The sequence below is a fragment of the Oryzophilus luti genome, from assembly GCF_059726245.1.
In genome coordinates this window covers 2594466-2652136 of record NZ_AP040874.1, presented here as the reverse complement: position 1 = coordinate 2652136, position 57671 = coordinate 2594466, and the positions used below count along the sequence as shown (strand labels likewise).

The 57671-nt window shown below is 62.3% G+C and carries 48 protein-coding genes (2 of these 48 cut by a window edge); 31 read left to right on the top strand and 17 right to left on the bottom strand.

Annotation, left to right across the window (positions count from 1 at the left end; translation table 11 throughout):
- Both AC6IZO_RS11375 and coaE read left to right on the top strand, forming a co-directional pair.
- Window positions 1-33, top strand: partial view of a bifunctional 5,10-methylenetetrahydrofolate dehydrogenase/5,10-methenyltetrahydrofolate cyclohydrolase gene (locus tag AC6IZO_RS11375; RefSeq protein WP_497804914.1) — the final stretch only. Its footprint begins 882 nt before the window's first position; the window shows 33 of its 915 coding nt (coding positions 883-915); its start codon lies off the left edge, out of view; it ends in the stop codon at window positions 31-33.
- A gap of 62 nt (window positions 34-95) precedes the next feature.
- The gene (gene coaE, locus AC6IZO_RS11370) at window positions 96-704 is read left to right on the top strand and encodes a dephospho-CoA kinase (protein WP_497804913.1); all 609 of its coding nucleotides are present in this window, start codon (window positions 96-98) and stop codon (window positions 702-704) included.
- Window positions 705-719: 15 nt separating this feature from the next.
- Here coaE and AC6IZO_RS11365 read toward each other — a convergent pair whose 3' ends face one another.
- Together AC6IZO_RS11365 and AC6IZO_RS11360 are read right to left on the bottom strand one after the other, a co-directional pair.
- The gene (locus AC6IZO_RS11365) at window positions 720-2012 is read right to left on the bottom strand and encodes a hypothetical protein (protein WP_497804912.1); all 1293 of its coding nucleotides are present in this window, start codon (window positions 2010-2012) and stop codon (window positions 720-722) included.
- A complete protein-coding gene (locus AC6IZO_RS11360; RefSeq protein WP_497804911.1) occupies window positions 1984-2259 on the bottom strand; it encodes a hypothetical protein in 276 nt (91 codons plus the stop codon). Before AC6IZO_RS11360 ends, AC6IZO_RS11365 begins: the two co-directional genes overlap by 29 nt.
- Before the next feature lie 216 nt (window positions 2260-2475).
- Here AC6IZO_RS11360 and AC6IZO_RS11355 point away from each other — a divergent pair, with 216 nt between their 5' ends.
- Window positions 2476-3630 (top strand): S1C family serine protease, encoded by a 1155-nt coding sequence (locus AC6IZO_RS11355; RefSeq protein ID WP_497804910.1) that lies wholly within the window; start codon window positions 2476-2478, stop codon window positions 3628-3630.
- A 285-nt stretch (window positions 3631-3915) separates the two neighbouring features.
- Here AC6IZO_RS11355 and AC6IZO_RS11350 read toward each other — a convergent pair whose 3' ends face one another.
- Window positions 3916-4791, bottom strand: a complete 876-nt coding sequence (locus tag AC6IZO_RS11350) for an OmpA family protein (protein WP_497804909.1) — start codon at window positions 4789-4791, stop codon at window positions 3916-3918.
- Window positions 4792-5102: 311 nt separating this feature from the next.
- Window positions 5103-6284 (bottom strand): deoxyguanosinetriphosphate triphosphohydrolase, encoded by a 1182-nt coding sequence (locus AC6IZO_RS11345; RefSeq protein WP_497804908.1) that lies wholly within the window; start codon window positions 6282-6284, stop codon window positions 5103-5105.
- A 35-nt stretch (window positions 6285-6319) separates the two neighbouring features.
- On the opposite strand from AC6IZO_RS11345, the gene AC6IZO_RS11340 reads away from it, so the two are divergent.
- Together AC6IZO_RS11340 and xseA are read left to right on the top strand one after the other, a co-directional pair.
- On the top strand, window positions 6320-6544 hold the full coding sequence (locus tag AC6IZO_RS11340; RefSeq protein ID WP_497804907.1) for a DUF2905 domain-containing protein: 225 nt from the start codon (window positions 6320-6322) through the stop codon (window positions 6542-6544).
- Between the two features lie 239 nt (window positions 6545-6783).
- Window positions 6784-8187, top strand: coding sequence for an exodeoxyribonuclease VII large subunit (gene xseA, locus AC6IZO_RS11335; protein ID WP_497804906.1), 1404 nt, complete (start codon window positions 6784-6786; stop codon window positions 8185-8187).
- 112 nt (window positions 8188-8299) lie between these two features.
- Here xseA and AC6IZO_RS11330 read toward each other — a convergent pair whose 3' ends face one another.
- Entirely contained in the window at window positions 8300-9226 is a 927-nt protein-coding gene (locus tag AC6IZO_RS11330) for an alpha/beta fold hydrolase (RefSeq protein ID WP_497804905.1), read from the bottom strand.
- A gap of 122 nt (window positions 9227-9348) precedes the next feature.
- Here AC6IZO_RS11330 and cdaA point away from each other — a divergent pair, with 122 nt between their 5' ends.
- The 4 genes from cdaA to AC6IZO_RS11310 are packed head-to-tail and all read left to right on the top strand — an operon-like array spanning window position 9349 to window position 12941.
- Window positions 9349-10233, top strand: a complete 885-nt coding sequence (gene cdaA / locus AC6IZO_RS11325) for a diadenylate cyclase CdaA (RefSeq protein ID WP_497804904.1) — start codon at window positions 9349-9351, stop codon at window positions 10231-10233.
- A 3-nt stretch (window positions 10234-10236) separates the two neighbouring features.
- The gene (locus AC6IZO_RS11320; RefSeq protein WP_497804903.1) at window positions 10237-10932 is read left to right on the top strand and encodes a CdaR family protein; all 696 of its coding nucleotides are present in this window, start codon (window positions 10237-10239) and stop codon (window positions 10930-10932) included.
- Between the two features lie 39 nt (window positions 10933-10971).
- Window positions 10972-12342, top strand: a complete 1371-nt coding sequence (gene glmM, locus AC6IZO_RS11315) for a phosphoglucosamine mutase (RefSeq protein ID WP_497804902.1) — start codon at window positions 10972-10974, stop codon at window positions 12340-12342.
- Window positions 12343-12344: 2 nt separating this feature from the next.
- Window positions 12345-12941 carry an O-methyltransferase gene (locus tag AC6IZO_RS11310; RefSeq protein WP_497804901.1) on the top strand — a complete coding sequence of 199 codons (597 nt, stop codon included), beginning with the start codon at window positions 12345-12347 and terminating at the stop codon, window positions 12939-12941.
- 153 nt (window positions 12942-13094) lie between these two features.
- On the opposite strand, the gene polA is transcribed toward AC6IZO_RS11310, so the two are convergent.
- Both polA and queA read right to left on the bottom strand, forming a co-directional pair.
- Window positions 13095-15881, bottom strand: coding sequence for a DNA polymerase I (gene polA / locus AC6IZO_RS11305; RefSeq protein WP_497804900.1), 2787 nt, complete (start codon window positions 15879-15881; stop codon window positions 13095-13097).
- A gap of 116 nt (window positions 15882-15997) precedes the next feature.
- Window positions 15998-17170 carry a tRNA preQ1(34) S-adenosylmethionine ribosyltransferase-isomerase QueA gene (gene queA / locus AC6IZO_RS11300; RefSeq protein WP_497804899.1) on the bottom strand — a complete coding sequence of 391 codons (1173 nt, stop codon included), beginning with the start codon at window positions 17168-17170 and terminating at the stop codon, window positions 15998-16000.
- A 111-nt stretch (window positions 17171-17281) separates the two neighbouring features.
- On the opposite strand from queA, the gene AC6IZO_RS11295 reads away from it, so the two are divergent.
- A complete protein-coding gene (locus AC6IZO_RS11295) occupies window positions 17282-17950 on the top strand; it encodes a class II aldolase/adducin family protein (protein ID WP_497804898.1) in 669 nt (222 codons plus the stop codon).
- A gap of 18 nt (window positions 17951-17968) precedes the next feature.
- Here AC6IZO_RS11295 and AC6IZO_RS11290 read toward each other — a convergent pair whose 3' ends face one another.
- The 4 genes from AC6IZO_RS11290 to AC6IZO_RS11275 all read right to left on the bottom strand — a co-directional run bounded on the left by AC6IZO_RS11290 (window position 17969) and on the right by AC6IZO_RS11275 (window position 24381).
- Window positions 17969-20590, bottom strand: a complete 2622-nt coding sequence (locus tag AC6IZO_RS11290) for a CHAT domain-containing protein (RefSeq protein WP_497804897.1) — start codon at window positions 20588-20590, stop codon at window positions 17969-17971.
- Between the two features lie 6 nt (window positions 20591-20596).
- Window positions 20597-21451 (bottom strand): tetratricopeptide repeat protein, encoded by an 855-nt coding sequence (locus AC6IZO_RS11285; protein ID WP_497804896.1) that lies wholly within the window; start codon window positions 21449-21451, stop codon window positions 20597-20599.
- The gene (locus AC6IZO_RS11280; RefSeq protein ID WP_497804895.1) at window positions 21448-22101 is read right to left on the bottom strand and encodes an RNA polymerase sigma factor; all 654 of its coding nucleotides are present in this window, start codon (window positions 22099-22101) and stop codon (window positions 21448-21450) included. The genes AC6IZO_RS11285 and AC6IZO_RS11280 overlap by 4 nt, the downstream gene beginning before the upstream one ends.
- 129 nt (window positions 22102-22230) lie before the next feature.
- Window positions 22231-24381 (bottom strand): DPP IV N-terminal domain-containing protein, encoded by a 2151-nt coding sequence (locus AC6IZO_RS11275; RefSeq protein WP_497804894.1) that lies wholly within the window; start codon window positions 24379-24381, stop codon window positions 22231-22233.
- A gap of 600 nt (window positions 24382-24981) precedes the next feature.
- On the opposite strand from AC6IZO_RS11275, the gene AC6IZO_RS11270 reads away from it, so the two are divergent.
- From AC6IZO_RS11270 to AC6IZO_RS11260, 3 genes are all read left to right on the top strand, one after another.
- Window positions 24982-28635, top strand: coding sequence for a TonB-dependent receptor (locus AC6IZO_RS11270; RefSeq protein WP_497804893.1), 3654 nt, complete (start codon window positions 24982-24984; stop codon window positions 28633-28635).
- A 254-nt stretch (window positions 28636-28889) separates the two neighbouring features.
- Window positions 28890-31379, top strand: a complete 2490-nt coding sequence (locus AC6IZO_RS11265) for a beta-glucosidase (RefSeq protein ID WP_497804892.1) — start codon at window positions 28890-28892, stop codon at window positions 31377-31379.
- Between the two features lie 53 nt (window positions 31380-31432).
- On the top strand, window positions 31433-32854 hold the full coding sequence (locus AC6IZO_RS11260; RefSeq protein ID WP_497804891.1) for a glycoside hydrolase family 30 protein: 1422 nt from the start codon (window positions 31433-31435) through the stop codon (window positions 32852-32854).
- A gap of 322 nt (window positions 32855-33176) precedes the next feature.
- Here the strand turns inward: AC6IZO_RS11260 and AC6IZO_RS11255 are convergent, their stop codons facing one another.
- Window positions 33177-36620, bottom strand: coding sequence for an outer membrane beta-barrel protein (locus AC6IZO_RS11255; protein ID WP_497804890.1), 3444 nt, complete (start codon window positions 36618-36620; stop codon window positions 33177-33179).
- A 318-nt stretch (window positions 36621-36938) separates the two neighbouring features.
- On the opposite strand from AC6IZO_RS11255, the gene AC6IZO_RS11250 reads away from it, so the two are divergent.
- The 11 genes from AC6IZO_RS11250 (at window position 36939) to AC6IZO_RS11200 (ending at window position 47949) form a co-directional block, all read left to right on the top strand.
- A complete protein-coding gene (locus AC6IZO_RS11250; protein WP_497804889.1) occupies window positions 36939-37346 on the top strand; it encodes a hypothetical protein in 408 nt (135 codons plus the stop codon).
- 183 nt (window positions 37347-37529) lie between these two features.
- Complete coding sequence (gene hemE, locus AC6IZO_RS11245) at window positions 37530-38591, top strand: uroporphyrinogen decarboxylase (RefSeq protein ID WP_497804888.1); 1062 nt, start codon at window positions 37530-37532, stop codon at window positions 38589-38591.
- Window positions 38591-39511, top strand: coding sequence for a ferrochelatase (gene hemH, locus AC6IZO_RS11240; protein WP_497804887.1), 921 nt, complete (start codon window positions 38591-38593; stop codon window positions 39509-39511). Before hemE ends, hemH begins: the two co-directional genes overlap by 1 nt.
- A 32-nt stretch (window positions 39512-39543) precedes the next feature.
- The gene (gene hemG / locus AC6IZO_RS11235) at window positions 39544-40950 is read left to right on the top strand and encodes a protoporphyrinogen oxidase (RefSeq protein ID WP_497804886.1); all 1407 of its coding nucleotides are present in this window, start codon (window positions 39544-39546) and stop codon (window positions 40948-40950) included.
- Between the two features lie 160 nt (window positions 40951-41110).
- On the top strand, window positions 41111-42097 hold the full coding sequence (locus AC6IZO_RS11230; RefSeq protein WP_497804885.1) for a 3'-5' exoribonuclease YhaM family protein: 987 nt from the start codon (window positions 41111-41113) through the stop codon (window positions 42095-42097).
- 298 nt (window positions 42098-42395) lie between these two features.
- Window positions 42396-42935 (top strand): peptide-methionine (S)-S-oxide reductase MsrA, encoded by a 540-nt coding sequence (gene msrA, locus AC6IZO_RS11225; RefSeq protein ID WP_497804884.1) that lies wholly within the window; start codon window positions 42396-42398, stop codon window positions 42933-42935.
- A gap of 28 nt (window positions 42936-42963) precedes the next feature.
- Window positions 42964-43605 carry a CPBP family glutamic-type intramembrane protease gene (locus AC6IZO_RS11220; protein WP_497804883.1) on the top strand — a complete coding sequence of 214 codons (642 nt, stop codon included), beginning with the start codon at window positions 42964-42966 and terminating at the stop codon, window positions 43603-43605.
- Between the two features lie 412 nt (window positions 43606-44017).
- Window positions 44018-45193 carry a chorismate synthase gene (aroC, locus tag AC6IZO_RS11215; RefSeq protein ID WP_497804882.1) on the top strand — a complete coding sequence of 392 codons (1176 nt, stop codon included), beginning with the start codon at window positions 44018-44020 and terminating at the stop codon, window positions 45191-45193.
- Window positions 45193-45702: a peptide deformylase gene (def, locus tag AC6IZO_RS11210; protein WP_497804881.1), complete on the top strand. Its 510-nt coding sequence runs from the start codon at window positions 45193-45195 to the stop codon at window positions 45700-45702. The genes aroC and def overlap by 1 nt, the downstream gene beginning before the upstream one ends.
- A 4-nt stretch (window positions 45703-45706) precedes the next feature.
- Window positions 45707-46642 carry a methionyl-tRNA formyltransferase gene (gene fmt / locus AC6IZO_RS11205; protein ID WP_497804880.1) on the top strand — a complete coding sequence of 312 codons (936 nt, stop codon included), beginning with the start codon at window positions 45707-45709 and terminating at the stop codon, window positions 46640-46642.
- Window positions 46643-46650: 8 nt separating this feature from the next.
- Window positions 46651-47949, top strand: a complete 1299-nt coding sequence (locus AC6IZO_RS11200; RefSeq protein ID WP_497804879.1) for a transcription antitermination factor NusB — start codon at window positions 46651-46653, stop codon at window positions 47947-47949.
- Between the two features lie 60 nt (window positions 47950-48009).
- On the opposite strand, the gene dtd is transcribed toward AC6IZO_RS11200, so the two are convergent.
- Window positions 48010-48459 carry a D-aminoacyl-tRNA deacylase gene (gene dtd, locus AC6IZO_RS11195; protein ID WP_497804878.1) on the bottom strand — a complete coding sequence of 150 codons (450 nt, stop codon included), beginning with the start codon at window positions 48457-48459 and terminating at the stop codon, window positions 48010-48012.
- A 373-nt stretch (window positions 48460-48832) separates the two neighbouring features.
- Here dtd and AC6IZO_RS11190 point away from each other — a divergent pair, with 373 nt between their 5' ends.
- From AC6IZO_RS11190 to AC6IZO_RS11170, 5 genes are read left to right on the top strand one after another with little or no spacing between them, the layout of a single operon-like run.
- Window positions 48833-49294, top strand: coding sequence for an RsbRD N-terminal domain-containing protein (locus AC6IZO_RS11190; RefSeq protein WP_497804877.1), 462 nt, complete (start codon window positions 48833-48835; stop codon window positions 49292-49294).
- Window positions 49295-49330: 36 nt separating this feature from the next.
- Window positions 49331-50668 (top strand): acetyl-CoA hydrolase/transferase family protein, encoded by a 1338-nt coding sequence (locus AC6IZO_RS11185; RefSeq protein ID WP_497804876.1) that lies wholly within the window; start codon window positions 49331-49333, stop codon window positions 50666-50668.
- A 2-nt stretch (window positions 50669-50670) separates the two neighbouring features.
- Entirely contained in the window at window positions 50671-50931 is a 261-nt protein-coding gene (locus AC6IZO_RS11180; protein WP_497804875.1) for a 4Fe-4S dicluster domain-containing protein, read from the top strand.
- A 53-nt stretch (window positions 50932-50984) separates the two neighbouring features.
- Window positions 50985-52037: a 3-methyl-2-oxobutanoate dehydrogenase subunit VorB gene (locus tag AC6IZO_RS11175; RefSeq protein WP_497804874.1), complete on the top strand. Its 1053-nt coding sequence runs from the start codon at window positions 50985-50987 to the stop codon at window positions 52035-52037.
- 12 nt (window positions 52038-52049) lie between these two features.
- Window positions 52050-53507, top strand: a complete 1458-nt coding sequence (locus tag AC6IZO_RS11170) for a 2-oxoacid:acceptor oxidoreductase family protein (protein WP_497804873.1) — start codon at window positions 52050-52052, stop codon at window positions 53505-53507.
- Window positions 53508-53842: 335 nt separating this feature from the next.
- On the opposite strand, the gene ahpD is transcribed toward AC6IZO_RS11170, so the two are convergent.
- The 3 genes from ahpD to AC6IZO_RS11155 form a co-directional block, all read right to left on the bottom strand.
- Window positions 53843-54388: an alkylhydroperoxidase, AhpD family gene (gene ahpD, locus AC6IZO_RS11165; protein WP_497804872.1), complete on the bottom strand. Its 546-nt coding sequence runs from the start codon at window positions 54386-54388 to the stop codon at window positions 53843-53845.
- 292 nt (window positions 54389-54680) lie between these two features.
- Window positions 54681-55217: a peroxiredoxin gene (locus AC6IZO_RS11160; RefSeq protein WP_497804871.1), complete on the bottom strand. Its 537-nt coding sequence runs from the start codon at window positions 55215-55217 to the stop codon at window positions 54681-54683.
- Window positions 55218-55244: 27 nt separating this feature from the next.
- Window positions 55245-55733, bottom strand: a complete 489-nt coding sequence (locus AC6IZO_RS11155; protein ID WP_497809950.1) for a Fur family transcriptional regulator — start codon at window positions 55731-55733, stop codon at window positions 55245-55247.
- A gap of 180 nt (window positions 55734-55913) precedes the next feature.
- On the opposite strand from AC6IZO_RS11155, the gene AC6IZO_RS11150 reads away from it, so the two are divergent.
- Window positions 55914-56093 (top strand): hypothetical protein, encoded by a 180-nt coding sequence (locus AC6IZO_RS11150; RefSeq protein ID WP_497804870.1) that lies wholly within the window; start codon window positions 55914-55916, stop codon window positions 56091-56093.
- Window positions 56094-56211: 118 nt separating this feature from the next.
- Here AC6IZO_RS11150 and AC6IZO_RS11145 read toward each other — a convergent pair whose 3' ends face one another.
- Window positions 56212-57393, bottom strand: a complete 1182-nt coding sequence (locus tag AC6IZO_RS11145; protein WP_497804869.1) for a DegT/DnrJ/EryC1/StrS family aminotransferase — start codon at window positions 57391-57393, stop codon at window positions 56212-56214.
- 165 nt (window positions 57394-57558) lie between these two features.
- On the opposite strand from AC6IZO_RS11145, the gene hypF reads away from it, so the two are divergent.
- Window positions 57559-57671, top strand: partial view of a carbamoyltransferase HypF gene (hypF, locus tag AC6IZO_RS11140; RefSeq protein ID WP_497804868.1) — the 5' end (the start) only. The gene runs 2206 nt beyond the window's last position; only the first 113 of its 2319 coding nucleotides appear in the window; it begins with the start codon at window positions 57559-57561; its stop codon lies off the right edge, out of view.

Sequence of the window (57671 nt, the reverse complement as noted above, 5' to 3'; positions counted from 1 at the left end):
ACCGTGAAAGCCGCCAAAATGCGGCGGGGCTAATCGTCCGGTCGGACACTCTCGTAACTAGCCCATTTTCATGGAAGTGGGAGTACACTTCCGTCATGCTGAAAGTTGGGTTGACCGGCGGCATTGCCAGCGGCAAGAGCACGGTGCTGGCAATGTTCGCGGAGAGAGGCGCGCATGTGGTGCGTGCCGACGAGGTAGCGCACGAGCTGATGGCGCCCGGCCACGAGGTCTATGACCGCGTGGTTGCCGCCTTTGGCCGTGGAATCCTCAACCCGGACCGCACCATCAACCGTCCTCGCCTGGCGCAGGTCGTCTTCCCCGATCGTATCCGCGAGTTGAATGCCATGGTTCACCCGGCGGTGCTCGCCGCCGAGGATCATTGGGCAGAGAAGATTCTGGCCCGCGACCCGCGCGCCATCATCATTGAAGAAGCGGCGCTGATGTTTGAAGCCGGTGCCAACCGGCGCATGGACTGCACGATTGTTGTGACCTGCCCTTTGGAGATGAAGGTGCAGCGCTATGCCGCCCGCGCCGGGCTTTCGCTGGCCGATGCCACTATCGAGGTGAGCCGGCGCATGGCCGCACAGATGCCCGAGGGCGATAAGGTCAAGCTCGCCGACTATGTCATCGACACTTCTGGCTCGCTCGGAGATACCGAGGCCCAGGTCGAGCACGTGTGGCAGCAACTGCTGGCCCAGCGCTGAGCGAGCCCGGGTCTCCTATTGCTTTTTAAGCGCTACCGTCAACCCCAAGGTCAACTGGTGCCCCACAAAGTTGTAGGTCGGTGGCAGCGAGCCATACCTGTGTTGCAGGCTCAGTGAGAACCCACTGCTGATTGCATAACTGATGTTGTTGCCGACCCAGTGCCGCGGCTTGGTGGTCAGGAATTGGTTGCCGCCGTTGACGGCATACTGTTGGTAGGGTTCGGCGATAAATGGCAGGCGCAAAACATAGTGACTATCGAGCCCGATAAGCTTGCGTCGTGCTCCATTCGCATCTTTCTTCTCGAACAGCGCGTAATAGGCGTCAGCGCCGAATAAGAGCCGGCGGATCGACTGATCCGAGTTCAACGCAACGGTTTTCCTCACGGAACGCGATAGGGCCTCGCCCAGTTCATATCCAATGGGCTCCAAGTTGAAGTTCAGCTTCCGCCACCCGCTGGCATACGTGAAGCTTCCGGTCGAAATCCAGTTGGTGTTCTTCTGCTGGTAGGCGTGCTGCACTATGGAGCCACTGGAGATCAGGTATTCGCTCTTGCTGGCCCGTTCGAACTCATAACCAATGGGTTCGACGGCGAAGCGCAGGCTGTCACGCAGGGGACATAGCGGACGCCAGAGCTGATTACAGGGAACAATCTTCAGGTAGTCGAGGCTGAGCTTCATGGCATCCGGATCGGCATTGCGTTCCTTGCTGGCCTTCGCGGTGAACGTTGGGGCCAGGCTGCCGTAGCTGCGAAATGAAAATGGATATGCCGCCGTTGTGCTCCAGAAGTATTGCGGTTTGGCACCGACACCTGCCTGGATACTGCCGGTGAGCACAATGTCCGCATTGCTGCTGTCTGCGGTGAGCCGCAGGCCCGCGACGCCGGAGTTCGCATTCTCCGGCGCGTGCAACGGAGGCTCGCCCGAAGGCGCATTTGCCGGTGGCTTCACCTTCAAGGTAATCTCCGGGTGGTAGACGATCGCAAGCTTCTTGAACTGTTCCGCCGTGTATGCTGCCACCTGCGCGGGCGAGGCAGGGTAAAGACGCACAATGCAATCTGCCGTGTCGAGCGTGACGCGCTCCACCTGGATGGCGTCGGAGACGGTGTCCTTCGAACGTATCTGCCAGTAAGAAGGTTCGTTCATCTGCTTGGCGTCTTGTTCTGCAATGCTGCCATTGCAGGAGAGCACAAATGCATTGCCTGCAAACTCCACCTGAGTGAATTGGGTCTGTGCTTTTGCTGCGGGGACAATCCACAGCAACAGTATCAATGCACAAATGCTACGCATGCGAGGCGTCATAAAGTGCATCTCCAACCTTCTGCACGGTTGAGTCTGCACCGCAGCAGACCTTGTTGCGGTCGACGTGAACCTGAAACTCGCGTTCGGCGGTGGCGCAGCAGTTTTCCTTGTAGCCTTCGCGTGCCTCGGGCGAAAAGAAGCAGAGAACCGGGCCGCCCAGCGTGTCGCTCAACTTGGCACCATCGATACCGGTCTGTTCGCGGGCAATCCGGCGCGCTTGTCCCCTGTCCCACGGGGGCTGCTCAAGCTTCTCCATTGACGCTCCTATGCGCCATAACCTGTTCCATCTGCATGCGGTTGGCGTTGGCAAAAACAGTACCCTCGAAGCGCGTGGCCCCCAAATGAATTCTTTAACGGAAGGAGGACAAGGCCGGTACAAATTGCGGTGCAGGGCGCGACTTTCGCCCTTTCCCGGCGTCTATAATCCCATGGAGTTCAGAACTTTCCTGCCCAGAGGGGCGTACAAAGAACTATGAAATCGAAAGCCTTGCGTTACATTGCTGCGGGCGCGGTTGTGGCCGTTTTGTTTGTGGTCTACACCAGCCACCGCTTCGGCTCCGGCCCGGCGCACTGGATCAACCAGGACAAGCTGGAAATCACGGAAGCCGCAGGCCCGCAGACGCTCGACCAGGAAGAGCAGAACAATATCGACGTCTACAAGCGCGTCTCGCCGGCGGTGGTCAACATCACCTCCACCACCATGGCGATGGATTTCTTCTACGGCCCGGTGCCGCAGCAGGGCGCCGGTTCCGGCTTCATCATCGACAAGGAAGGCCACATCCTGACCAACTACCACGTGGTGCAGGGCAACCAGGCCAAGCTTGAGGTGACGCTGGCGAACAAGAAGCACTATCCGGCGGAGATCATCGGACTCGACCAGTCGCACGACCTGGCGGTCATCAAGATCAAGGCGCCGAACCTCCAGCCCGTGGTGATGGGCGACAGCTCCCACCTGATGGTGGGCCAGAAGGTTTTCGCCATCGGCAACCCGTTCGGCATGTTTGCCGGCACCATGACGCGCGGCATCGTCAGCTCCATCCGTCAGGTGCAGGAGCCCGATGGCCAGTACATCGATGAAGCCATCCAGACCGATGCTGCCATCAATCCCGGCAACTCCGGCGGACCGCTGCTGAACAACAAGGGCGAAGTCGTCGGCATCAACACCATGATTGCCAGCATGAGCGGCGGCTATTCGGGCGTTGGCTTTGCCATCCCGGTCAACGCGGCCAAGGCCGTGCTCAATGACCTTGTCACCTACGGCCGCGTGCGGCGTCCGGCGCTCGGCATACGTTCCATCCCTATCGGGCCTGAGTTGAGCGAGCAGCTTAATCTGCCGGCCGAATACGGCGTGCTGATCTTGCAGACGCTGCCCGGGTCGGCGGCCAGCAAGTCCGGTCTGCGTGGCGGCAATGAGCGTGTCTACCTCGGCAATTACCCGCTGATGGTCGGCGGCGACCTCATCGTGGCCGTTGACGGTCAGGCCATTGCCGATTCACAGGACCTCTCGCACGTGATGAATAACCATCGTGCCGGAGACACAGTGAACGTCACCGTCTGGCGTGGGAAGAAGAAGATCGACGTGCGCGTTACGCTGGAAGAAGCTCGCGGCGGCAACCGCGCCACATAGAACCGGTTGCTTGCCTGTAGCTTTAGGCCCTCAAAACAAAGCCCGCCTTTACGGCGGGCTTTCTTGTCCTCGGGGAATAAGAATAGGGCAGCGTTGAAGTGGATTGTTCCTGCCCATTTGGCTCGCCGGAGTGAAAGAAACGGACTAAACAGAAGCAGTTCTATGCGGAATGCAGTGCAAAACAGAAGGCCTCCCATTGGGGGTGGGAGGCCTCTGTCTGGTCCCGACTACGGGCCGGGACGCTCGCCCGATGCGTTGGCGAGTTCTTGCTGTCTGGGCCGCGCCTTACCGCGGCGTGCCCAGCGAGCTGGTCTGGCTGCCGGCGGCAGGGCGCGCGTCCAGCTGCTCAAGGCTGTTCTTCAGCAGCGTGACCTCCACCCGCGCACCCTGCGCGTGGCCGGACTTGGCGGTGGCACCCGGTACCACCGCATTGCCCATTCCCAGTTCAAAGATGCGATAGACCGGAACCTGGTGTTTGATCACAAGGTAGCGAACCACGGCGTCTGCCTGCGCTTTGGACTGCGCGATGGCGGCCTGGCCCTTGCCCGGCGCAAAGCCCTGCACCTCGATGACGTAGCCGCGCTTGTCCTTCAGGCTTTCGGCCATGTCATCCAGAGACTCCTGCGCGGTCTTGCTCAACTGCGAGGTGCCGGTGCGGAAGCGCAACGCCACCTGATTGGTCTGCTCATACTGATCGAGGTTGCCCACAACCTGTTTGACTCCGGCCAGGCGCGTGCCCGCACGCTGTGCGGTGTCACCGGCGGCCAGGGCGCGGCCATCGGCATCCGTGGCGCGCTGGTCGGCCAGTGCGGCGCGGTCATTGGCGGCACGCAAAGCGGCCGAAGAACGCTTGTCGAGGTCGGTGATGGCGCGGCCATTGGCGTCGGTCAGTTCACCCAGCTCATTGGCGCGGTCGCGCACGGGGCCCACCTGCTTCTCCACGTACTTCTTGCGGGCGAACGGATTCAGCTTGCCCCAGAAACCCTGACGAACCGGCTTCAACGGTTCGCGCGAGGCTTGCGTGCCAGTCTGTGAAGGCTGCGCGCTCTCCGCGGTGACAGGCGTCGCGTTCGCAAACGGATCGGTGTTCTGCTGCGCGGCGGCAGGGAGCAGAAGTGCGGCGGCCAGGGGCAGCGCGAAAAGCGTACGGGTCTTCATCATTGTGTCCTCCGGCGGGGCCTTTCGCGGCCTCGCCCGGCAGGCAAGCCTGCCAAAGAAATCTCAGGCCCGGCGTTTTGAGCCGAGCCACCCGCCCGAAGACGGGTCTTGTACACCGTTTGCTATTACAACTGGAGTGCCAAACTGACTGGATGATTAAGTGCTTATTCCACAGTCGAGTACAGGGATGAGTACAGCGACTCAGGTCGCCTCTGGCGGGTAGGAATTGCGAAGGTAGGTAAAAGTTGCTCGGCAGAAAAGGGAAGGCCCGCGCGTGGCGGGCCTTGCAGAAGTCCTGCGGACTGCTTTTGGGTTTAGTGCGACAGCCGGTGGTACAGGTCGAGAATGAAGTTGTCAGTCATGCCGGCAATGTAGTCGCACACCACGCGTTCGCGTGAGCTTTCCACGATCTTCTGCTGGTCGTTGGCGGGCATCAGCGCCGGGTCGGCGATGAGCGCCTCGAAGACGGCAGCCACAATCTTTTCGCCATCGGCCTTCTGCGGCCGCAGGCTGGCGCTGTGGTACAGCGCGCGGTAGAGGAACTGCTTGCACTCGGCGCGCTCGGCGTCGACCTCCGGGCTGAACCCCGCAAGCCGCTCCGGATACGTGCGCACGTCTTCCAGCGTGTGCACGCCAGCCTCGCGGATGCGCCGCGCCGTAGTCTCCATCAGGTCGGTGACCAGCCGGTTCATCATGGCCTTCAGCGCCTCATTGAACTTGAGCTTGTCGCGCACGTTGGCCCAGCGCTGTTCCACCTCGCGGAAGGCGCGGTCGAAGATGCGCACGTTGGCGCGGATCTCGTCGAGCGGCAGCAATCGTGCCTCGTAACCGTCGTCGAGGTCGGCGGTGTTGTAGGCGATCTCGTCGGTGTGGTCGATCAGTTGCGCTTCCAGCGGCGGACGCTGATCGAGCAGATACTCGGCCAGGTGCGGATACTGCGCGGCATCGTAGTCATGCGAGTGCTTGATGATGCCCTCGCGCACTTCAAACGTCAGGTTCAGGCCGGGGAAAGCGGCGTAACGCTCCTCGAAGTATTCGACGATGCGGAGCGCGTGCAGATTGTGGTCAAACTGCTTGCCATAGGGGCGCATCATCGCGTTCAGCGCGTGCTCACCGGAATGCCCGAAGGGCGGGTGGCCAATGTCGTGCGCCAGCGCCAGAGCCTCCACCAGCTCTTCGTTCAGCCCAAGCGCCACGCCGATGGTGCGCGAAATCTGGGCCACCTCAATGGTGTGGGTCAGCCGGTTGCGGAAGTGGTCGGAGAAACGCTCGGTAAAGACCTGCGTCTTGTTCTCCAGGCGGCGGAAGGCGCGGGCGTGTATGACGCGGTCGCGGTCGCGCTGGTAGGCGTTGCGATACGGATGCGGCGGCTCAGAGTAGCGACGGCCGCGTGTGTTCTCCACCTTCACCGCGTAGTCGGCGAGCATGCGCACAGCATAGCAGAAGCCCGGCGCGCCGGAGCGGAGAAGTATGGTTTGCGTGTTCGTGCAGTGCACAACTCCTGTAGTAAAACATGGGTGGACAAAGTGCGATGAACGATCTTGGCCGAATTCTAATCATGCTTGGCGCGGTGCTGCTGGTGGCGGGCGCGGCCGTCCTGCTGCTCGGCAAAGCAGGGCTGCCGCTGGGGCGCTTGCCGGGCGACATCACCTGGCGCGGCCGCAATACCACGGTCTATTTTCCGGTCGTTACCTGCATTGTCCTCAGCCTCGTTCTCTCGCTGCTCTCCTGGCTGTTCAATCATTGGCGCCACTGAGCGCCAGCCCGCGCTTAGCGGCTGAAGAATGCACACATAAAACCTGTTCGGTCTTGAAGGCCCACATCTGCGTGGCCGGGTGCCCCAGGTTCGCGCCCAACGGGCGCTAACCTGGGATGCCATGCGCCTTTCCACGAACCCACGGCCTGCGAGACATTCTCCCGAAACAGCGAAGCAACTTTGCGCTCGGCCGCAACTCGCGCATCACGCACAGCCGGAAATTGCATTAGACTTGGCGCGTGGGAGAAACTCCGCAATTCACGTTTGACTTCACGCCGGGCACGCCGGAGCGCCGCATCTACGGCGTGGGCGAGCTTGTTTCACTGGTGCGCGGAGAGCTGGAGCGCGGTTTCTCCAGCATCTGGGTTGAGGGCGAGATCAGCAACTTCCGCCCTGCTGGCAGCGGTCACCTGTATCTCTCGCTGAAAGACGAAAGCGCGCAATTGCGCGTGGTCATGTTCCGCTCGCAGGCGCGGCTGCTGCGTTTCCGCCCGGAGAACGGCATGGCCGTGCTCGCCCGCGGACGCATCACGCTCTACGAAGAGCGCGGCGAAATGCAGTTGCTATGCGAGCACATGGAGCCGATGGGCGCCGGGGCCCTGCAGGTTGCCTTTGAGCAGTTGAAGGCTCGGCTGGCCGCCGAGGGGCTGTTCGCGCAGGAGCGGAAGCGGCCGCTGCCCACGTTGCCGCGCACCATCGGCGTTGTCACCTCGCCCACCGGGGCCGTCATTCAGGACATCCTCAACGTCCTGCGGCGTCGCCATCACTCCATCAACGTGCTGCTCTATCCGGCGCAGGTGCAGGGCGCGGGTGCCGCCGAAGAAGTTGCGGCTGGCGTGCGCTGGTTCAACGCCGAAGAAGGCAAGCGGCGCGTGGACGTTATCATTGCCGCGCGCGGCGGCGGCTCCATCGAAGACCTTGCGGCCTTCAACGACGAAACGCTGGCGCGCACCATCGCCGCCAGCGAGATTCCTGTCATCTCCGCCGTGGGGCACGAAACGGATTTCACCATCTGCGACTTTGTCTCCGACCTGCGCGCGCCGACGCCTTCGGCGGCCGCCGAGCTGGTCGCGGCCTCGCGCGAGGAGCTGCTCGATCAGGTGGAAAATCTGCACGTGAGGCTCGCGCGCGGCGTGCGTTACCAGCTTCTGCAGCACCGGCAGAGCCTGATGCGGCTGGCGCAAAATACGGCCTTTGCGCGCATGAGCGAGCAACTGGCGCGGCGTCAGCAGCGTGTGGATGAGTTGGTCTTTCGGCTGGCGTCGGCAGCGCGTGTGGTGCTGCGCGGCTTCCATAGCCGGCTTGATACGGCCTCAGCCCGCGTGCGCCACCATGACGTGCGGACCCGACTGAAGGCACGCGAGCGCGAACTGGCTGCGCATGTGGCAAGCTGCGCCTCGGCCATGCGGTACTTGTTGCGGCTGCGCCGCGCGCGGCTGGAAGAATTATCCGGAAGATTGCGTGCGCTCTCGCCCGAGGCAATTCTTGAGCGCGGCTACGCTCTGGTCTTTGACCACGAAGGCCGGCTGCTGAAGGACGCCGCGCAGGTTGCGCCCGGCCAGGCGATCACCGCCCGCGTCGCGCACGGCAGCCTCACCGCCAGCGTCACGGAGACCACGCCGGAGCGCAAGCGGAAGAAGTAGCGGTGGAGTTTCGAATTCCCAGCTTCAAGTTTCGAGCACACGCAGACCACGCAGGCGTTGCCTCATTCGGGCGCGCACGAGAGTGGCCCCGCGGTGCCTGCTCACGCGTTCGTTACTTCAGGATGGTAAATAGCGGCTGCGGCTTGGCGGGCTTGGGGCGCAGAGGCTCCAGCAGCAGCTCACTCAGGGCCTGCGGCGCATCTTCCGGCACCAAGTGCCCGGCATTGTCGACAAAGTGTGGCCCGGCGGCGTTGCCGAGCGTGTCGCGCAGCGTGTAGGCCGCCAGCGCGCGCCCGAAGAGCGGATCACCCTTGCCCCACAGCAGTTCCACCCGCACAGTCAGCTCTTTCAGCCGGGCGGCGAGCTCCTGCATCTCAGCGTCTGGCGAAGCGACCAGCTTGCGCGCAAACGCCAGCGGGCCGACCTTGCCGTTCGGCTGCGCCAGAGGGAAGCGATAAGCATCAAGAACCTGCGTGCTGAGCGGCCGTGCGCTCAACGTGCTGAGCCAAGAGTTCACCAGCGGCCCAGCAAAAGCCGCACCAGCGCTTGAGCCGAGCAGCCTTAGCGAGACTGGCAGTTTGCCCGGCACAAGGGTTGGCGCAATCGGTGCCGCGTTCATCACCACCACGCGAGAGATTTTCTCCGGTACTTGCAGTGCCGCATTCAATCCGATGGCTGCGCTTGTGCCATGCAGCACCAGCGTCAAGTTCTCCAGTTGCAGTTCGTCAATCAGCGCCAGCAGGTTCCGGGTGTGGTGCGCAAGCGTGTGGTAGCCCGCGCTCGCGGGCTTGCTGGAGAGTCCAAAGCCGACGAGATCGGACGCAATGACACGAAAGTGCGGCGCACAGGCCGCGATGGCGTCGCGGAAGAGGTACGACCACACTGGCGCGCCATGCAGAAAGAGCATGGGCGCGGCCGTTGCGTTGCCGGTGTCGGCAAAGGCGAGTTGTTCGCCCTCAACTGCCAGGGTGCGCAGTGGAAACGGGTAGAAGGGCTGTACAGAGGGCGGTAGCGCAGGCATCTGCGCCGTCGTCGACATGGGATCCATCGTAGTGTTCGATGATCTGGCGTGTTTCATCGCCGCAGAATTTCATTCGCACGTCTGGCCACCCGGCACTGCGGCGAATTACAATGGATGCCCCGGACATTGGAGCAACCAGCATGAATACGCTGAATCAAATCCTGGCGCAAGCACCCCAGCTCGACCGCTGGGCCGTGCTGGATATCGTACTGGTTGCGGTGCTGATCTACGAGTTTCTGCTGCTGGTGCGCGGCACCCGCGCCATGCCCATGATGGCAGGCGTCGGCTTCCTGGCAGCGTTGTTTTACGTGGCCCACGTGGGCGGCCTGCGCACGCTGGACTGGCTGGTGGGCACCATGCTGCCCTACAGCATCTTTGCCCTCATCGTCATCTTCCAGACCGAGATTCGCCAGGCGCTGGCGCGGCTGGGCAGCCAGTTGACGCTCTCGCGCGGCGGCCACAACACGGGCAACAACGCATACGACGACATCGTGCTGGCGGCCAACCTGTTCTCGCAGAACCAGACCGGCGCCCTCATCGTCATTGAGCGCGAAATCGGTCTGCGCTCCTACATCGAGACCGGCGTGCTGATGGATTCGCACCTCTCCTACGATCTGCTGGCCACCATCTTCCGCCCCAGCGCGCCGCTGCATGATGGCGCTGTGATTGTGCAGGGCGACCGCATTGCCGCCGCCGCCTGCTTCCTGCCGCTGAGCATGAACCCGCTGCTCTCCACGCAGTTGGGCACACGGCATCGCGCCGGCATCGGCATCACGGAGGAGTCCGACGCGGTTTCGGTCATCGTCTCCGAAGAGACCGGCGCCATCAGCCTCGCGGTGGGCGGCTCCGTGGAGCGCGACATTACGCCGGAGCGCCTGCGCGAGCGGCTCTTTGAGTTGATCAGCCGTTACATCTCCCAGCCTGCCGTGCCGCAGTCCATCGCCAGCACGGCCATCAGCGTTGACGAGCAGCCGTATGAGCTTCGTCCCGGTTCGTCTCCCACCGGCAATGGCAAGGAGGAGTAAGCGATGCTGTCGCGGCTGAACCGTCTCCTCTTTCAGAATTTTTCGCTCAAGCTGCTGTCGCTGATTATTTCATTTTTGATCTGGTACGGATTGGCACGTGATCCGGTGGCGGAAGTTGCCTTCAACGTGCCAATTGAGTTCCGCCATCCGCCGGATCAGTTGGAGTACAGCGCAAGCGGTAGCGAAGGGAAGCGCGAGACCGCGCCGGTGGCCGAGATCCGCGTGCGCGGCCCGGAGCGCGTGCTGCGCCAGTTGACCTACGCGAACATTCACCCGGTGATTGACCTGCAGGGAGCTGGCGTGGGCGAGCACACTTACTCGCTCAGCCCGACCAACATTCAACTGCCCAAGGAAATCGAGGTGGTGCAGGTGATCCCCGCGCAGGTTCACATCGCGTTTGACCTGCGCGCCTACAAGCTGGTGGACGTGCATCCGCGCGTGCTGGGCAGCTTCGCCACCGGTTACCGCATTGCACAGGTGAGGGCCATGCCATCAAAGGTGCAGATCGTGGGCCCGGCGCATCGCGTGCAGGCCATCGACAGCGTGTTGACGGACCCTGTCGACGCCAGCGGCGCCATCGGCTCGGTCACCTTTACGTCCAGTGTTCATGTGCCCGACCCGCTGGTGCGCGCCATCAATCCCGGGCCGATTCGTGTTACCGTAATCACAGAGAAGTCTTCTAAGAACGGGGCCCGATAGCGCCACGCGCGAAACTTTCGCGCCGCGCCTTTTTCAGCAATGAGACAACTTTTTGGTACTGACGGAATCCGCAGCGTTGCGGGTGAGTATCCTCTTGACCGCAAGACGGTCTATGCCATCGGGCGTGCCTTGGGCTCGCGCCTGTGCCGCCGCAATCCCGCCGCCCGCGTCGTCATCGGCCAGGACACGCGCGAATCAAGCGTGTGGATTGGCGAACTGCTGGCCCGCGGCCTCGCCGCTTCCGGCGCAGGGTTTGCCAGCGCCGGCGTGGTGACCACGCCCGGCATCGCCTACCTGACGCGCACGCACGGCTTCGAGGCCGGTGTCGTCATCTCGGCGTCGCACAATCCGTGGGTTGATAACGGCATCAAGCTCTTCGGCAGCAATGGCATGAAGCTGGCCGACGAGATCGAGCACGACATTGAGCAGGAAATCTTCAGCCACCTCGAAGAGCTTGCCGGTGACGCCATTGACCAGGCCTCGCTGACCTCGCAGATCCTGCCCGGGCAGGCTGAGTTGCGCAGCGACTACGTGCGCTGGCTCATTGGCAACATCAAGGCTGAAGCCGTGCGCCCGCTGCGTGTCGTCATCGACTGCGCCAACGGTGCGGCCAGCTCCGTGGCTCCCGCGCTCTTCCAGGACCTTGGCATGAAGGCCGAGTTCCTGAATGTGGCGCCCGACGGCCGCAACATCAATCTCAAATGCGGCGCACTGCATCCCGAGCACGTTGCCGCCAAGGTGCAGCTCGAGGCTGGCAAATACGACCTCGGCATCTGCTTTGACGGCGACGCCGACCGTGCGCTCTTCTGCGATGCCTACGGCAACGTTGTGAATGGCGATGCGGTGCTGCTGCTGGCCGCGCGCGATATGCAGCAGCGCGGTCTGCTGACGGGCAACACCGTGGTGGCCACCACCATGAGCAATATGGGGCTGGAGAAGGCGCTGGAGCGCTCCGGCATCCGCATGCTGCGCGCCAACGTCGGAGACAAGTATGTGCTGGAGCAGATGCTGGCGCACAATGCCAAGCTCGGCGGCGAGCAGAGCGGCCACGTCATCTTCATGGACGGCGACTCCACCACCGGCGATGGCCTGCTGACCGCGTTGCGCGTGCTCGACATTCTGGCGCGCAGCCGCCAGTCGTTGCATGAGCTTCTCAGCGACCTCAAGGTCTTCCCGCAGCTCATCCAGAACGTGCGCGTGCGGGAAAAGCTGCCCATGGATCAACTGCCAACCGTGCAGGCTGCCATTGCCGAGGCCGAGCGCGAGCTGGACGGCAACGGACGCATCGTGGTGCGCTACTCCGGTACGGAGAAGCTGGCGCGCGTGATGGTGGAAGCCGAAGACGCCGCGCTCATGCGCAAGCACGTTGAGGCGATTGCCAAGGCGCTGGAAGCCGCCATCGGAGCCTGACGATGAACCCCGCGCTCGAACCGCTGTTGCATCGGCTGGAGTCGCAGGGCGCGGACAACGACGCGCGTGAGCAGGATCGCGTGCACAAATACCTGAACCTCGAGCGGCCAACAGCAGAGTTGGTCGCTTTTCTTGTGCGCACCACGCAGCGCCGCCGTGTGCTGGAAATCGGCACCTCGAACGGCTACAGCACGCTGTGGATTGCCGAAGCGCTTTCGCACACGGAAGACGCGAACCTCAGAACCATTGAGCGCGATCCACAGAAGATTCAACAGGCGCGCGCCAACCTTCGCGAAGCCAGGCTCGACCGTTTTGTTGAATTCCTGGAAGGCGATGCCACGGAGCTTGCGCGCGACATGCTCGGCCCGCTCGATTGCATTTTCTTTGACGCCGACCGCGTGAGCGCGCCCACGCAGCTCGACCTGCTGCTCCCGCTGCTGCAATACGGCACGCTGCTGATGGCCGACAACGCGCTCTCTCATCCGGAAGAAATTGCGGGCTACCGCAAGTTTGTCGAGTCCCTGCCGCACACCCTCTGGACGCTGGTTCCCGTTGGCAAGGGCCTGCACATCGCGTGGTTCGGCCTTGACGACCGATAGCTGACAGCCTGTTTAGATCAGATGCCTTGGGTGCCCCAGGTTCGCGCCGTGCTTTTCGGCGCTAACCTGGGATGAAAGAATCCATTCGATACTCTGCCGGGTGCCACGGGGTCGGTGCGCCTGCATTTGGCGCGGCTAACCTGGAACGCGACGTCAGTCCATATCGCGCCAGTTGCGGCCCACGCCAATCTCTACCACCAGCGGCACGCGCAGTTCGTAGGCGTGCTCCATCTTTTCCTTCACCAGCGCGCGCAACTCTTCCACTTCGTCCTCAGGGCACTCAAAGACCAGTTCGTCGTGCACCTGAAGCAGCATCTGCGATTTCATCCCGCGCGCGGTCAGTTCCTGATCGATGGCGATCATCGCCAGCTTGATCAGGTCTGCCGCAGTTCCTTGCAGCGGCGTGTTCACCGCCGTGCGCTCGGCAAAGCCGCGCAGGTTCGGGTTCTTGCTCAGCAGGTCGGGGATGGGACGCTCGCGTCCGAACAGGGTTTTCACGCGGCCATCCACACGCGCCTGCTCCAGCGTGACGTTGATGAAGCGGCGCACACCCTTGTACTTCTCAAAGTAGGCGTCGATGAAGTGCTGCGCTTCCTTGCGCTCGATGCCGATCTGCTGCGCCAGCCCGAAGGCCGAGAGGCCGTAGACGATGCCGAAGTTGACGGCCTTGGCGCGGCGCCGGTGTTCGGCGTCGATGAGCATGGGCGGCACGCCGAAGACCTCGGCGGCAGTCAGCGTGTGTATGTCGTCGCCGCGGCGGTAGGCTTCCACCAGCAGCGGATCTTCCGAGTAGTGTGCCAGCAGACGCAGCTCGATCTGCGAGTAGTCGGCGGAGAGCAGTACGTTGCCCGGAGCGGCCACAAACGCCGCGCGAATCTCGCGTCCCAGTTCCGTGCGCACCGGGATGTTTTGCAGGTTCGGGTTCACCGAGGAGAGCCGCCCGGTGGCGGCGCCCGCCGGGTTGAACGTGGTGTGCACGCGGCCCGCGCGGTCGGCCAGCGCCGGCAGCGTATCAATGTATGTCGATTTCAGCTTGGTGAGCTGGCGGAACTCCAGCACCTTGGCCGCGATCTCGTGCTTTTCGGAGAGACCCTCCAGCACGTCCTGCGCGGTGGAGATCGTCTTGCCCTTGCCGCCCTTGGTGGGCTTGGGCAGCCCCATCTGGTTGAAGAGCACGTCGCCAAGCTGCTTGGGCGAGTTGATATTGAACTCCGTGCCAGCCAATTTGTGAATGCGCCGCGCAATTTCCGCAACGTCGCGCTCCAGCCGCGAAGACATCTCCGCCAGCACGGCGCGGTCGAGCAGAATGCCCGCGCGCTCCATGCGCGCCAGCACCGGCGTCAACGGACGGTCGATGCTCTCGTACAGCGTGCGCAGGCCGCGCTCGTCAACCTCCGTGGAGAGCTTTTCGGCGAGCCGCAGCGTCACGTCGGCGGCCTCCGGCAGGGTGCCTGCCAGCTTCAATCCCAGCTCGCGCAGCGCCACATCTTTCAGTTGATACGAGCTGTACGTTGGGTCCAGCAGGAAGGCATAGAGCAGCGTGTCGTGCGCCACGCCGTTCAATTCAATGGCGGAGCTTTCCAGCGCGTGCATCGCGCTCTTTGCGTCGTGCGCGGCTTTGGCGGCATCCTGCGCGCCAAGCAACGTCACTAATTCCGCATGCAACGTGCCGTTCAGTTCCGCGGTGTAAGCCTCACCGCTTTTCGCGCTCAGGGCCAACGCGCGCGAAGCCGGAGCCTCAGGCTTCGGCGCTTCGGCGCCGAGCATGAGCTGCTGGCCTGCCGCATCGTCGGCTTCTTCCGGTTCTTCGTTTGCGGCCCCGCCGGAGCCCGTCGCTGCATCCAACGCTACGGCCACCAGCTTTGCCTTGCGAAGCTGCGCCAGCACCTCTGCGGTCAGCGCCGTGTAGTGCGCATCACCGATCTCGGTGCCCTCGGAGAGAAACTCGCGCAGCAGGGTGCTGAACTCAAGCTCGGTAAAGAGTTCACGCGCGGCGTTCACGTCGGGCGACTGCGCCTTCATCTTCTCCGGCTCAAACGGCACGTCGGCGTTGCAGTCAATGGTGACCAGGTCGCGGCTGAGCAGAATCATCTCGTGGTTGTTCTGCAGAGACTCGCGATAGGTCTTGCGCTCCACCTCGGCGGCGCGCTCCAGCAAAGCCTCCAGCGAGCCGAACTTCTGAATCAACTCGGTCGAACCTTTTTCGCCGATTCCCGGTGCGCCCGGCACGTTGTCCACCGCGTCTCCGCGCAGCGCCAGCAGGTCAATGACGCGCTCGGGCGGCACTCCCATCAGCTCTTCAACCTTCGCGCGGTCGCAGATCAGATTGTCCTTCGGCGGGTTCAGCACGCAGACGTGCTCGTTCACCAGCTGCATCATGTCCTTGTCGCTGCTCACGACGTAGACGGCATAACCGGCATCGGAGGCCCGATGGCTCAGGGTGCCGATGACGTCATCCGCCTCGTAGCCCTCGCGCCCGATGACTGGAATGCGATAGACCTCAAGCGCGCGCTGGATGTACGGCACCTGCTGGCGGAGGTCCTCGGGCATCTCCGCGCGATTGGCCTTGTAGCCCGCGTATTCCACCTCAACAATCTCGCCGGTCTCGCGGTCGCGCTTTTTCAGCGCCGGCATGGCCGCCGCCTGCTCTTCGCGGAAGCTGGGGCCCACGTCGAAGATGGCGGCAATGTACTCAGGATCAAAATCTTTCCGCAGCTTGTTCAGCATGTTCACAAACACGTAGGTGGCCGCCGTGGGCAGCCCCGTGCGCGTGGACATGGGACGCTGGCGCGCCATGGCGTGATAGGCGCGGAAGACAAACGAATAGGCGTCAATGAGAAAGACGCGGCCCTTCTCGCCGGTGGGCAGCACGGGCGGACGAGCGTTGGATTCAGCGGTTTCAGCAGCGGACTTCGATTGCGACTTCGTTTTTGTTGCCACGGGGGAATGCTAACAAAGTTTCGAGCTTCGGGTTTTGAGTTTCAAGCTCCCGCCGGATGCTCGAGCGCGTCTCTGGGGATGGCTCCCACGCTCTGCCAGCCATCAAGAACCGGGAACTACTCAATGAACATGCAGTCCCCGTAGCTGAAGAAGCGGTAGCGCTCGGCCACGGCGTGGTTGTAAGCCTTCAGCATGAACTCGCGTCCGGCAAAGGCCGAAACCAGCATCAGCAGCGTTGACTGCGGCAGGTGAAAGTTTGTCAGCATGGCGTCCACCACGCGGAACGGGAAGCCGGGGTAGATGAAGATATCGGCTTCGCTGCGCTGCGGCGGAATAAGCAGCTTCTTCACGTCGTTCAGTGCGGCCTCGTCTCCGGCGAGCTTTGCCGCATCGGCGGCGCGCATCGCCGCATATTCCAGCGTGCGAACCGTGGTGGTTCCTACGGCCACCACGCGACGGCCTTCGTGGCGCGCGCGTGCGATTTTCTCTGCGGCGTCCTCGCCAATCTCGTAGTGCTCGGTATGCAGGTGGTGTTGCTCAACCACTTCCACGCGCACCGGCTGGAAGGTGCCCAGTCCCACGTGCAGCGTGACCTCGGCGGTCTCCACGCCGCGCGCGTGAATCTCGTCGAGGATTTCCGGCGTAAAGTGCAGCCCCGCAGTCGGCGCCGCCACCGAGCCGGCCTTCTGCGCGTAGACCGTCTGGTACTGCACGCGGTCTTCGGGGGTGTCATCGCGATCGATATAGGGCGGCAGAGGGATGTGTCCGAGTCGCTCAATGCGCGCGAAGAAATCCGGCACCGGGTCGAAGCGCACCGTGCGCTCGCCGAACTCTCCACGGGCGATCACCTCGCATTCGAGGCGGCTGGCGGCGCGCTCGGCCTCCGTCGCATGCTCTGCGGGCAGCTCAAAGCTCAGGCGCTCGCCCAGTCCAATTTTTCGTCCAGGCCGCACCAGCCCTTCCCAGGTCTGCGGCGCATCGGAAACCTGTTTGGTCAGCAGCAGTTCCACGCGGCCCTGTAGAAACTCCTTCATCGCGGGGTTCTGCGGACTCAGCGGCTGGGCGCGATGTCCGCTGCGGTGGCCGTAGAGCCGCGCCGGAATCACCCGCGTGTTGTTCATCACCAGCAAGTCTGTCGGGCGCAGAAGGGAGGGGAACTCGCGGAAGTGCGTATCGCGAAATCTGGAGTCACTCCTCGTCAGATGCAGCATGCGCGCCGCAGCACGCTCCAGCGGATGCTGTGCAATTAACTCTTCGGGCAAATGGAAGTTAAAATCAGAGACAAGCATTGGCAAGTTGAGCAAATCAGCGGTGAATTCACAGCGCCAGGTTCAGAATTTCTTGGCGCACACCTTCAGGCTACGTTACTATACGCCGACGGGAGACCTCAAAGGCTGACCATGAGCGAGCTGCAATATCGCCAGGAGATTTTACGCATCGGTCGGATGCTGCACGATAAGTGCTTTGTTGCCGCCAACGACGGCAACATCTCGGTGCGCCTCGGGGAGGACCGTTTTCTGGTGACCCCAACCTGCATCAGCAAGGGGATGATGGAGCCGGAGGACCTGCTCGTCGTCGACGGCGAGGGCCGGGTTGTTTCGGGCTTCCGCAAGGTCACCAGTGAGATGGGGATGCACCTGATGATCTACCGCGTGCGCCCCGACGTGAACGCCATTGTGCACGCGCATCCGCCAGTAGCTACCGGCTTTGCCGCCGCCCGCATCGCGCTCGATCAGGCGCTGGTGAGCGAGGTGGTGCTGGCGCTCGGCTCCGTGCCGCTGGCCGCCTATGGAACCCCCGGCACGCAGCAGTTGTGCGACAACATTGAGCCGCACGTGCACGATCACGACGCCGTGCTGATGGCCAATCACGGGGTCGTTGCCTTCGCGCACGAACTCTGGCAGGCCTACATGAACATGGAAACCGTGGAGCACTTTGCCAAGATTGCGCTCATCACGCACCAGCTTGGCTGCGCCCACTTCCTGCCGGAAGACGAAGTTGCACGCCTCAGCGAGACGCGCCGCCGCCTTCAGGCGCAGCGAATCAAGGAAGTTTTCAGCAATAAGTAAGCTCTCAGGCTTGCGCGCTTAATCAAGCCCGCCGGAGCCGACATAGCCCGCCCAGTACCACGGGTGGGTGCTGGCGTGTGCGGCGCGGCGCTGGTGCAGCATGGTGCGAGTGGCCAGCCACAACGAGGTCGCCGTGGTGGCCTTCTTGCCCATGCGCTCGGCATAAAGCTCATCCATGAATTGCCGTGTGGCGGTGTCGTCCACCGGCCACAGGGTCATGATGACGGTGCGCGCGCCGGCCACGTGGAAGGCCCTCTGCAGGCCCAGCACACCCTCGCCAACCTTGGTCTCGCCGTTGCCCGTGTTGCAGGCGGAGAGTACCGCCCAGTCCAGGCCTTCCAGGTCCATGCCGGCAATCTGCTGCGCAGTCAGGATGGCCGAATCGCGCGCGCCGGCCTCCGTGCTGAAGACCAGCCCGGAGTGCAGCAGCGGATTATCTCCGCCGCAGGACTTGGGCAGCAGGTAGGCGTGGGTGGAGATGTGCAGCACGCGGCTCTGTGTGGCCTGGCTTAGGAACCGTTTGCGCGTGGCTTCACGGCCAATGGCGCTGTTGGCGGGCTCGGAGGGGTTCCACCGCTTCCAGGCCTGCGTCAGGTCCTGGATTTCAGCGCTGGCGCCGGGCAGAGGGGCAAAATCGAGCTTGCGAAACTCCTCGCAGGAACTGGCGGCATCTCGCAGCACCTGGTCGTTGTTGTTGCGCGAATCGACCTGCGGGCTGCCAATGGCGAGCAAGCCGCTCTTGGCCTTCGGATGCTCCGCCGCCAGCAGATCGCGTTCACTGCTGAGCTGGTGCAGAACCTGTGCGCCGTCGACCAGGTAGCCGTCGCCCGAGGGCAGGGCTGCGAATGGTACCAGATTCAATGCGCCGTCGGGCACCATCAGCACCAGTGAGGACTGGCCCACGCTGGTCTGCAGCGGGTCCCATACGCGGCGGCGCAGTTGCGTGGCAACCTCTCGGTACTGCCGCTCATTGCGCGTGGAGCCCATGCCGTAGGAAGAGATCTCGTCATTCACCGAGCGGCGGATGCGCGTGACCAGATCGTTGATCTCCGCCTGCGAGCCCAGGTCGATAAACTTCAGTTGATCGTCCGAGGGACGATAGACGAAGGCGCCGTAGTGCCAGTTCATTGCGCCGCCAGCCGTCTGATGCAGCTGGTAATAGCAATAGCTGATGTAGGAGACGAGCACGGAGCCTGCGGGCAGGTGTGTCTTCAGATCACTGACGGAAATCTGTGCGGCACGCAGGTCGGCCTTCATGCTGGCGCTGCGTTCGGCCAGCGCGCGCTCCACCTTCAACAGGCGCCGCGAGGCGGCATCCAGCGCCTCCGGACTGCTGTCGGAGGCCGACGAGGCGTGCACCACTTCGGAGCGTGCTGCGGCCAGTTCATTCAGCAGCCGCCCGGTCTCGGGATCGTTGCTGCGGTTCCAGTTCCTCTGTCGCCGGGCCATCTCCTCGGCCACCAGCGCGCGCGAGCGCATGGCTTCCTCAAAGGTTGACCGCAGCCCCAGTTCCGGCGTCTGTGCGGCCAGCGAGAGCGCCACATTCAACCCCACATCAATTTCCGAGCGGTAATACAGCGCCTGCTGCTCCGGCAGAATCTGCGCCTTCACTTCAAAATTGCGGCGCTCCAAGCTGGCGGCGTGCAACGCCAAGGGCAGCGCGTCGGAGGACTCGCCTCCGGCCACAAGAGAGGCCGCCCACAGCCGTTCCAGCGCAGCCGTGCGCGGGTGCTCCGGCCCGTAGAGCTTGCGTCGCAGCGCCACCGCTTCTTCAAACTGCTTCCACGCCTCCGCGTAATGCCCGGCGCGGGTGTTCATCCAAGCCAGGTTGGCGAGCGGGAAGGTGATGGAGATGCTGTTGGAGCCGAATTGTGCGCGGGCGGCGTCCAGCGCGCGCGCAAGATGCTCCTGCGCTTTGTCGAACTGCTCCAGGTTGGAGTAGAGCTGCCCGGCTTCGGTCTCGACGGCAACGGTCTGCTCGTCGGGCAGGCCGTAACGCGCAATGTCGGCGCTCAACTCCTCCAGCGCATCGGCGGTGCCTACCCGGTCGGCGTTGTCAAAGCGCGCGTGCGCCAGCCGCAGCAGCATCAGCGGCATCAACGCAATGTCTTCCGCCGAGCCGCTCTGCCGCACCACGGCCACTGCGTGCTCCGAGGATTGCAGCGAACAGGCGTGGTCGCCCAGCCGCGTGCAGATTGCCGCCAGCGTGCTCAAGGCCCGGCCCGTGGAGATTTCATTCGGGCAGTGCTCCGCGCCGAAATCGACGGCGCGCTCGGCCTCCGCGCGCGCTTCCGTCATGCGCTCCTGCGCCATGTAGACGCGGGAGAGCATTTCCATCATGCGGCACTGCCACTGTGCTTTTTCAATGGTGGAATAGTCGGGGTCGAGCCGGGTGGCGCGCTGCGCCAGTGCCAGCATCTCGCTGTCGACCTTGCGGGCGACAATGGCGCGGTTGATCACTTCCAGCATCGCCTTGCGGATGGCGATGCTGTCGTTCGGTTGTTCGCTCTCCACCCGGGCCAAGGCATCGCGGTCTGCGCGCAATGCTGCTGCGGCACCGCTCTGCACGCTGGTCTGCGCCAGTGCAAGCGTCGTGCCCGTCAGCAATACACCCAGCCATAGCAGGCGGCGGTGCATCATGGTCGACTATCTCCTGGGGGGAGGCAGTTTGCTTAATTGAGTGCGCGCGCGTTGTTCGTAATCGCCCTTCAGGGCAATGGTTTCGCGGAGCCAGCGACGGGCTGCCGCAGCATCGTTCTGCTGCAGCGCGGTCTGCGCCAGGTAATAGCGGGCGGTTTCCACCTGAGGGGAGTCAATATCGGCCGCCAGAGGCGACAAAGCTTTGCGCGCTGCGTCGCTGTGCCCCAGCTTGTACTCGCACACGCCGAGGTAAACCGCTGCGGCGGCCGCCTGCTCACTGGCGGCTGGAACCTGTGTCAGCAATCGCGCGGCTGTGGCGTAATCCTGCTGTGCGTAAGACTCCATGGCGCTGCTGAAGCGCCCATCCTGCGATATTCCTCGGACGCGGGTTGCCCGGTAGAGCGGCAACTCCGGATCAGCCAACTGCGCCAGTTCCACCGGTTCCGGGCTCTGCGTGGTCTTGGGTGCGACAGCGGACTTCTGAGGAACATCCGGGGTGGCGTTTGCAATCGTCGGCTGGATGGAATCCATTTGCTGCACGGCAGGCGCCGGGGCTGTTGACTGGCTGGTACTCGGCGGCTTCGGCGATTGATGAAATACCGCTACGGCCAGAAGCACTGCGGCTGCGATGGCTGCTACTCCCGTACCCCACCAGGCAGGACGGCGCGAGGGGCGGGGCGGCGAGATCGGCGCCGGCGTCTTCAATGTGACACGCCGCGCCGCTTCCATGGCCTGCAGAAACTCAAAACACTCCGGACATGCGAAGAAATGTTCTTCGAACGCCTGTGCCTCTTCTTCCGGCAGGGCCCCGTTCAAATAATCGATGGCGAGTTGTTCCGCCTTGTCCCCACGGCACTTCATAAAAGCCTTCCTGTGTCTGAGTGGCGCTCGGGGCTATTTTGTGACATTTTCTGAATAAATTCAGCGATCCGGCGCGTTGCGCGAGTCTTTCTTTGACGCACTACGGTCGAACTGAGACGGAGCATGTTCGAGATTTCGCCCGGTTTCAGGCCTTCCGCAAGGGTCAGACGCACGATTTCGCGGTCCACTTCGTCCAGTTCCGCAATGGCACGCGCTGCCAATAGCTCCCGCTGACGGGTTTCCACCGGGTCTTCCTTGGCTGGCGCACTCAGCTCTTCCGGCAATTCCACGGAATCGGGAGCCTTCTGGCGGGAGCGGAAGTGGTTGTTCAGCAGGTTCCGGCCAATGCCGAGGACGAAGGCGTTCAGTTTCTCCGGCTCACGCAGACGGTTCTGCCGGAGGGCGCACAACGCTTCGATTAGCACATCCTGGGTCAGATCGGCGGAGAGATCGGGGTCCTGAGTGCGGTAATTGAGCATGAGGCGCAGCTTGGGCTGAAAGCGCTGGCAAAACTCATGCTCGGCCTCCCGGTCGCCAGCCGCCAGCCTCTGGATCAGGGCAGCATCCTGCGCGCGGCTCTCCGGAGTCGCATCCTGGTCCATTTTTCCCGTTGGTTCCATATCGTCACTGCCCGATGAGCGATGGTTCATCTTCTCACACTGTGAAGTCAATAGTTAACGATGCGTATCGGATCCCGCGAAGTGCTTCTCGCTTCCTTGAGTTGCACGGAAAAGAGCGTGGAATCGATGTGTGGGCCCCGGATATCATCGCGTATTGGCTTACTTGGTTCGCTCGGCCACAGTGATGTGGCTGCTGGATTCGCTCAGCTCGTTATAGAGCAGAGTCTTGCCGTCCGGAGACAGCGTGACACCCGCATAGGGAGGCGGGACATGACTCATGGTATGAATGACCGTGGGGCGTCCGCCACTGGCGGGCACGCGGTCGATCGTGGTCGGTGAGGCCTCGGAATTCATGTAATAGATGCCGTCGTTGCCGAGCGTCCAGTAGCCCCAGTATCCGCTGCCGGGCTGGTCGAGCACACGCACCTCGTCGCCACCTCCGACCGGCATGCGCCACAGGCCACCTTCGTCGGCGCGGGCATAGTAGAGCCACTGGCCGTCGGCGCTCTCCATGGCGACAAAGCCGCCCTGACGTGTGACCTGCACTGGAGCGCCGCCAGCGGCGGCAACCTTCCATATCTGCCAGTTTCCACCGCGATTGGAGCCGAAGTAGATCCAGTGCCCGTCGTGCGACCAGGTGGGCACAATGTCGTTGCATTCGCCCTGTGTGATTGCCAGCGGGCGTCCGCCATCGGCGGCAATGACATAAATATGAGAACGTCCGTCAGGACGCGAATCAAACGCTATCCGCCGTCCGTCGGGAGACCAGTCGGGGCTGCCCGTCAGAGAGGCCTCGAACGAAGTTAGCTTTTCCGGGTCACTGCCGTCGCTCCGGGCCACCCAGATCTCCTGGGTGCCGCTGCGCCAGCTCTGGAAGGCGATGCGCTTGCCATCAGGCGAAAAGCGAGGGGCCGAATCCTCCTGCGTGGACGACCACAGATGCGTCGTGTGCGGTTCGCGGCCCTCCAGGCTCACGCGGACAATGCTCCAGCGCGCCGATTGCTGGGTATAGGCAATCTGGTTGCCCTGCCGCGAAACCGCGGGATAATAGGCGTCCTCACTGCCCACCGGCATGCGCTCCGGCTTGCCACCGGTGGCCGCAATCTTCCACAGTGAGAACTTGCCGGCGCGGTTGGAACTGAAGATGATCTCGCGGCTGTCGCTGCTCCAAGCCAGGCTGGAAATCGTGCGGTTGTCCGTCGTCAGGCGCATGGGTTCGCCGCCCGCCGCAGGCATCACGTAGACGTCGCGCACGGCGCCATCGATGGCGCGGGTAAAGGCGATCTTCGTCCCATCTGGAGAAAACGCCGGGCTGAAGTCGCCATCCCAGAAGTTCGGCGGTGCGGTGATCGGCTGCGCCGCAGTCTCACCCAGCGTCAGCGAGTAAATGCGCGACTGCGAACTGGCCGACTTGCCATCGGGGAACAGGATGCGTTTGCCGTCGCTCGACCACGAGATGGAGCCGCGCTCCCAGTCCTTCTTTCCAGTCGGGGTGTAGATGCGGCGCGCGGGACCGCCCAGCGCAGGAGCCAGGTAAAGGCCGCGTTCGGTCTCCGAAACCCTCAGGAAGGCGATCCAGCGGCCATCCGGCGACCACGCCGGGGCAAAATCGTCGGCCTCATCATTCGTAATGCGGAGCGGCGTCTCCGTGCCCATCAGCTTCACGTAGATCGACTGATGCTTGCCGCTATCTTCTTTCCATACGAATGCCACCTGATTGCCGTCCGGCGAAAACGCCGGCTGCTCCTGCACGCCCGGGTATGAGGTAAAGGGAATCGTCTTGTACGCCGGCTCGGAGGCTGCTTGAGATCGTGATTTCCATAATCCATAGCCCACGCCGATCCCTGCCACCAGCAACGCGGCAGCCACCACGGAGTAGAGCCAGCGTGGAATGCGGGCCAGAGCCGAGGCTGGTGCCGCCGGAACCGGTGCCGCAATCGCCGGAGTGCTTTCACTTTGGGGAGCCACTTCCGGCGCAGGAGCCTTGGGTTCCTCGGGAAAAATGACAGGGGCGATCAGCCGGTAGCCGGTCTTTGGAATGGTCTGGATGAAGCGTGGAGCGCGGGCGTCGTCTTCCAGTACCCGCCGGATCTCCGAGATGCACCGCGTCAGCACGTCGTCGCCGACAAATGTATCCGGCCAGACGGCGTGCATCAGGGTCTCCTTGGAGAGCACCTCATTCTGGTGCGCTGCCAACTGGACGAGCACCTGCATCACCTTGGGCTCAAGGTGATGAGACAGTCCTCCGCGCTGAACACAGTTCAGCTTCGGCTGGACCTGCCAGTCGCCGAGTTGGAAATCCTGCTTCATGGGGGAAACCCGGTTGAGGGGGTATGAACCCAGCATTATAACCAGTTATCGAACGCTTTACCGCACCATTCTTCGGCGTGCGGAACCACCGAAAAAGTCCAATGTTTCCTCATGTTACATCCCTCCTCAGACTTTCCTCAGACAAACATCCGGCTTCGGCCACGCTTTTCAACGAGGGGAGAAATAAGTTACGTGTGCCCCGGAGCGCGGGAGCGGCCATCATCTTCAGCCGACGCCAATAGCGCTCGCGGGATCCGGTTTGCGGCTCGTGTCCAAGCAACCCGCAAACCACGGAGAGATTTCCAAGCCAGCTCCGGGCGCTCGCGGTCGGCATTGTTACTAGGCTCAAGAGCCGGAGGTAACAACCGGCGAGGTGCCCGGAAGCCGGAAGCAGTCGCAGGAAAAACGGCAGGTTCGCCAGGGATAAAGAAGACAGTGATCCTTGGCGGGAGATAGTACCAGCATCACGCCCCGGAGTGGTGGTCAGGATTTCAACTGACCGGCGCCTAGCGACCCAACCCCTCCGGCCGGATGCCGAAAAGATTCCGGTTTGGCAGTGCGCCCCGTACGGGACCGGAATTGTGAATGGGAGAGATACTCATGCATCGTACTGGTTCGATTGGCCGTCCATGGACGGCGCTGTTGAATACCAGCCCCTTACCAACGCTGCGCACCCTGGCGTTGGTTCTCGTGATTGCGACGCTGTTCTGCGGCGCAATTCTGGCCCAGGTGACATCGGGCACCATCTCAGGCACGGTGAAGGACCCCAGTGGCGCGGTCATCTCCGAGGCCAAGGTTATCGCCAAGGCCGAGGCCATCGGCGTCAGCCGCACGGCCAACACCTCCGCCGGCGGTGATTTCGTCTTCCCGAACCTTCCTCCTGGCACCTACACCATCGTCGTGGAAGCCAAAGGCTTCAAGAAGCTGGCGACCTCGGGGCTGATCCTGAGCGTTACCGACAAGCTCGATACCGGCACCCTCACTCTTCAGGTGGGAGCCACGGATTCGGAAGTGACCGTTGTGGCCGATGCCGGCCAGATTCAGATACAGTCCAACAGTGCCGAGCGCAGCGACCTCATCAGCAGCAAGCAGCTGAATGACATTGCCATTAACGGCCGCATGGTGCTCGACTACATGAAGTTGATCCCCGGCGTGGTCAGCACCTTTGACGGCCACAGCTCGGGTACGGGCGGCATGGACGCCTTCAACATCAACGGCACCCGCGCCAATCAGCATGAAATGACGATTGACGGCGCCAGCAACATCGATACCGGCAACAACGGCGGCACCCACGTCACCATCAACACGGACGCTATCGCCGAAGTCAAGGTTCTGACCAGCAACTACCAGGCCGAGTACGGCAAGGCTGCCGGCGGTCAGGTAGTCCTCAGCACCAAGAGCGGCACCAACCAGTTCCATGGCAACGCCCGCTGGTTCCACCGCCATGAGGGGCTGAATGCCAATTCCTGGGCCAATAACAACGCCGGCAAGTACAGCGACGGCACAGAAGTTACGTCGCGCGCCCGGTACCGTTACAACTACGCCGGCTACCAGATCGGCGGCCCGGTCATCATTCCGGGAACCGACTTCAACAAGGATCACAACAAGCTGTTCTTCTTCTGGAGCCAGGAGTATTACCGCCAGCTCGTTCCGGTCAGCGGCAGCACCTCGTTCTACGTGCCGACCGCCCTCGAACGCAATGGCGACTTCTCCCAGTCAATCGACGGCAACGGGAACTCCATTCAGATCTCCAGTCCGTATGCAGTGAACAACGTCATCCAGACGTCGTTGATGAACAGCACGCAGCTGGGAATCTTCCAGAACGTGCAGAAGATCATGAATCTGTTCCCGACGGCCAATGTCAGCGGCTACGGCACCAACGGACAGAATTACAACTACATCACCACCTTCTCGCTCTCCAATCCACGGCGTGAAGACATCCTGCGCCTGGATTACCAGCTCAACGACAAGAACCGCCTCTATGGACGCTGGGTCAACAACAGCGACAACGAGAGCGGTCCGGTTCTGCCGTGGCCCGGCTACGGCACCTTCGCCTGCACCGGTGGCATCAACATTGCCGGCGGCTGCTATTCCAAGCATCCGGGCTGGAACCTGTCCGTAAACCTGACCAGCACGCTGACCAACAACCTGCTGAACGAATTCTCGGTTGGACCGAGCGTTTCGCGCACCGAGAGCGGCGGCAACAACGGCAACCTCTCCATCGGCGCCAACGGCATCTCGCTGCCCAGCCTGTTCCCGATCGGTACCGACCAGTCCATTCCGGATTTGAGCTTCAACAACCGGCCGAACACCAACGCCGGCTGGAGCTATCTGGGCGCGACTCCGTGGTATCAGTCCAACACCACCATCAACGTCAATGACAACCTGACCTGGGTGAAGAACAGCCACACCTTCAAGGCAGGTGTTTTCTACCAGCGCAGCCGCAAGGACCAGATTGCCTGGGGCAACGTCAACGGTCAGTACAGCTTTGACCGTCCGGGCACGGCTGGTTCCTCCTGCGACTCGGAAACCTATACCTGCGGCGATCCGTACGCCAGCGCTCTGCTCGGCCTCTTCAGCAATTACTCGCAGAGCACGGCACGCCCGCGTGGATACTTCCGCTATAACCAGCTTGAGTTCTACGTGCAGGACACCTGGAAGGTCACCCCGCGCCTGACCTTGGATTACGGTCTGCGCTTTGCCTGGATTCCGCCGCAGTACGACGCCAAGAACCAGATTGCGATCTTCAGCCCTGACTACTACGATCCTTCGGTTGCCACCACCGTCAATGGCGATGGCAGCGTTTCGTGGCAGGAAGGTCAGGATCGCTTTGACGGCATCCGGTTTACTTCCGACAAGACCATCCCCACCGGCGGCTGGAATAGCCGTGGCATCATGCCCGAGCCTCGCGTGGGCATGGCCTACGATCTGTTCGGCGACCACAAGACAGTGCTCCGCGCCGGCTTTGGCCTGATGCATGACCGCACGCAGGGCAACCTGATCTTCAACACCGTGTTCAACAACCCGGCCAACGTTGAGACCGGCTCGGTCAGCAACAGCGCCTACAACTACACCATCGCCGACCTGCCCTCGCTGGGCACCAGCCTGGGCTCGGGCCGCACCATTGCCGAGAACCTTTCCTCCACCCTGGGCAGCGTCTTTGGTGCCTCCAAGGACGGCAAGGTTCCGACCGTCTACAGCTACAGCCTCGGTGTTCAGCATGATTTGGGCCGTGGCACCACCCTCGACGTCGCCTACGTGGGCACCATGGGCAAGAACCTGGTGACCGCGCGCGACATCAACCAGGTGCCTTACGGCACGGCGTTCCTTGCCTCTTCGCAGAACCCGGCCAACTTCGGCGGCGCAGTTCCGTCGGTTGAGCCCAACCTGCCTCCGGAGTACGCGGCGGCTGGCTACGCCTTCAGCGGACGCTATGCCTACGCAACCGATTATCTGCGTCCTTACAAGGGCTACGGACAGATCGAGTACCTGGAGTTCAATGGCAGCTCGAACTACAACTCGCTGCAGGTTTCGTTGCAGCGCCGCTACAGCAAGGGCCTAACCTACGGCTTGGTTTACACCTGGTCGAAGTCCCTGACCGACGCGGAAGCTGACGAAGACATGCAGGATCCCTACAACCCGAAGGTTGGTTATCGTTCGGCGAGCTGGGATCGCAAGAGCGTGCTGGCAGCCAACTACGTCTATGACCTGCCGAATCTGACGAAGCATTTCGGCGGTCCCAAGTGGCTCGGCTACTTCACCGATAACTTCCAGCTCAGCGGCGTCACGCAGTTCATGAGCGGCACGCCGCAGGACACCAGCATCGGCTGGATCTCCGGCACGGCCATCACCGGCGGCGCCGACTGGTCGAAGGCGGTGCCCTTCTTCTACTCCATCGACAAGAGCGGAAACCTGGTACTGCCGAAGCTCGGCACTGTAACGCGCGGCACGCGTGACGCCGTGCGCGGCCCGGCCTTCCAGAACTGGGATATGTCGCTGTTCAAGAACATCAAGTTCACCGAACAGCGCTACATTCAGCTCCGTCTGGAAGCGTTCAACATCTTCAATCACCCGAACTTCGCAAGTAAGAGCATGGGAGTGAACTTCACTCCTGCTACTTACAACAGCAACGGCACGTACACGCCAATGTCGATCACGAAGAACAGCAACTGGGGCCAGACTGACCACGGCTCGCAGTATTCGTTCAACGGCGGGCCGCGCGTGATTCAGTTGGGTGCGAAGGTCTACTTCTAAGCGCCAATTCTCCGGAGGGTGTCCCTGCGCCGCTGTATGCATGGGGACGCCCTCCGCAAGTTCTCTCATCGGACGCCAATCCTGAGACGCCCGCGGGACTGCCGCGGGCGATTTTCCCGGCGGCTCCCCGCGTCTCGGAATTGGGAATTAAGTGCTTGTCTAAACCGGTTTAGAAGAAGATGATAGTCGGCAAGACGGAGCGCCCCTTGATCGTCTCCGCTCCGCTGCCAATCCCCCTTGCGTGGATGGGATCCATGAAACGGACTCACGCCTTGCTCGCCCTGCTGCTGGCCGTCGGCACCACCTCTGGCGCGGCCCAGACCAAGCTCACCCCCGAACAATCCGCCGCCAAGGCCGACCAGCTTGTCCGCCAGATGACGCTGGAAGCGAAGATTGACTACATCGGCGGTCTCAACGAGTTCTACGTTCGTGCCGTGCCTCGGCTCGGCATTCCGGAATTGAAGATGGCCGACGGCCCCGCCGGCGTGCGCAACTACGGACACTCCACCGCCTATCCGACCGGCATTGGGCTGGCTGCGACCTGGGACACCGCTGTGGTCGAACGCGTGGGCCAGATGATGGGCAAGGATTCGCGTGCGCGCGGAGTGCACTTCCTCCTCGGGCCGGGCGTGAACATCTACCGCGCGCCCATGTGCGGCCGCAATTTTGAGTACTTCGGCGAAGATCCATTTCTTGCCTCTCGCATGGCCGTGGCCGACATCAAGGGCATCCAGAGCCAGGGTGTGATCGCCACTGTCAAGCACTACGCGGCGAACAACCAGGAGTGGGACCGCCATCGCGTCAGCTCGGACGTGGACGAGCGCACGCTGCGCGAGATTTACCTGCCGGCCTTTGAAGCCAGCGTTCGCGATGCGCAGGTGGGCGCCGTGATGGATTCCTACAACCTTGTGAATGGCGAGCACGCCACGCAGAATTTCTGGCTGAACACGCAGGTGCTGCGCAAGGATTGGGGCTTCAACGGCGTGCTTATGTCCGACTGGAACTCCGTGTATGACGGAGTGGCGGCCGCGCTGAGCGGGCTCGACCTTGAGATGCCGGATGGCAAGTACATGAACCGCGCCACGCTGCTCGACGCCGTGCACTCCGGCAGGGTGCCCGAGGCCGTCATCGACGCCAAGGTGCGCAACATCCTTTCCACCGCTTTACGCTTCGGCTTCTTCGATCGTCCACAGGAAGACCGGCGCATTCCGCTCGACAATCCCGAGGCGCGCAAGGTGGCGCTGGAAGCCGCGCGCGAGTCCATCGTGCTGTTGAAGAACGATGGCGTGCTTCCGCTGGATGCGAAGAAGATCAAGACGCTCGCCGTCATTGGTCCGGACGCGACGCCTGCGGCCTATGGTGGCGGTGGCAGCGGCCTGGTGCGGCCCTTCTCCGTCGTCAGCAACCTCGATGGTGTGCGCAAGCTGGCGGGCAAGAACGTGAAGATTCAATACGCGCCGGGTGTGCCGCTCGTGCGGGCGACCTTCAAGAACACTCCGTTCACCACTGAGGCGAGTGGCGGCGAACCGGGCCTACGCGCGGAATACTTCGCCAACGTCGACCTGAAGGGGACTCCGGCGGTGACTCGCGTGGACCCGCACGTTGCCTTCGACTACAACGACACCAGCTATGCGCCAGGGGCCTCGCGCGAGAACTTCTCCGCACGTTGGGTTGGCTACTTCACGCCGAAGACGAGTGAGGATTACATCTTCCACCTCTCCGGCGACGACGGCTTCCGACTCTGGGTGGACGACAAGCAGATCGTGGACCAGTGGGTCTACCAGGGCGAGACGCTTGTGGAGCGCACGCTGAAACTTGAAGCCGGACACGCCTACAAAATCCGCCTTGAGTACTTCCAGGGCGGCGGCGGCGCAGCCATTGGCTTCGGCATCAGTGACGCGCGCAAGCCCGAGTTGGAAGAGGCGCGAAAGCTGGCGCAACAGGCGGAGATGGTGCTGCTCTGCGTTGGCTTCACGGATGTGACGGAGGGCGAAGGCTCCGACCGCACCTTTGCCGTATCGGCCGAGCAGCAGCAGTTGATTGACGCCGTGCTGGCGGCGAACAAGAACGTCGTTGTGCTGATCAACGCCGGTGGAAACATCGACATGTCTCAATTCAATGCGAAGGCTCGTGCCATCGTGCATGCGTTCTATCCGGGGCAGGAGGGTGGCACCGCCGCGGCCGAAGTGCTCTTTGGCAAGGTGAACCCTTCGGGCAAACTGCCCATTTCGCTCGAACGCGAGTGGAAGGACAGCGCCGCCTTCAATAGCTACTACGACAAGAATGGCAGTAAGCGCGTGGCCTACACCGAGGGCATCTTCCTCGGCTATCGCCACTACGACCGCAGCGCAGTGAAACCGCTCTATCCGTTCGGTTTTGGACTGTCATACACCACATTCCGGTATAGCGGGTTGCGCGTCTCGGACCCGGCGGCGGACGGTACGGTGACCGTGCGCTTCAGCGTCACCAACACTGGCACGCGCGAGGGCGCGGAGGTTGCGCAGCTCTACGTGGGAGACAACCATGCTCCGGTGGCGCGTCCGGTGAAGGAGTTGAAGAACTTTGCGCGCCTGGCGCTGAAACCAGGCGAGAGCCGTGAAGCCACGCTCACGCTCGACCGCCGCGCATTCTCTTATTACGACGTGGACAAGCACGCCTGGACGCTCGCGCCCGGCGTATTCCATATCCTCGTTGGCAGCTCGTCGGAAAAGATCGAGCTGGAAGGCAAGATTGAACTTCATTAGCAGCTACGGCTGCGCGGGCGAGCCGGCCGCGCGGTTGGAAACGGAGTTACGACGTGACAGAACTCAATCGTAGAGATTTCCTGAAAATTTCCGGCGCTGGCGCCGTGGCGGCGTCGTTGCCGGTCGCGGCCGAGGCCAAGAGCGTTCCGAGTCCAAAGGGCGCGGTCAAAGCCTGGGTGACCAACGCGCAGCAGAAGCACGCGTCGTTGCCGGAGATGAAGTGGGGCAAGAGCACAGGCGGTGCAGCGGTCATCGCGGTGGATCCGACCATTGAATACCAGACGCTGCTCGGCTTCGGCGCGGCCTTCACCGATTCCTCCTGCTACACGCTCAACCGCCTGACGCCGGAGGCGCGCAAAGAGCTGTTCCACACCCTGTTCGACCCGAAGGAGATAGGGCTGAGCGTCAGCCGCATCTGCATCGGAGCTTCCGATTATTCCCGCAATGCTTACAGCTACTCCGAGGGCGCCGAGCCCGACCCGGAGATGAAGCGCTTCAGCATCGAGCATGACAAGCAGTACATTCTGCCCATCCTGCGCGAAGCGCGCGCCGTCAATCCCGACATGTGGATTCTGGCGTCTCCGTGGAGCCCGCCGGCGTGGATGAAGTTCAACGGCAGCATGCTGGGCGGCTGCATGCGCAAGGCGTGGTTCGGGGCCTATGCGCGCTATTTCGAGATGTTCCTTGACTCCTACGCCGCCGAGGGCGTGCGCGTGCAGTCGGTCACCTCGCAGAATGAGGTGGACACCGACCAGGATGGCAAGATGCCGGCCTGCCTATGGGGACAGGAGTACGAAGTGCAATTCATTCAGGACCACCTTGGCCCGCGGCTGGCGAAGGCGAAGAACCCGGCTGACATCTGGATCCTCGACCACAACTATGACCTGTGGGGGCGCGCACTGTGCACGCTCGGCGTGGAGCAGGCGCGCAAATACATCAAGGGCGTGGCGTGGCATGGCTACGTTGGCTCGGCAGACGCCATGACCCGCGTCAACGAGGCCTTTCCGCAGGTGGGCCAGTTCTGGACCGAGGGTGGCCCCGACTTTGAGAAGCCCGGCTATGAGACCGAGTGGGCCAAGTGGGGCGCACAGTTCACGGGCATCCTGCGCAACCGCGCGCGCTGCATCATTGGCTGGAACTACGCGCTCGACGAGAAGGGCAACCCGAACATCGGGCCGTTCCTGTGCGCGGGCGTGGTCACCGTCAATAGCCAGACGGCGCAGATCACACGCGGCGGCCAGTATTACGCCATGGAGCAGTTCGCGCGGCACATCCGCCGCGGCGCCAAGGTCGTTGCCACCAGCGGCGAGCTGAAGGACGTTCACCACGTTGCCGCCGTCAACCCGGATGGCTCAACCGCGCTACTGCTGACCAATACCTCTAGGAGCGAGCAGACGGTGGAGGTCAAGGCTGGCAAGTCGGCGGTGAAGCTGACGCTGGCGGCAGACTCCATCACCTCGCTGGAGTGGAAATAGAGCTTATACCAAAGCAGGAGAGCACTCGGTGCGGCGTCCTTTACGGGCGCCGTTTTTTTGTCCTTGCCCCAGCCAATTTTGAGCTGCTGCCTCCACGCGCAGGGTGGCGGCGTACCGGTGGACATATATAGAAGATACGAACGCTTGCAGGAGTGGGGGCAGGGACAGGCGCGGCCTCGTGCGGAGCCGTGCTCCTGGCAGGTTGAACAGACAGGGGAACCACAGGGCGAAGAGCTGGGGTGCGCTACGAAATTGTGCGGCAAAAGAAATCGGGGGAGCCTTTCGGCTCCCCCGTTGAGCAACTGCTCAGCTTGAAGTTCGGTTAGAACTTCAGCTTGGCAGCGAGCTGGATGTAACGACGGCCATACTTGGAAACGCCCACGTACGGATCACCGTTCGCGTTCGTATTCATATAGGCCAAGTCGAGGTTGCCGCCCTGGATGTACGGGGTCGGATGGTTGAACACGTTGAAGATCTCCGCGCGGGCCTGCAGCTTATAACGCTCGGTCAGCGAGAAGTCCTTCGAGATAGCCGTGTTGAAGCCAAACGATCCCGGGCCACGGAAGTAGTTGCGGCCCGAGAAAGCTCCCGTCGGGTAGTAGCAGCCAGCGCCTTTCAGACCCGAGCAGGTCGGCAGGTCGCCCACACCGATCGCAGGATCCATGTAGCCAGTGCCGTACGGCTTCACGCCGCTGAGGGCAATGTACTGGAAGTCGTTGCTCGAAGTACCAGTACCGCGAGCTCCCACGCTCCCCGTCCGCGCCTGTCCGGCGCCGGTGAGGCTGACGCGCGGGCAGTTGGTCAGGCCGTTGTAGCAATCATAGACGCTGAACGGTGCACCAGTCTGCACGGTCACGATCGGCGAGATGGTCCAGCCAGTCAGAATCTGCTTGGTCACGCCGGTGCTGTTCTTCGCCCACGGCAACTGCCAGACAAAGCTGGTTACGAAACGATGGCGGACGTCGAAATCAGACGAGCCGTTATCGATCGAGTGGTCGAACGCATCGGTGAAGCCAAGGACGTAACCGCCGGCAACGCCGTCGGAGAACGTCGAGCTGAGGTTATCGGTGGAGTGCGACCAGGTGTAAGCCGCGTTGAAGCTCAAGCCCAGCTTGAACAGATCCTGCGAGCGCAGGCTGGCGGTGAAGGAGTTGTACTTGCTCCAGCCGTCGCTGCTGCGCCAGTTGATGGCGCCATACTGCAGGTTCAGCTTGCTGGCCCAGTACGGGTCACCCAGGAAGAGGTAGCCGTAAGCGGAGCGGTTGATGTTGGCGATCGAGTACAGGTGAACGCCGTGCGAACCGCTATAGGTCAGGTCAAGAACGGTGCCCTTGCCGAGTTCCTGCTGGACACCAAAGTTCCAGAACTCGTTGTAGGCGGTCTTGATATCCGGGTTGACCGCGCGCAGCGAGACGTTCTTGATCAGGTAGTCGCCTTCGGAAGCACCGTAGGGGCCAAAGTTGTTGGTGGTGATCGGAATGTCGCCGTCCTGGAAGGCCGCCAAAGCGACATTCAACTGACCGGTCGGGTTCTGAATCACGTTAAAGGTGACGTTGCCAAAGTTGCGTTCGAAGCCAAGGCCGAAGCCGCCGCGAACCGAGGTCTTGCCATCACCGAACAGGTCATAGGCAAAGCCAACGCGCGGAGCAAAGTTCGACCAACGCGTCTTCCACAGAGCGCCGATCGGGCTATTCGGGGCCTGGTAGACCGAACCGTTGCGGATCTGGTCGTAGATGGTGGCGCCAGAGCCGAGGTAGAAGTTCGAGTCCACATCCTGATTCTTGTTGTGCTGCGGTCCGTAAACTTCCCAACGCAGACCGGCATTCAGGGTCAGCTTCGGAGAGACCTTGTAGGAGTCATTCACGAAAGCTGCGCCATCATGGAAGCGGTTGCTGCGGGAGAAGTTCGGCGAGGTCGCCGGGAAGTTGTAGGTGCAGTCGCTGGTGACGTTGTAGGTTCCATCCACGGTCGAGCGGTTGCAAGGATACTTACCCTGTGAGGCGATGGCGACCTGGAAGTAGTTGGCCAGGCCGGTCATCAGGGCATCATACGGTCCCTGCGGGTCGGCGCTGGAGGAATATCCCAGGCCCAAGATCGCGTTTTCGTAAGCACCGAAAACGCGGTTGTCCTGCACGTACATGTAGTAGCCGCCGAACTTCAGGTCATGCTTGCCCTTGGTCCAGCTAAAGCTCTGCAGGATCTGGCCGAAGTTCTGGGGGCCGCCGAACGGGATGGAGTTACCCGGCGTGGTGGCCGAATAGCCCGGGCCGTAGATGTAGTTGTTGCCGATGGCAGCAGCGTAATTGACGTTCATGTAGAGCGTCGGGCCAACCGGCTGCTGGCCGAGAGGCTGCTGCTGGGTCAGACGGGTGAAGAGGAACTTCGACTCGCTGACGAAGTTCGGCGTGAAAATGTGAGTCACGCCCACCAGGACGTTGTTGTTCAGATCCGTCTCACCGCTATCGAAGCCGGCATAGGGGCTGTTGTTGATGTAGCCGTTGAACCACTTCTGGTTGAAGAGGGCGTAGTGACCGTTGATGGTGGTCTTCTCGCTCAGGTTCCAGTCGATGCGGTTCAACAGGTTGTAGGTGTTCTGCGGTGCACCGCCACCGGAATCGCTCGGTGCCTGGTAGCTGACCAGGTCGAAAACGTTGGTCGTGCCAGGCAGAGCGTTGAACAGAGGATTGGTCGTATCGGTGGGATCGAACAGAGCCGCCTGCGTGACATAGCCGTTGGTCTTCAGGCCGGAACGAAGGCTGTAGGCGTTGAAGAACGCCTGCGTGTTGGAGGCAGTGCTCGTGCTGATGAAGGTCGGATCAAAGATCGCGGCCTGAATGTTCTCGGTGGAGCGGACGCGGGTCCATTCGGCGGTGCTGAAGAAGAACAGCTTGTTCTTCTTGATGGGGCCACCCAACGAATAGCCAAACTGGTTACGAGTGAACACGGCTTTCGAATTGCCGTTTGCCTTCGAGTCGGCGTCGTTGGACGCGAGCGCCGACAGGCGGTTGAACTCGTAGAGGGAGCCGTGGAACTCGTTGCTGCCCGACTTGGTGGCGACGTTCACAACGCCAGCCGAGGTGCGGCCATACTCGGCGCTCATACCACCGGTGATAACACGGAATTCCTGCACCGCATCCATCGGGATGGGCTGGCCGGTCGTGGCAGTGTAGAGGTTGGAGTTTTCGGTGCCGTCAAGCTGAATTTCGGTAGAGGCAGAACGGCCGCCGTTCAGGTTGAAGCCAACGCCGCGGTTGGTACCGTTCGGATCGGCGGAGACGTTAGAGGCCGTCGCGACCAGATCGTACGGATCGCGCGACAGGCTGGGGAGTTGATCAACGGCCAACGGGTTGACGACGGTGGAAACTTCGGCGTTCTGGGTCTCAACAGCAACCGCAGTCTCGCCCTTCACTTCCACAACCGTATCCGAGCCGCCGACCTTCAGCGCCACGTTTACTTCGTTGCGAGAACCGACCGCCACGACGAGCCGCTGGCTCACCTTGACGAAGCCGGGGGCTTCGACCGCGATCTTGTACTCTTCCGGGTTCAGGTTGGTGACGGTGTACATGCCCTGCGCATTGGTGGTCGCGGTGCGCGAAGTGCCCTTGGCCACCGAAGTGACCGTCACTTTCGCGTCCTTCACGATTGCACCCGTGGCGTCGGTCACCGTACCGGTGATCGAGCCTTCGTTCGTTTGGGCGAAGGCCACAAACGACAGGAGCGCGAGGACTGCAACAAGCCAGAACAACCGCTTGTTCAACATAGGCATTCTCTCTCCTAAATACTCACAAAATCAGCGTTTGGGTATCGTGCTGAAATGCACAAGAGACATAAGCAATTCGATGGCCAAAGTGCCCATTTTTGGCGCTGGCAACTTGTTGAATCCACAAAACTTACTTTTGTGTCAGAAGACACATTCCTTATTTATATCCTTCCTATTAGAATTCATATACCAAAAAACGTAGATACTGCGAAATGCAGTAGGACTGGAGCGAGAGATCGCTTCAGAGGGCCCCGCTCGGTTTCCATCAGGGGTGGGGAGGTGTAAAGTCGTTCTTCCGTTCGCGGAAGGGGAGTAATTGGGATCATGGGCAAGCTGATTCGCATGACCTGGGTGGTGGCGGTGCTGGCAGCGCTTTATGCCGGAGGGATCTTTTGGTGGCGTGGACATCAGCAACGCGAGGCGGAGCGCGAACAGCGGGAGAAGGCCGCCGAGCAAGCCCGCCGGACCGTCGAGATGAATGGTGGCAATAGATTGAAAATAATACACTTTTACGCCGCTCCGCCGGAGATTCGTCGGGGCGGGAGCAGCCAGCTTTGCTACGGCGTTGCCAACGCGGCGAGCGTGAGTGTGGAGCCTCCCGCGGGCGAGGTGTGGCCGTCGATGAGCCGCTGCGTTGAGATCAGTCCAAAGCGCCGCACGGAGTACCGCCTAAAAGCGCGTGACAAGGTCGGCAATGAGCAGATGGCGAACGTCACCGTGAATGTCAAGTGAGCCCTCGTGATTTGTAAATGCCATTCAGGAGGCGCGATTCGCTGTTTCGTAAATGCGACTCGCACGATACACTAAGCACGTCGGTTCCTGCGGTTGCCCCGCCTGTTCCGTCCAAATTTCCGGCCACCTCTTGTGATTCCAATCACAAGTCATGGTTCGAGCCTCTGATAAAGTTGAAGGTCCATGGCTGCTCCTAATTCAACCTTTGTTCGCGCCTGCAAAAGCTTGCCGACGGAGACCACCCCGGTGTGGTTCATGCGGCAGGCCGGCCGTTATATGGCCGAGTATCGTGAAGTTCGCAAGCACCACTCGCTGGTGGAGATCTGCAAGAATCCGGCAATTGCCGCCGAGGTCACCATCACCGCGGCTGAAGCGCTGGATGTTGACACGGCGATTATCTTTGCGGACCTGCTGCTGCCCTTGGAAGTGATGGGCTTGCCGTTCCACTTCGCCACCGGCGAAGGCCCGGTGATTGAGCGTCCGCTGCGCGAAGCCGCGCAGGTGGAAGCGCTGCGCACCGATGGCGCACCCGAGCTTCGCTACGTCAGCGAAGCGATTGACTTGTGCTGCAAGCACTGGGGTTCCAAGCTGCCGATGATCGGCTTCTGCGGCGCACCGTTCACCCTGGCCAGCTACATGGTCGAGGGCGGCGGCTCGCGTAACTACGTGGAAGTCAAGAAGATGATGTATACGCAGCCCGAAGTTTGGGACCTGCTGCTGGCCAAGCTGAACACCGTGCTGGTGGACTACATCGGCGATCAGGTGAAGGCCGGTGCCGACGTCATCCAGGTGTTTGATAGCTGGGTGGGTTGCCTGAGCGTGGAGGATTACCGCCAGTACGCTCTGCCGCGCACCACCGACCTGATCAAGAAACTCCAGAAGTTCGGCGTGCCGATCATCTACTTCGGCACCGATTCGACCACGCTGCTGCCCTCGATGAACGAGACGGGCGCCGAGGTGATCGGACTCGACTGGCGCGTGCCGCTCGACCAGGGCTGGAAGTCGATGAACTACCGCCCGGCCGTGCAGGGCAACCTTGACCCGGTGACTCTGTTTGCGCCGTGGGAAGAGGTGAAGCGCCGTGCCGAAGCTATCCTGCAGGAAGCAGGCAATCGCCCCGGACACATCTTCAACCTCGGACACGGAATTCTGCCGCACACGCCGGTGGAGAACGTGAAGAACCTGGCCAAGTTCGTCAAAGAGCGTTCGGCAGAGCTGCGCGCCAAGGCCGTAGGGACTCGCTAATGGGCAAGGCCGCCGTACTGCTGCTGGCGCATGGAACCCCGGAGAAGATCGAGGAGATCCCGGACTATCTGCGCAACGTGACCAGTGGGCGGCCTTTGCCGGAGCAGGTCGTCAACGAGGTCAAACACCGCTATTCGCTGATCGGGCATTCGCCGTTGACGGAGATTACACGTCAGCAGGCCGAGTTGTTGTCGGCCAAACTGGGCGTGCCCGTCTATGTGGGCATGCGCAACTGGCGGCCTTACATTGCGGAGACCGTCAAGCAGATGGTGGCCGACGGCGTGACCGAGTGCGTAGCCATCTGCATGGCGCCGCACAATTCGCGCACCAGCGTAGGGCTTTACAAGCGTGCGGTGGTGGGTGAAACCGGAACGGCGCCGTTCAGCGTGAAGTTTGTGGAAAGCTGGCACGATCAGCCGTCGCTGATTGAGGCCTTTGCCGAGCGGTTGAGCGCTGGATACGTGAAGGCCTGTGCCGAGCACGGTGCATCACTGCCGGTGATTCTGACGGCGCACAGCGTGCCCGAGCGCACGGTGGCCGCCGGCGATCCTTACGAACAGCAGGCGCGGCACACCGCCGAGCTTGTGGCCGGAAAGGTGCCGGAAATCAAGGAATGGCGTTTCGCCTTCCAGAGCCAGGGCATGAGCGGCGGCGTGTGGCTTGGCCCCACGGTCGAGGAGACGATTCAGGCGTATGCCGATGCCGGTCACAAGGGCGTCTTCATGCAGCCGATCGGTTTTGTCTGCGACCACGTGGAAGTCCTGTTCGATATCGACATTATGTTTCGTGAATATGCGGCCGCGCGCGGGCTGAAGTTGTGGCGCGCCGAGTCGCTGAATGATTCACCCTTGCTGGTGCAGGCTGTGGCCGAACTGGCACAGGGGCTGTTCAGCAGCGGGCAGGGAGTTCGTATACGGTAGTGCTTTCATAGGTCAGAACCAGTGGAGTGGCAATGAAAATCGCGATTATTGGCGGCGGCATCTCAGGCTTGAGTGCCGCTTATTCTTTGCAGAAAGCCCGTAATGCGGGCGCGCCGGTTGAGTACCGACTGTTTGAATCGGCGCCGAAGCTGGGCGGTGTTCTGCATTCGGAGCGGGTGGAGGGCTGCGTGGTGGAAGGCGGCCCGGATTCGTTCCTCACGGAGAAACCCTGGGCCAACCAGTTGTGCGAAGAGCTCGGCATTGCGGATGAGATCGTTCCGAGCAATGACGAGGAGCGCAAGACCTACATTCTGGTGAACGGACGGCTCATCGAGCTGCCCGATGGGCTGATGTTCATGGTTCCCACCAAGCTGATCCCGACGGCACTGTCGCCGCTGTTCAGCTGGGGAACGAAGTTCAAGATGGCATTGGAACTGATGCATCCGCCGCGCAAGGCCGACAAGGATGAATCGGTGGGCGACCTGGTGCGGCGCCACTTCGGGCAGGAGCTGGTTGACCGGCTGGCCGACCCGCTGCTGAGCGGCGTGTTTGGCGGCTCCGCCGACAGCCTGAGCGTCCGCGCGGTGCTGCCACGCTTTGCCGACATGGAGACCAAGTACGGCTCGCTGAGCCTGGCCATGATTGACGCACGCCGCAAGATGGCCATGATGCACAAGGAGAAGGGCAGCAAGCCGAAGCCGCTGTTCAGCACCCTGAAAAACGGCATGCAGAAGATGGCCGACGGAATTGAGGCCCGGCTGGAAGCGGGCTGGCTGCACACCGGCACTGCGGCGGAGGCGATTACGCGCCACGACGATGGACGCTGGGAAGTGCGCACCGCCATGGGCACGGACACCTATGACGGCGTGATTCTGGCGGTGCCGGCGAGGATCGGCGCAAAGCTGCTGGACGGCATCGATCACCAGCTCTCGGACAACCTGAGCAAGGTGAACTACAGCTCGTCGATCACGCTGAACCTGGGCTACGACATGGACCAGTTGAAGGTGCTGCCTCCGGGCTTTGGCTACCTTGTGCCGCGCACGGAAGGCACGCGCATGCTGGCCTGCACGTTCGTCCACAAGAAGTTTCTGGGCCGCGCGCCGGAGGGCAAGGGCGTGCTGCGCTGCTTCCTCGGAGGTGCTCACGACGAGGGCATTCTGGACCTGAGCGATGACGAGGTGGTGGCCATCGCCAAGGCCGAGCTGAAGCAGATTCTGGGGCTGGACGAGCAGCCGAAGTGGGTGCGCGTCTCGCGCTGGCATGCCTCCATGGCGCAGTACGCGCCGGGGCACCTGGAGCGGCTGGCGAGCATCGACGAGTCGCTGGCGAAGCTGCCGGGACTGGCTCTGGCGGGCAATGCCTTCAAGGGCATCGGCGTGCCGGACTGCATCCGCAGCGGACAGGACGCTGCCGCCAAGCTGGTGGCGCTGGCCAAGTAACTGTCAACTGCATAGAGTTGGAAGGCCCCGGGGAGAGATTCTTCCCGGGGCTTTTTTGTGAAACTTGGAGCATCGGCGGCGGCGATTTTGCCGGGTGCGATACCATGGGTTTGCAACCATGCCCGCCCCCGTAACAAGGGCCTGTGAAGGCGGAGAACCCATGAAAGAATTTTACGTGCGCGATGCCGCGCAACAGGAAAACAAGACGATCACCAGCAGCTTCGTGGTCGCCAGCAAACAGATCAAGTCGAAAAAGTCAGGCGAGCCTTATCTTGACCTGATGCTGGTGGACCGCACCGGGCAGATTGCGGCCAAGATGTGGGACAACGTCGAGGAGGTGGCCTACACCTTCGAGCAGGACGACGTGGTGAAGATCAAAGGCCTCATCAACAAGTATAACCAGCGCTGGCAGCTTACGGTCCACAAGGTCCGCAAGATGGACGAGCCGGAGATCGACTTCTCCGACTACCTGCCGAAGACGACCAAGGACGTTGCCGAGCTTTGGGCAAAGCTCGGGCAGTTTGTAGCCAGCATGCAGAACCCGCATTTGAAGGCGCTGCTGGAGGCCTTCATGGCCGACGAGAAGATCGCCACGGCCTATAAGAACGCGCCGGCAGCCAAGACGCTGCACCACGCCTTTATTGGCGGGCTGCTGGAGCATGTCATCTCGCTGATGACCTCCTGCGATCTGATTGTGCGCAACTACCCGATGGTCGACCGCGATCTGGTCATCACCGGGGCCTTCCTGCACGACATTGGCAAGATTTACGAGCTGACCTACGCGCGCTCGTTCAGCTACACCACCGAGGGCCAGTTGCTCGGGCACATGATCATCGAACTCGACATGCTGCACGAGAAGATGGCTCTGGTTGCGGGCTTCCCCGACGAGCTGAAGCTGCTGGTGGAGCACCTGATCATCAGCCACCACGGGCAGTACGAATTCGGCTCGCCCAAGCTGCCCATGTTCCCCGAGGCGTTGCTGCTGCACTACATGGACGACCTCGACTCGAAGATGGAAGCCATGAGGGCGCAGATGGAACGCGACTCCGAACTGGAGTCCCCGTGGACCAGCTACAACGCCTCGCTGGCGCGTCCGCTGCTGAACACGCAGAAATTCCTGAAGAAGCAGGAAGGGAAGAGCGAGTAGCTCTGCCCCAACCTCATCCTGAGGAGCGCAGTGACGAAGGATCTGCTTTTATCTGCGTGACATTCGTGCGCGTGCGGTAACAGCAGATGCTTCGCTGCGCTCAGCATGACGCAGCTCTTTGGGGGCAATGTCTTCGTGCCCGTAGCTGGTGTCCCAGGTTCGCCGAGCGTTGCGAGGCTAGCTCTGGGCACCAGACCTTTCTTCCGTTCTACCCCCTATCCCCTAGTCCCTAATCCCTACCCTGCCGGTCATGCAATCTCTCGTGCAACCTCCTCGCTCTGTCTGCATCGAATGGCGCATGGAAAGCGGAGAGGTGGCGGTCTTTGGCGGCGGTTGTTTCTGGTGTCTGGAGGCGGTCTTCGAGCGCATGAAGGGCGTGCTCGCGGTCGAATCCGGCTACATGGGCGGGGCGCGTCCGCAGCCGAGCTATGAGCAGGTGTGCACCGGGGCGACCGGCCACGCCGAGGTGGTGCGCATCAGCTTCGACCCGGCGGTGGTGAGCTTTCGGGAGCTGCTGGAAGTGTTGTTCACCGTCCACGACCCGACCACGCTCAACCGCCAGGGCAATGACGCAGGCACGCAGTACCGGTCGGTCATCTTCTACACCAGCGAGGCGCAACGCGAAGAGGCGCAACAGTTTATTGCCGTGCTGGCGGCGCAGAAGGTGTTCGATGCGCCGATTGTCACGGCCGTGGAGCCGGCCCGGGAGTTCTGGAAGGCCGAGGGGTATCACCAGCAGTACTTCACAAACAATGCATATCAGCCGTATTGCCAGTTTGTAGTGGCGCCCAAAGTCCGCAAGTTTGAGGCGAAGTTCGCGGAGCGTCGCCGGGAGTGAGCCGGGAGGCTCCGCGCAGGGGGCTGTGATGAGCAAAGCGTGGCTGTGGTTGGAATTCGCGGTGCTGTTCGGGGTGATGCCGCTCTCCTTCTGCGCGGTGCCCCAGAACATTTCTCCATTGCCGGTGCTGTGGGTGGTGTCGGTCTACTGCTGCCTGGTGCTGCGCAATAACGGCTACGACCTGACGCGGCTGTGGAACCCGGCGCCCCTGTTGCGGCAACTGCCGTGGGTGCTGGCGGGCTTTGCCGTGATGGCCGCCTCGGTGACGGCATTTGTCTGGTGGCGGCTGCCGCAGCAGTTGTTCATCTTCGTGCGAAGCCACCCGCTGTTCTGGGCGGTGGTGATGGTGGGCTATCCGATCTTTTCGGTCTACCCGCAAGGGATCATCTACCGCGCCTTCTTCCTGGAGCGATACCGGCCGCTGTTCCCCTCGTCGGTCGGTCTGATCCTGGCGAGCGCGACCGTCTTCGGCTTCTCGCACCTGATCTTCCGCAGTCCGTGGTCGGTGGGGCTGACGTTCTTTGCCGGGCTGCTGTTTGCCTGGCGCTTCACCGTCAGCCGGTCGCTGCTGGTTTCGGCCATTGAGCACGCGCTGTACGGATGCTTCATGTTCAGTGTGGGCTTGGGCAGCCTGTTCTACCACGGGGCGGGAAAAGCGCTGGTCTCGTAGTAGGGCGGCGGGCCCTCAACTCGGGCTGTGCCGCGCCTGAAGAAAGGCGCGGGGGCCGTCACTGCGCGACGGCCTGCCCAGCCCTCGGCGAGGGCTGCCTCCTACCCCTGTGCTGCCTTGACCCCGGGCTGAAGCCCGGGGCTACCCGTTTAGACCCCAGCTTACTTGGTGAAGCCCAAGGCCCCGACGAGACCAAGCTTACCTAGTGAGACCGAGGTTGCCGGGCGAGTCCGTGACGCTCCGGCGAGAGCGAGTTAACGCGATAGCCCGCAGTCCTGCGGAAGTTCGCGTTGGAGAGGGAAATGCCGTTGCGCACGACGGGGAACGCAGCGGCATTGCTGCCGACCGCCGGTGCTGGCGCAGGCGCTTGGTTTTCTGCAACTTTGGCGGCTGCATTCGGTAAAATGAAACTATGTTTCGTTTTGCTACGGCGGGAGAGTCGCATGGCGAGGCACTGGTGGCAACCCTTTCGGGGTTGCCGGCGGGTGTCTCGATCGAGCAGGAATTCGTGGACCGGGAACTGTGGCGCAGGCAACAGGGCTACGGACGCGGCGGGCGCATGAAGATTGAAACCGACCGTGCGCGGTTCCTTTCCGGTGTACGCCACGGGAAGACCATCGGCTCGCCAATTGCCATGCTGATTGAAAACCGCGACTGGCAGAACTGGACGGAGTCGCTGCCGGTGGGACCGGGCGATCCGGCGAAGCATCGCGCGGTGAAGTCTCCGCGGCCCGGACATGCGGATTTGGCGGGCGCGCTGAAGTACAACCTGCCGGATGCTCGCTACATTCTGGAGCGTGCCTCGGCGCGTGAGACCACGGCGCGCGTGGCGGCCGGAGCGGTGGCCAAGCTGCTGCTGCGCGAGGTTGGTATTGAAGTTTTAAGCCATGTTTTGCAGGTTGGCGAAGCCCGCTTGAAGCGCACCGCGAGCTGGCAGGAGTTGCAGGAGCTGGCGGCGAAAGACGAAGTGATGCTCGGCTGCGTGGACGCCGCGAGCGAGGCAGAGATGAAGGCGCAGGCCGACATTGCGCTGCGCACGGGCGACACCGTTGGCGGCGTCTTTGAGGTGGTGGCGCACAACGTGCCGCCGGGCCTGGGAACGCACGCGAACTGGGATGAGCGGCTGGATGCGAAGCTGGCGGCGGCCGTTATGTCGATCCAGGCGGTGAAGGGCGTGGAGATTGGCGACGGCGTGCTGGCGGCGGCCTCGATGGGCTCGACCGTGCACGACGAGATTGGATACCGCGCCGACGATGGCCCGTTCACGAAGTTCACGCGTCCGACCAACCATGCCGGCGGTCTTGAAGGCGGCATCACGAACGGCTGCGACGTGGTGGTGCGAGGCTTCCTGAAGCCCATCTCGACCTTGCGGCGTCCGCTGGGTTCGGTGGATTTTGCGACGCGCGAGCCGGTGAAAGCGTCATACGAACGTTCAGATGTTTGTGTGGTCCCGGCGGCGGGCGTGGTCGGCGAGGCGATGGTTGCGCTGACGCTGGCCGCAGCGGTGCTGGAGAAGTTCGGCGGCGACTCCGCCGAAGAACTCGGCCGCAACTACCGGGGATATTGCGAACAGGTGCGAAACTACTGATGATTTACCCCATTGTGAAATACGGTGACCCGGTGCTGGAGAAAGTGGGCGCGCCGGTGACGGAGTTCGACGACAAGCTGAAGACGCTGGTCGAAGACATGTTTGAATCGATGTACGTGGCGCAGGGCGTGGGCCTGGCCGCGCCGCAGATTGGCCTCTCGCTGCGCCTCTCGGTGATCGATGTCAGCTTCAAGGAAGACCCCGACGCCAGGCTGGTGCTGGCCAACCCGACCATCATTGCGATGGAAGGCAAGCAGCAGGGACAGGAAGGCTGCCTCAGCATTCCGGACTTCCGCGAGAACGTGACCCGTGCCCGCAAGGTGACGGTGCGCGCGCAGGACGTGAACGGCAACTGGTTTGAGAAGACCGGCGAAGAACTGCTGGCGCGCGCCTTCCAGCATGAGATAGACCACCTCGACGGCAAGCTCTACATCTCGCACGTCTCGCTGCTCAAGCGCGACCTGATCAAGCGCAAGATCAAGAAGCTGCAGAAACTGGGCGAGTGGTAGGACTGTGAAACTTGTTTTCTGCGGTACCCCGCAATTTGCCGTGCCCGGCCTGGAGGCCGTGGTGCGTGCCGGACACACGGTCGAACTGGTTGTGACGCAGCCGGACCGCCCCAAGGGGCGCGGCATGGAGCTGGCGTTCTCGCCAGTGAAGCAAACAGCGATTGCGCTGAACCTGCCCGTCGCGCAGCCGGAAAAGATCAAAAAGAACGAGGAATTCCGTGCCGAACTGGAGCGTCTTCAGCCGGAGGCGATCATCGTCATCGGCTATGGACGCCTCATTCCGGACTGGATGCTGGCGCTGCCGAAGCACGGCAACATCAACCTGCACGCCTCGCTGCTGCCGAAGTATCGCGGCGCGGCTCCGATTCAGTGGTCGATTGCGCGGGGCGAGCACGTGACCGGCAACACCACCATGCGGCTCGATGCAGGACTCGACACCGGCGACATCCTGCTACAGAACGAAGTCGAAATCTCCGGCGACGACACGGCCGTGACGCTGGCTCCGAAGCTGGCGGCGACCGGTGCAGAACTGCTGATTGAGACGCTCAAGGGCCTTGAAGACGGCACCATCACGCCGCGCAAGCAGAACGATGCCGAGTCATCGCTCGCGCCGATTCTGAGTAAGGAAGACGGGCGCGTGGACTTTACGCGCACGGGGGCGGAGATTCGCAATCGTCTGCGCGGCTTCCAGCCGTGGCCGGGAGCTTTCACCACCTTCCGTAAAAAGGGTTTGGTGCTTCACGCGGTGGCTGTGGCCACCGATGCACCGAAGATTGCGCCGGGTGAACTGGCAGCGGAGCACGGAAGACTGTTTGCCGGATGCGGCGAGGGCAGTGCGCTTGAGCTGCTGGAGTTGCAACTGGAAGGCAAGCGCCGCATGACCGCCCGCGAGTTTCTGAACGGATACCAGCCGAAGCCGGGCGAGCAACTCGGACAGTAAATCCATACATGTCGATTTCTCCAGCGCGCCGTGTGGCCTTTGCGCTCCTGTTACAGGTGGGGCGCGAGGACGCCTATGCGGTGGAGCTGCTGAACGGCCCGCAACTGGAGCCGCTCTCCGCGCAGGACCGCGCGCTGGCCACCGAGTTGGTGATGGGCACGCTGCGCTGGCAGGGCGCGCTCGATGCGGCAATCGCCGCGCACGTCTCAAAGGCTCTAAAGAAGCTGGATGCGGAAGTGCTGACGGCGCTGCGGCTGGGGGCGTACCAACTGCTGCATCTCGACCGCATTCCGGCGCATGCGGCGGTGAATGAGAGCGTGGAACTGGTGCGGCGCGCGCGCAAGGTCTCCGCCGCGCCCATGACCAACGCCGTGTTGCGCAAGATCGCCTCTGCTAAGCCGCAGGCTTCGCCGCAGAGTACGGAGGCGGCTTATCCCGCGTGGCTGGTGGAGCGCTGGCGTCAACATTTTGGAGATGAGGCTGCGGCGCGCATCTGTGACTACGGGCAGCACGCGCCGGAGACGGCTCTGCGGCTGGCTTCACCGGATGTTGCGCAGCAGTTGGCGGACGAGGGCGTGCAACTTGCGCCGGGAAGAATTGTGCGCAGTGCGCGGCGCGTTGTGGGTGGCGAGTTGCGCGAAGCACGGGCCTTCCGCGAGCACCGCGCTGCTGCGCAGGACGAAGGTTCGCAACTGGTGGCGCTGCTGGCGGGGCGGGCGGAGAGCTTCTTGGATTGCTGTGCCGCGCCGGGCGGCAAGACGGCGCTGATAGCCGCGCGCAATCCTCAGGCGCGCATTGTCGCGCTCGAACTGCATCCGCACCGCGCGCGCCTGCTGCGCGAGCGCGTGGCGGCGAAGAACGTGGAAGTGCGCACCGAAGATGCGAGCCAGCTTGCGCCGTCAGCTGAGTTCTCCTGCGTGCTGGCCGACGTGCCGTGCTCGGGCACCGGAACCTTGGCACGCAACCCGGAGATCCGCTGGAAGCTGAAGCCGGAAGACCTCGAGGATTTGCAGCGTCGTCAGCGGGCGATTTTGCGGGCAGCGATGGGGCAGGTCGCGCCCGGCGGGAAGCTCATCTATTCCACCTGCTCGCTGGAGCCGGAGGAGTGCGAAGCCGCGGTGCGTGCGGAGTTGACGCCGGAGTTTGCCGTGGTGCCGTGCGTGGAAGAGTTGCGCCGACTGCGCGACGAGGGTGAACTGAGCGTGGAGCCGGAGTCTCTGGTGCGTGGAGAATTCCTGCGCACGCTGCCCGGCGTGCATCCCTGCGAAGGCTTCTTTGCGGCCGTGCTGCAACGTCGCGGCGCGTAAGCCGACGGTCCGCAGTTTCACAATTTGGGAATGGACCGCAGCGGCTGTGCGTGCGGGCAGCTAGAATGACTTGCCGCTGTCGAGCAGAATGGTCACCGGGCCGTCATTGGTGAGCGCCACGCGCATGTGCGCCTGGAACTGGCCGGTCTCGCAGGGCAGGCCGAGCGCACGCACCTCGGCGACGAAGCGCTCGTAGAGCTGGCGCGCCTGTTCGGGGCGGGCGGCGTCGTCAAAGCTGGGGCGCTTGCCCTTGCGAACGTCTCCGTAGAGCGTGAACTGCGAGACCGCAAGCACCGCGCCGCCAATGTCGGTCACGCTCCGGTTCATCTTGCCAGCCTCATCTTCAAAGATGCGAAGCCCTGCGATTTTTCCGGCGAGGTACTGCGCGTCGGTCTCGGTGTCGGCATGGGTGACGCCGACGAGCACGAGCAAGCCGCGTTCGATCCGGCCGACTAAGCTGCCTTCCACTTCCACCGAAGCCGCAGAGACACGTTGCACCACAGCACGCATACGGTGAGGATTTCGCACATTGAGCGAGAGAGTCAAGGCACCGGCCCGACGGGCTTCCGTCGGTGGATTCTATGAAGGTGCTAATGCGGTAATTAGTTTGTCTTATGGAAATCGAAAACAGGCCTGATATCCGCTTCTGGGGAGCTTCCGCCACGAGCGTTGCATCATGGTCTAAGATATTGATTCGTAATGGATTACAAAAATAGTTCACGGCGTGATTCGAGTCACCCGGAAATGTGACTTGAATCACCGTTGGCGCAGAGCACCCGGGCTACAACTACGTGTTACACAAGGCCTGCCCGCTTTTCCTGAAAGCCTCGGTAACCACCGCCCGGAGTGCGATCCGGGGAGGGCAGAAGTGTCTGGAGGAAGGATGACGCTGCTTGGCTACAGGCTGGTGAAGTTGATCGAGGCCCACGCCCAGGGACTGGCAAAGTCACTCGGCGAGCAGATCGCCAACTCCGACCGCTGCCGCGACTATCGCACCAAGGTGGACCAGTACGAACTGGAGCATCTGGTGGGCGAGGTTTATCAGCAAATGGGGCAGTGGCTGATGAGCCGGACCGAGCAGGATATTGAGCAGCGTTACATGGCGATTGGCGCGCGCCGCGCCGAAGAGGGCGTGCCGCTCTGCCAGGTGCTGTGGTGCATCACGCTGGTGAAGGAAAACCTGTGGGAATACTTCACCGCCAACGACCTTCTGCAGCAGCCCGCAGAGGTGTTCAGCGAGTTGAAGATTTTCCAGTTGCTCGATCAGTTCATCGACCGGGCGATTTATTACGCGGCCGCGGGCTATGAGGAAGCATTAAAGGTCCAGGCCAAGAGCAATTCATAAGAGTTTTACTGAGTGTTACTGGAAAGCGGTGTCTGTATGCAGTGGCAGGAATTATACAAACGCAGGTTGATGACGGCCGATGAGGCCTTGCAGTGTGTGGATTCGCACAGCCGCGTGTTCGTGCACGCCAATGCGGCGTATCCACAGGTGCTGCTGGAGGCGCTGGCACGGCGCGGCAAGTCGGTAACGGACGTTGAGGTGGTGCAGTTGCTGGCCTTTGGCGAGCCGCACATCACGGCGCCGGAGCTGCAGGACAATCTGCGGGTGAACGCGCTGTTCATCGGCGCCAACGTGCGCGAGGCGGTGCAGGCGGGCCGTGGCGACTACATTCCGGTGAACCTGGGCGACATTGAAACCTTGTTCACGGACGGAGACCTGCCACTGGACGTGGCGCTGATGCATGTCTCGCCGCCCGACCGTTTTGGCTACTGCAGCATGGGCGTGTGCGTGGAGATTGCACTGACGGCTGCGCAGCACGCACGCCGGGTGATTGCGCAGGTGAACGACCGCATGCCGCGCACCTGCGGCAACAACTTCATCCACGTGCGCGATATTGACGCATTCGTGGAGTGCTCGCAGCCGCTGCCGCAGATTGTTTCGGCTCCGCCGACTCCGGAGCAGGAGGCGATTGCGAAGCTGGTGGCGCCGCTCATCGACGACGGTGCATGTTTGCAGACCGGCATTGGCGGCATTCCCGATGCGATCCTGCCGTACCTGACGGACCGCCGCGACCTGGGTGTGCACACGGAGACGTTGCTGGAAGGCGCGATTCCGCTGATTGAAAGCGGCGTCATCAACGGTCACCGCAAGCAGATTGACCCGAACCGCATTGTGCTGGGCTTTGCCCTGGGGACTGACCGCATGTATGACTACGTGCGAGAGAACCCGATCTTTGATTTCCGCCCGAGTATCTATTGCAACGACCCGATGGTGATTGCGCAGAACGACAGCGTGGTGGCCATCAACTCGGCGTTGCAGATCGACCTGACCGGGCAGGTTGTTTCCGATTCGATTGGGACCAAGTTTTACAGCGGCTTTGGCGGACAACTCGACTTTATCCGCGGGGCCGCGCGCAGCAAGAACGGCAAGCCGATCATCGCTCTGCCAGCCACGGCAAAGGGCGGCGCGCTTTCGCGCATTGTGCCGTTCCTGGACCAGGGGGCGGGCGTGGTGACCACGCGCGCCGATGTGCATTACGTAGTGACCGAGTATGGGGTGGCCTATCTGCACGGCAAGAACATACGGCAGCGGGCCGAGGCATTGATCCAAGTAGCTCATCCGAAGTTCCGCGACGAACTCTACGCACATTGCGAGCGCATGAAGTGGATGCGCCGGAGCTCGCGGGCCATGGCGGCCCTGGAGGAAACGAGGTAGGTATGGCGTCACACGGCGATGTGAAGATCGATCAGAACGAGTGCAAGGGATGCGGGCTTTGCGTTGAGAGCTGCCCGGTCCACGTGCTGCACCTGAAGGCGGAGCTGAACCACTACGGTGTCCACCCGGCGGAGTATACGGGCGAGCAGTGCAGCGGTTGCGGCGTGTGTTTCTTTGTGTGTCCGGAGCCGGGCGCCATCACGGTCTACAAGATGGTGAAGCCCGCGGTGGTACGGGAGGTGCCCGATGCGGCAACCTGCTGAGCCTTGTGCTGTGCGCATAGCGGTAGCCACGGTTCGTGGAGAGGAGGCCTGAGATGCGGCAACTATGCAAGGGCAACGTCGCGGTTGTGAAGGCCGCCATCATGGCGGGCTGCCGAACCTTCTACGGATACCCGATCACGCCGGCCAGCGAAATCGCCGAGTATGCGGCGCTGCTGATTCCGGAAGTGGGCGGCACGTTCCTGCAGGCGGAGAGTGAAGTCTCGGCCATCAACATGGTTTACGGCGCGGCCGGAGCAGGCCAGCGCGTGATGACCGCGTCGAGCGGGCCGGGCATCAGCCTGATGCAGGAAGGCTTCAGCTACATTGCGGGCGCGGAGCTGCCGGCGGTGATTGTGGACGTGATGCGCGGCGGGCCGGGGCTGGGCAACATCGCGCCGGAGCAGGGCGACTACTTCCAGATCACCAAGGGCGGCGGACACGGCTGCTACCGCAACATTGTGCTGGCACCGGCGAGCGTGCAGGAGATGGCTTCGCTGACAATGCTGGCCTTTGAGCTTTCCGACAAGTACAACAACCCGGCGGTGGTGCTGGCTGACGGCTACGTGGGCCAGATGATGGAGCCGCTCGATCTCGAACTGATTGAAGTCAAGCAGCCGGAAAAACCGTGGGCGGTGCGCGGCACGGCCGAGACCCGCAAGAACCTTGTCACCTCGATCCAGTTGACGGCGGACCTGCTGGAAAAGCACGTGCGCAAGCTGGAGGCGAAGTACAAGGAAATCGAGCTGACCGAGACGCGCTGGGAGACCTACCAGGCGGAGGACGCCGAGATCCTGATGGTCGGTTACGGCATTGTCTCGCGCGTGCTGCGTACGGTGGTGGACATGGCGCGGGCGCAGGGCATCAAGGTCGGGGTGTTCCGTCCGGTCACGCTGTGGCCATATCCGTCGCTGGCGCTGGCGGAAACCGCCAAGAACTGCTCGCGCGTGCTGACCGTGGAGTTGAGCACCGGGCAGATGGTGGAAGACGTCAAGCTGGCGCTCGGCGGCAGCAAGCCGGTCGATTTCTACAGCCGCGTGGGTGGCAACGTGCCCACGGCGGAAGAGCTGCTGGCGCACCTGCAACAGCACGTAATGGCGCTGGTGTAAGGGGAGGACACGATGGATAACTTTGAGATTGCAGAGCACAAATCGCCAGTCTTCTACGACCTTTACGAGCGCAAGGACGAGAACCAGAACCAGACTCACTATTGCCCCGGCTGCGGACACGGCGTGGCGCACAAGCTGATTGCCGATGCCATTGAGGAACTGGGCGTGCAGGACAAGACGATCTTCGTCAGCCCGGTCGGCTGCTCGGTGTTCGCCTATTACTACCTGGATGTGGGCAACATGCAGGCGGCGCACGGGCGTGCGCCTGCGGTGGCCACGGCCGCCAAGCGCGCCAACCCCGGCAGCATCGTCATCAGCTACCAGGGCGACGGCGACCTGGCGGCAATCGGCACGGCGGAGATCATTCACGCGGCCAACCGCGGCGAGAACATCACCGTCTTCTTCATGAACAACTCCATCTACGGCATGACCGGCGGGCAGATGGCGCCGACCACGCTGGTGGGGCAGACCAGCACCACCTCTCCGTGGGGACGCCGCCCGAACAACGAGGGCTTCCCGATCCACATGGCCGAGATGCTGGCCACGCTGGAAGCGCCCGTCTACATTGAGCGCGTGGCGCTGGGCGATGCCAAGACCGTGCTGAAGGCGCGCAAGTCCATCCGCAAGGCGCTCGAACTTCAGAAGCAGGGCGCGGGCTTCACCATGGTCGAAATTCTTTCGCCCTGCCCGACGATCCTGAAAATGGAACCAACGGCGGCGCGCAAGTTCGTGAACGAAACGCTGACCAAGCAGTTCCCGCTCGGCGTCTTCCGCGACCGCATTCCAGAGATTCCGCAGATTGCGGCTCCGCAGAAGTCGATGGAAGAAGTGCTGGGGCTTACAAAGGCGGCTTCAACGGTGAAGCATACGCACCCGCGCACCAAGGACACGACGATGAAGATCGCCGGCTTTGGCGGACAGGGCGTGCTGCTGCTGGGACAGATTCTGGCCGAGATGGGCATGCGCGAGCAGATGGAAGTGAGCTGGCTGCCGTCGTACGGGCCGGAGATGCGTTCGGGCAGCGCGCACTGCCACGTGTCGCTCTCGAACAAACGCATCGGCTCGCCGGTCATCGCACACCCCAAGGTGCTGGTGGCGATGAACGAGCCGTCGCTGCGCAAGTTCCTGCCTGCGGTGGCAGCGGACGGCGTGGTGATCTACAACGCCAAGCAACTGCCAGATGAGTTCGACGCGATGGGACGCAACATCATCTGCGTTCCGGCGGCGGAACTGGCCGACGAAATTGGCACGCCGAAGGTGGGCAACATCGTGATGCTGGGCGCGCTGCTGGAGGTGACCGAATGCCTGCCGCCGACCACGGCCCTCGATGTGCTGTCCACCATGGTGAAGAACGAAAAGCTGTTGAAGATGGACAAGCAGGCTCTGGAAGCTGGGCGCCGGTACATTGACGAGCAGGTGCTGGTCGGCTCGGTTTCGCAGCCGGACGGCTTCAGTAGTGAAGAGTTGTAGCCCTTTGGGAGAGAGAGCAAGAGAGAAGCCCTCCGGTGAAAGCCGGAGGGCCTTTTGTGCGCGGAATCTATTTTGTGCGCGTCTCCTCAACTCCGGCTGGGCCGCGCCTTACAACGGGCGCGGTTGGCCGGCACTTCGCGCCAGCCAGCCCTGCCCTCGCCGAGGAGCGGGACTACACAGGGGAGCGTGTGGCCCGGCTGAAGCCGGGCACTCTTCAAGGGAAAAAACACTGAGCAGAGATTCTGAGTTCACGCTGTTCACTCGCGGGCCAGATGGCGTTGGTTCGCGCGGCTGCCAAATCCCAAGATCCTGCAATCCGAAAATTCGAAAATCCCTCAGGCGTTGATGGCTTCGGCGTCGAGCACGCTGGCCACGGCGTTGACGACCGAGGCGATGCGGATGGCGGCGAGGATGACTTCTTCACTCACGCCTTTTTCGCGCACCACCTTTTCGTGGCTGTCAATGCACATGCCGCAACCATTGATGGCCGAGACCGCCAGGCACCACAGCTCGAAGTCCTCGGTGGGAACGCCGTGCGTGCGCAGGATGTTCATGCGAAGGCCCGCGCGCATGGTCGAGTATTTCTCATTCGAAACCAGGTGCTGGAAGCGGTAGTAGATGTTGTTCATGCCCATGATGCCGGCAGCGCCTTTGGCCGCCGTAATCTGCTCGGGCGTCAGGTGCGCGGCGGCGGCTTCCGCCACGGCCTTGGCAAGCTGCGGATTGCGCGCGCCATAGGCGGAGGCGACGAGCGTGCCCCACTTCTGCGCGTCGGTCAGCTCGGCGGACTGCTCCAGCGAGCTCCAGTTCAGGCGCAGGTCGCGGGCGTAGTCGGGAATGCTGTCGATGAGGGCGGCGAGATTGGCGGCGTTGTCAGACATATTGGTTCCTCTGTTGTAAGTGCGTGTTGCATCTTTCGCGCGCCGCGTGGGCTGCGCGTGGCAAACAGTTGAAGATTCCCGTGGGGTGAGACAGATTCCTTGCTTCACCCGGGAAGACCACTGGTTGATGGCTCCGGGTGAAGCAGGACTCCACGAGGCGCCCGCGCAGACGATGAGAGCCTGAACGGGCGCCCGGGAAATTCCGGTCAGAGCGGAACTCATGCGGTACGTTCCGAGCAATCACCGCCGGGCCGAACCCGGTTTCCTCGTGAACGTACCTTCCGCTGCCTGGTTAGACGTGGATGGTTTCTTCACCCTTGTGCCAGTTGCAGGGGCACAGCTCATCGGTCTGCAGGGCGTCAAGCACGCGCAGGACTTCCTGCGGGTTGCGGCCCACCGAGAGTTCGGTGACGTAAACGAAGCGGATGATGCCTTCGGGGTCCACGATGAAGGTGGCGCGCTGCGCAACGCCGGCCTTGGCGTCCTGCACGCCGAGCTTGCCGATCAGCTCATGCTTGATGTCAGAGAGCATGGGGAAGGGCAGGTTCTTGAGGTCGGGGTGGTTGTTGCGCCAGGCAATGTGAACGAACTCGTTATCGACCGAGCCGCCGAGGATCTGCGCATCGCGATCCTGGAAATCCTTGTTGGCCTTGCCGAAGGCCGCGATTTCCGTAGGGCAGACAAAGGTGAAGTCCTTGGGCCAGAAGAAGTAGACCTTCCACTTGCCTTCAAAGCTCTTTTCGGTGATGTTCTGGAACTCCTTGCCCTTTTCCAGGCTCACAGCCGCGGTCAGAGAGAACTCGGGAAACTTTTCGCCAACACCAAGCATGCACTATCTCCTTCTTTGAGTTGAAATTCAGTTGGCGCGCGAAGCGCCGGAACCGGTTATGTTGCGGGACTGCGGGCTGCTGCCGCTCTTCTTCAATCGCGCGGCACACTGCGCGCACAGGCCCTGTATCTCCACCGCATAGCGCTCCACGTGGAAGCCCTGCGGCAACTTGCCTTGCATCTTGATCGGACCCACTGCTTCAGCGGGAATATCCGTAATGGAGCGGCACTCGACGCACACCAGGTGATGGTGAAGCTCCGGGTTGGGATCCACGCGCAGAGAGCCGCCGTGAAGTGTGACCTCATTGAGGATTCCCGACTCCAGGAACGAATGCAGGGTCTTGTAGACAGTGGCCAGCGAAATCGAAGGGATCTCGGCGCGAACGCGGTCGTAGATCTCCTCCGGCCCGGGGTGCCCGGTCATGCGCTGGAGGGCGTTGTAGATCACGTACCGCTGATGCGTCGCCGCCAAACCGTTGCGGTGGCACATCTCACGGAAGCCGTCCTCTGTCTGCATCTTCACAGTGGAATAGATGTGGCACGGAGGAAAAGGATTCGCATTGGAGAAATTTTCTCCAAAAAGAAATCTGGAATCCCGATGGTGGTGGTGCCTGTGTGCCCAATCGGGGAGCATCTGGCGTACGGTGTATTTCCTGCGGCCTTCAAGCTGTGATACAAAGCAGCGAAGAGAGACAACATGGCAACGAAGAAGAAAGACACGTTCAGCAAAGTGAAAGCCGTGAAGGACGCGGCGCGCGAGAAGGTCGGCCCAGTGCCGGTTACACAGGTGCTGCCCGACACGAAATCCCGGCTTGAGCATCGCCAGGCAAAGCACAAAAAGACGATGGAGCAGTTGTTGCAGGAAGAAGCGGAGTAGAGAAGCGTACCCTCACGGCGAAGGTAGAAGGCAACGTCGTGCTCTCTTTTCTGAACAAACGAAAAGGCGTGGCCCGGGGCCACGCCTTCACTGTCTCGTGCCGTGTTCCGCGCGCGGCCTAACGGTTGTAGAACTCGGCGATGGCCTCGACGACCAGCTCCTGCTCGTCTTCACGCAGTTCGGGGAAGATGGGCAGGGCGAGCACTTCGCGGCAGGCGCGCTCGGTCTCGGGCAGGTCGCCTTCCTTGTAGCCAAGGTACTGGAAGCAGCTCTGCAGGTGCAGCGGCACGGGGTAGTAAATCTCGCAGCCGATGTTGTGGTCCAGCAGGAAGTGGCGCAGTTCGTTGCGGTCATGCGCACGCAGCACGTACTGGTGGAAGATGTGGTAGGCCTGCGGCAGCGTCTTGGGCAACTGCACCGGCGTCTGGCGGCTCACCTCGGTGGAGGTGCCGCGGTCGCCCGTGAGGCCGGCCTTCTTCAGCAGGCGGTCGTAGTTCTCCGCCAGTTCGCGGCGGCGGCGGTTCCAATCCTCAATGTGGCGCAGCTTGATGCGCAGCACCGCGCCCTGCAGGGCGTCCATGCGGCTGTTGGCGCCGAACTCCTCGTGGTAGTAGCGGCGGGCGGAGCCATGGTTGCGCAGGCGGCGCATGTGCTCGGCCATGTCCAGGTCGCAGGATGTGGCGGCACCGGCATCGCCAAAGGCGCTCAGGTTCTTGGTCGGGTAGAAGCTGAATGCGGCGGTGTTGCCAAGGGCTCCGGCGCGCAGCTTGTTCCACGACGCGCCATAGGCCTGTGCCGCGTCCTCAACAATGTGGAGCTTGTGGGCCTCGGCCAGCGAGTGGAAGAAGTCCATGTTGGCGCACTGTCCGTAGAGGTGCACGGGCAGGATGCCCTTCGGCTTCTTCGGCGTGCTCTCGATCACCTTGGCGCAGGCACCGGCGTCGAGGTTGAAGGTGTGCGGGTCAATATCGGCAAAGACCGGCTGCGCGCCACAACGCACAATGCTGCTGCCGCTGGCAAAGAAGGTGAAGGCGGTGGTGAGGAACGTTTCGCCCTCGCCAAGGCCGCAGGCCTTCAGGGCCAGCCACAGGGCGTCCGTACCGCTGGCGCAGGCGACAGTGGCGGCGGCGCCGGTAAAGACACTGGTTTCGCGCTCAAAAGCGGCGACCTCTTCGCCCAGGATCAGCGACTGCGATTCGCAGACGCGATCGATGGCGGCGCGCACCTCTTCGCGAAGGGTGGCGTACTGACGGCGGAGGTCAAGCATGGGAACAGCAGGGGAGGCGGTTGAATCGGTCATGGTTGCACGGCGCGCAAAATGCGCTACCTAAAATTCTAGCACCGCAAAGAGCGCGAAAAACGCCTGCGAAAATCCTTTTCTGTTGTGACGAATATCACAGGAAATCGTGACCCGAACGTATGGAATGGTAGGTGAGAATGTGGGGAGTGCCCGCAGGGTAAGACCGTGCCGGAAGTAATCTCCAAAACGACGGCGACCGTCGCCGAGCCCGCCGATGCCGCAACCCGGCAGCGGCTGTGCATGGTTGTCCGCGGAGCCGTGCAGGGCGTGGGCTTCCG

Coding starts and splice junctions, on each gene's coding strand:
- AC6IZO_RS11185 (WP_497804876.1), top strand. CDS start 49,331: ATGCAGTGGCAGGAATTATACAAACGCAGGTTGATGACGGCCGATGAG.
- AC6IZO_RS11255 (WP_497804890.1), bottom strand. CDS start 36,620: ATGCCTATGTTGAACAAGCGGTTGTTCTGGCTTGTTGCAGTCCTCGCG.
- hemH (WP_497804887.1), top strand. CDS start 38,591: ATGGGCAAGGCCGCCGTACTGCTGCTGGCGCATGGAACCCCGGAGAAG.
- AC6IZO_RS11360 (WP_497804911.1), bottom strand. CDS start 2,259: ATGGAGAAGCTTGAGCAGCCCCCGTGGGACAGGGGACAAGCGCGCCGG.
- hemE (WP_497804888.1), top strand. CDS start 37,530: ATGGCTGCTCCTAATTCAACCTTTGTTCGCGCCTGCAAAAGCTTGCCG.
- coaE (WP_497804913.1), top strand. CDS start 96: ATGCTGAAAGTTGGGTTGACCGGCGGCATTGCCAGCGGCAAGAGCACG.
- AC6IZO_RS11295 (WP_497804898.1), top strand. CDS start 17,282: ATGAGCGAGCTGCAATATCGCCAGGAGATTTTACGCATCGGTCGGATG.
- hemG (WP_497804886.1), top strand. CDS start 39,544: ATGAAAATCGCGATTATTGGCGGCGGCATCTCAGGCTTGAGTGCCGCT.
- AC6IZO_RS11340 (WP_497804907.1), top strand. CDS start 6,320: ATGAACGATCTTGGCCGAATTCTAATCATGCTTGGCGCGGTGCTGCTG.
- AC6IZO_RS11155 (WP_497809950.1), bottom strand. CDS start 55,733: ATGCAGACAGAGGACGGCTTCCGTGAGATGTGCCACCGCAACGGTTTG.
- AC6IZO_RS11180 (WP_497804875.1), top strand. CDS start 50,671: ATGGCGTCACACGGCGATGTGAAGATCGATCAGAACGAGTGCAAGGGA.
- AC6IZO_RS11275 (WP_497804894.1), bottom strand. CDS start 24,381: ATGAAGCAGGATTTCCAACTCGGCGACTGGCAGGTCCAGCCGAAGCTG.
- glmM (WP_497804902.1), top strand. CDS start 10,972: ATGAGACAACTTTTTGGTACTGACGGAATCCGCAGCGTTGCGGGTGAG.
- AC6IZO_RS11200 (WP_497804879.1), top strand. CDS start 46,651: ATGTCGATTTCTCCAGCGCGCCGTGTGGCCTTTGCGCTCCTGTTACAG.
- AC6IZO_RS11190 (WP_497804877.1), top strand. CDS start 48,833: ATGACGCTGCTTGGCTACAGGCTGGTGAAGTTGATCGAGGCCCACGCC.
- AC6IZO_RS11280 (WP_497804895.1), bottom strand. CDS start 22,101: ATGAACCATCGCTCATCGGGCAGTGACGATATGGAACCAACGGGAAAA.
- AC6IZO_RS11175 (WP_497804874.1), top strand. CDS start 50,985: ATGCGGCAACTATGCAAGGGCAACGTCGCGGTTGTGAAGGCCGCCATC.
- msrA (WP_497804884.1), top strand. CDS start 42,396: ATGGAAAGCGGAGAGGTGGCGGTCTTTGGCGGCGGTTGTTTCTGGTGT.
- AC6IZO_RS11350 (WP_497804909.1), bottom strand. CDS start 4,791: ATGATGAAGACCCGTACGCTTTTCGCGCTGCCCCTGGCCGCCGCACTT.
- queA (WP_497804899.1), bottom strand. CDS start 17,170: ATGCTTGTCTCTGATTTTAACTTCCATTTGCCCGAAGAGTTAATTGCA.
- AC6IZO_RS11365 (WP_497804912.1), bottom strand. CDS start 2,012: ATGCACTTTATGACGCCTCGCATGCGTAGCATTTGTGCATTGATACTG.
- AC6IZO_RS11230 (WP_497804885.1), top strand. CDS start 41,111: ATGAAAGAATTTTACGTGCGCGATGCCGCGCAACAGGAAAACAAGACG.
- AC6IZO_RS11320 (WP_497804903.1), top strand. CDS start 10,237: ATGCTGTCGCGGCTGAACCGTCTCCTCTTTCAGAATTTTTCGCTCAAG.
- cdaA (WP_497804904.1), top strand. CDS start 9,349: ATGAATACGCTGAATCAAATCCTGGCGCAAGCACCCCAGCTCGACCGC.
- def (WP_497804881.1), top strand. CDS start 45,193: ATGATTTACCCCATTGTGAAATACGGTGACCCGGTGCTGGAGAAAGTG.
- AC6IZO_RS11285 (WP_497804896.1), bottom strand. CDS start 21,451: ATGAAGTGCCGTGGGGACAAGGCGGAACAACTCGCCATCGATTATTTG.
- AC6IZO_RS11330 (WP_497804905.1), bottom strand. CDS start 9,226: ATGTCGACGACGGCGCAGATGCCTGCGCTACCGCCCTCTGTACAGCCC.
- AC6IZO_RS11310 (WP_497804901.1), top strand. CDS start 12,345: ATGAACCCCGCGCTCGAACCGCTGTTGCATCGGCTGGAGTCGCAGGGC.
- AC6IZO_RS11160 (WP_497804871.1), bottom strand. CDS start 55,217: ATGCTTGGTGTTGGCGAAAAGTTTCCCGAGTTCTCTCTGACCGCGGCT.
- AC6IZO_RS11355 (WP_497804910.1), top strand. CDS start 2,476: ATGAAATCGAAAGCCTTGCGTTACATTGCTGCGGGCGCGGTTGTGGCC.
- AC6IZO_RS11150 (WP_497804870.1), top strand. CDS start 55,914: ATGGCAACGAAGAAGAAAGACACGTTCAGCAAAGTGAAAGCCGTGAAG.
- AC6IZO_RS11145 (WP_497804869.1), bottom strand. CDS start 57,393: ATGACCGATTCAACCGCCTCCCCTGCTGTTCCCATGCTTGACCTCCGC.
- aroC (WP_497804882.1), top strand. CDS start 44,018: ATGTTTCGTTTTGCTACGGCGGGAGAGTCGCATGGCGAGGCACTGGTG.
- ahpD (WP_497804872.1), bottom strand. CDS start 54,388: ATGTCTGACAACGCCGCCAATCTCGCCGCCCTCATCGACAGCATTCCC.
- dtd (WP_497804878.1), bottom strand. CDS start 48,459: ATGCGTGCTGTGGTGCAACGTGTCTCTGCGGCTTCGGTGGAAGTGGAA.
- AC6IZO_RS11220 (WP_497804883.1), top strand. CDS start 42,964: ATGAGCAAAGCGTGGCTGTGGTTGGAATTCGCGGTGCTGTTCGGGGTG.
- AC6IZO_RS11265 (WP_497804892.1), top strand. CDS start 28,890: ATGAAACGGACTCACGCCTTGCTCGCCCTGCTGCTGGCCGTCGGCACC.
- AC6IZO_RS11290 (WP_497804897.1), bottom strand. CDS start 20,590: ATGATGCACCGCCGCCTGCTATGGCTGGGTGTATTGCTGACGGGCACG.
- AC6IZO_RS11270 (WP_497804893.1), top strand. CDS start 24,982: ATGCATCGTACTGGTTCGATTGGCCGTCCATGGACGGCGCTGTTGAAT.
- AC6IZO_RS11250 (WP_497804889.1), top strand. CDS start 36,939: ATGGGCAAGCTGATTCGCATGACCTGGGTGGTGGCGGTGCTGGCAGCG.
- AC6IZO_RS11170 (WP_497804873.1), top strand. CDS start 52,050: ATGGATAACTTTGAGATTGCAGAGCACAAATCGCCAGTCTTCTACGAC.